This window comes from Streptomyces sp. NPDC046862 (assembly GCF_040704615.1).
In the GTDB taxonomy this organism is placed as follows: domain Bacteria; phylum Actinomycetota; class Actinomycetes; order Streptomycetales; family Streptomycetaceae; genus Streptomyces.
This window is the reverse complement of the sequence record NZ_JBEYXP010000031.1, coordinates 57,672-114,722: the sequence shown is the minus strand read 5'-3', so window position 1 is coordinate 114,722 and position 57,051 is coordinate 57,672. Positions and strand designations below refer to the sequence as shown.

Annotated in this window: 52 protein-coding genes and 5 pseudogenes (2 of these 57 running past the window's edge); 17 read left to right on the top strand and 40 right to left on the bottom strand. The window is 68.1% G+C overall.

Annotated features, from left to right (window positions below):
• The 5 genes and pseudogenes from AB0959_RS30760 to AB0959_RS30740 form a co-directional block, all read right to left on the bottom strand.
• Positions 1-4,992, bottom strand: the 5' portion of a protein-coding gene (locus AB0959_RS30760) for an SbcC/MukB-like Walker B domain-containing protein (RefSeq protein ID WP_366829911.1). It extends 12 nt beyond the left edge of the window; only the first 4,992 of its 5,004 coding nucleotides appear in the window; the start codon lies at positions 4,990-4,992; the stop codon falls past the left edge of the window.
• On the bottom strand, positions 4,989-6,341 hold the full coding sequence (locus AB0959_RS30755; RefSeq protein ID WP_366829910.1) for a DUF2398 family protein: 1,353 nt from the start codon (positions 6,339-6,341) through the stop codon (positions 4,989-4,991). The genes AB0959_RS30760 and AB0959_RS30755 overlap by 4 nt, the downstream gene beginning before the upstream one ends.
• Positions 6,338-7,840 carry a DUF2397 family protein gene (locus tag AB0959_RS30750; RefSeq protein WP_366829909.1) on the bottom strand — a complete coding sequence of 501 codons (1,503 nt, stop codon included), beginning with the start codon at positions 7,838-7,840 and terminating at the stop codon, positions 6,338-6,340. Before AB0959_RS30750 ends, AB0959_RS30755 begins: the two co-directional genes overlap by 4 nt.
• A gap of 686 nt (positions 7,841-8,526) precedes the next feature.
• Positions 8,527-8,604 (bottom strand): annotated as a pseudogene (locus AB0959_RS30745) (DUF6207 family protein); the annotation flags it as partial.
• A 69-nt stretch (positions 8,605-8,673) separates the two neighbouring features.
• On the bottom strand, positions 8,674-9,210 hold the full coding sequence (locus AB0959_RS30740) for a hypothetical protein (protein ID WP_366829908.1): 537 nt from the start codon (positions 9,208-9,210) through the stop codon (positions 8,674-8,676).
• A 107-nt stretch (positions 9,211-9,317) separates the two neighbouring features.
• Here AB0959_RS30740 and AB0959_RS30735 point away from each other — a divergent pair, with 107 nt between their 5' ends.
• A complete protein-coding gene (locus AB0959_RS30735) occupies positions 9,318-9,758 on the top strand; it encodes a hypothetical protein (RefSeq protein WP_366829907.1) in 441 nt (146 codons plus the stop codon).
• Positions 9,759-10,146: 388 nt separating this feature from the next.
• On the opposite strand, the gene AB0959_RS30730 is transcribed toward AB0959_RS30735, so the two are convergent.
• From AB0959_RS30730 to AB0959_RS30715, 4 genes are all read right to left on the bottom strand, one after another.
• Positions 10,147-11,097, bottom strand: a complete 951-nt coding sequence (locus AB0959_RS30730; RefSeq protein WP_366829906.1) for a hypothetical protein — start codon at positions 11,095-11,097, stop codon at positions 10,147-10,149.
• A gap of 133 nt (positions 11,098-11,230) precedes the next feature.
• The gene (locus AB0959_RS30725; protein ID WP_366829905.1) at positions 11,231-11,356 is read right to left on the bottom strand and encodes a hypothetical protein; all 126 of its coding nucleotides are present in this window, start codon (positions 11,354-11,356) and stop codon (positions 11,231-11,233) included.
• 117 nt (positions 11,357-11,473) lie between these two features.
• Positions 11,474-12,067 (bottom strand): isochorismatase family protein, encoded by a 594-nt coding sequence (locus AB0959_RS30720; protein WP_366829904.1) that lies wholly within the window; start codon positions 12,065-12,067, stop codon positions 11,474-11,476.
• Positions 12,068-12,228: 161 nt separating this feature from the next.
• A complete protein-coding gene (locus AB0959_RS30715; protein ID WP_366829903.1) occupies positions 12,229-12,900 on the bottom strand; it encodes an HNH endonuclease family protein in 672 nt (223 codons plus the stop codon).
• 268 nt (positions 12,901-13,168) lie between these two features.
• Between AB0959_RS30715 and AB0959_RS30710 the strand changes: the two genes are divergently transcribed.
• The gene (locus tag AB0959_RS30710; protein WP_366829902.1) at positions 13,169-13,567 is read left to right on the top strand and encodes a peptidase inhibitor family I36 protein; all 399 of its coding nucleotides are present in this window, start codon (positions 13,169-13,171) and stop codon (positions 13,565-13,567) included.
• A gap of 143 nt (positions 13,568-13,710) precedes the next feature.
• Here AB0959_RS30710 and AB0959_RS30705 read toward each other — a convergent pair whose 3' ends face one another.
• Positions 13,711-14,208, bottom strand: a complete 498-nt coding sequence (locus tag AB0959_RS30705; RefSeq protein WP_366829901.1) for a lamin tail domain-containing protein — start codon at positions 14,206-14,208, stop codon at positions 13,711-13,713.
• Between the two features lie 317 nt (positions 14,209-14,525).
• Here AB0959_RS30705 and AB0959_RS30700 point away from each other — a divergent pair, with 317 nt between their 5' ends.
• The 3 genes from AB0959_RS30700 (at position 14,526) to AB0959_RS30690 (ending at position 18,635) form a co-directional block, all read left to right on the top strand.
• On the top strand, positions 14,526-15,329 hold the full coding sequence (locus AB0959_RS30700; RefSeq protein ID WP_366829900.1) for a hypothetical protein: 804 nt from the start codon (positions 14,526-14,528) through the stop codon (positions 15,327-15,329).
• 780 nt (positions 15,330-16,109) lie between these two features.
• Positions 16,110-17,738 (top strand): caspase family protein, encoded by a 1,629-nt coding sequence (locus AB0959_RS30695; RefSeq protein WP_366829899.1) that lies wholly within the window; start codon positions 16,110-16,112, stop codon positions 17,736-17,738.
• A 12-nt stretch (positions 17,739-17,750) separates the two neighbouring features.
• Positions 17,751-18,635 carry a hypothetical protein gene (locus AB0959_RS30690; RefSeq protein ID WP_366829898.1) on the top strand — a complete coding sequence of 295 codons (885 nt, stop codon included), beginning with the start codon at positions 17,751-17,753 and terminating at the stop codon, positions 18,633-18,635.
• Here the strand turns inward: AB0959_RS30690 and AB0959_RS30685 are convergent.
• The 5 genes from AB0959_RS30685 to AB0959_RS30665 form a co-directional block, all read right to left on the bottom strand.
• Positions 18,574-19,014 (bottom strand): hypothetical protein, encoded by a 441-nt coding sequence (locus tag AB0959_RS30685; protein ID WP_366829897.1) that lies wholly within the window; start codon positions 19,012-19,014, stop codon positions 18,574-18,576. The two genes, AB0959_RS30690 and AB0959_RS30685, sit on opposite strands and share 62 nt — an antisense overlap.
• Before the next feature lie 66 nt (positions 19,015-19,080).
• Positions 19,081-19,917 (bottom strand): hypothetical protein, encoded by an 837-nt coding sequence (locus tag AB0959_RS30680; RefSeq protein ID WP_366829896.1) that lies wholly within the window; start codon positions 19,915-19,917, stop codon positions 19,081-19,083.
• The gene (locus tag AB0959_RS30675) at positions 19,898-20,803 is read right to left on the bottom strand and encodes an aldo/keto reductase (RefSeq protein WP_366829895.1); all 906 of its coding nucleotides are present in this window, start codon (positions 20,801-20,803) and stop codon (positions 19,898-19,900) included. Before AB0959_RS30675 ends, AB0959_RS30680 begins: the two co-directional genes overlap by 20 nt.
• Positions 20,803-21,975, bottom strand: a complete 1,173-nt coding sequence (locus AB0959_RS30670; protein WP_366829894.1) for a cupin domain-containing protein — start codon at positions 21,973-21,975, stop codon at positions 20,803-20,805. The genes AB0959_RS30675 and AB0959_RS30670 overlap by 1 nt, the downstream gene beginning before the upstream one ends.
• A 20-nt stretch (positions 21,976-21,995) precedes the next feature.
• Positions 21,996-22,145, bottom strand: a complete 150-nt coding sequence (locus AB0959_RS30665; RefSeq protein ID WP_179382408.1) for a hypothetical protein — start codon at positions 22,143-22,145, stop codon at positions 21,996-21,998.
• Positions 22,146-22,370: 225 nt separating this feature from the next.
• On the opposite strand from AB0959_RS30665, the gene AB0959_RS30660 reads away from it, so the two are divergent.
• Positions 22,371-23,636 carry a hypothetical protein gene (locus tag AB0959_RS30660; protein WP_366829892.1) on the top strand — a complete coding sequence of 422 codons (1,266 nt, stop codon included), beginning with the start codon at positions 22,371-22,373 and terminating at the stop codon, positions 23,634-23,636.
• A 114-nt stretch (positions 23,637-23,750) separates the two neighbouring features.
• On the opposite strand, the gene AB0959_RS30655 is transcribed toward AB0959_RS30660, so the two are convergent.
• The 6 genes from AB0959_RS30655 to AB0959_RS30630 all read right to left on the bottom strand — a co-directional run bounded on the left by AB0959_RS30655 (position 23,751) and on the right by AB0959_RS30630 (position 27,940).
• Positions 23,751-24,578 (bottom strand): hypothetical protein, encoded by an 828-nt coding sequence (locus AB0959_RS30655; RefSeq protein ID WP_366829890.1) that lies wholly within the window; start codon positions 24,576-24,578, stop codon positions 23,751-23,753.
• On the bottom strand, positions 24,575-25,483 hold the full coding sequence (locus tag AB0959_RS30650; protein WP_366829889.1) for a sigma-70 family RNA polymerase sigma factor: 909 nt from the start codon (positions 25,481-25,483) through the stop codon (positions 24,575-24,577). The genes AB0959_RS30655 and AB0959_RS30650 overlap by 4 nt, the downstream gene beginning before the upstream one ends.
• Entirely contained in the window at positions 25,480-25,698 is a 219-nt protein-coding gene (locus AB0959_RS30645; RefSeq protein ID WP_366829888.1) for a hypothetical protein, read from the bottom strand. The genes AB0959_RS30650 and AB0959_RS30645 overlap by 4 nt, the downstream gene beginning before the upstream one ends.
• Positions 25,699-26,248: 550 nt before the next feature.
• Positions 26,249-26,815, bottom strand: a complete 567-nt coding sequence (locus AB0959_RS30640; protein ID WP_366829886.1) for a replication-relaxation family protein — start codon at positions 26,813-26,815, stop codon at positions 26,249-26,251.
• Positions 26,812-27,021 carry a replication-relaxation family protein gene (locus tag AB0959_RS30635; RefSeq protein WP_366829885.1) on the bottom strand — a complete coding sequence of 70 codons (210 nt, stop codon included), beginning with the start codon at positions 27,019-27,021 and terminating at the stop codon, positions 26,812-26,814. The genes AB0959_RS30640 and AB0959_RS30635 overlap by 4 nt, the downstream gene beginning before the upstream one ends.
• Before the next feature lie 307 nt (positions 27,022-27,328).
• A complete protein-coding gene (locus tag AB0959_RS30630) occupies positions 27,329-27,940 on the bottom strand; it encodes a TetR/AcrR family transcriptional regulator (RefSeq protein ID WP_366829883.1) in 612 nt (203 codons plus the stop codon).
• Between the two features lie 105 nt (positions 27,941-28,045).
• Here AB0959_RS30630 and AB0959_RS30625 point away from each other — a divergent pair, with 105 nt between their 5' ends.
• Complete coding sequence (locus tag AB0959_RS30625) at positions 28,046-28,861, top strand: oxidoreductase (protein ID WP_366829882.1); 816 nt, start codon at positions 28,046-28,048, stop codon at positions 28,859-28,861.
• Between the two features lie 48 nt (positions 28,862-28,909).
• Here AB0959_RS30625 and AB0959_RS30620 read toward each other — a convergent pair whose 3' ends face one another.
• Positions 28,910-29,170, bottom strand: coding sequence for a type IV toxin-antitoxin system AbiEi family antitoxin domain-containing protein (locus AB0959_RS30620; RefSeq protein ID WP_366829881.1), 261 nt, complete (start codon positions 29,168-29,170; stop codon positions 28,910-28,912).
• Positions 29,167-29,331: a hypothetical protein gene (locus AB0959_RS30615; RefSeq protein ID WP_366829880.1), complete on the bottom strand. Its 165-nt coding sequence runs from the start codon at positions 29,329-29,331 to the stop codon at positions 29,167-29,169. Before AB0959_RS30615 ends, AB0959_RS30620 begins: the two co-directional genes overlap by 4 nt.
• A 9-nt stretch (positions 29,332-29,340) precedes the next feature.
• On the opposite strand from AB0959_RS30615, the gene AB0959_RS30610 reads away from it, so the two are divergent.
• Positions 29,341-29,490 carry a hypothetical protein gene (locus AB0959_RS30610; protein WP_366829878.1) on the top strand — a complete coding sequence of 50 codons (150 nt, stop codon included), beginning with the start codon at positions 29,341-29,343 and terminating at the stop codon, positions 29,488-29,490.
• Positions 29,491-29,610: 120 nt separating this feature from the next.
• Here the strand turns inward: AB0959_RS30610 and AB0959_RS30605 are convergent, their stop codons facing one another.
• Entirely contained in the window at positions 29,611-30,168 is a 558-nt protein-coding gene (locus tag AB0959_RS30605) for an XRE family transcriptional regulator (protein ID WP_366829877.1), read from the bottom strand.
• A gap of 12 nt (positions 30,169-30,180) precedes the next feature.
• The gene (locus AB0959_RS30600) at positions 30,181-32,391 is read right to left on the bottom strand and encodes a helix-turn-helix domain-containing protein (RefSeq protein WP_366829876.1); all 2,211 of its coding nucleotides are present in this window, start codon (positions 32,389-32,391) and stop codon (positions 30,181-30,183) included.
• A 516-nt stretch (positions 32,392-32,907) separates the two neighbouring features.
• On the opposite strand from AB0959_RS30600, the gene AB0959_RS30595 reads away from it, so the two are divergent.
• A complete protein-coding gene (locus AB0959_RS30595) occupies positions 32,908-33,270 on the top strand; it encodes a helix-turn-helix transcriptional regulator (protein ID WP_366829875.1) in 363 nt (120 codons plus the stop codon).
• Between the two features lie 22 nt (positions 33,271-33,292).
• Here AB0959_RS30595 and AB0959_RS30590 read toward each other — a convergent pair whose 3' ends face one another.
• Positions 33,293-33,673 (bottom strand): DUF6083 domain-containing protein, encoded by a 381-nt coding sequence (locus AB0959_RS30590; RefSeq protein WP_366829937.1) that lies wholly within the window; start codon positions 33,671-33,673, stop codon positions 33,293-33,295.
• Positions 33,674-34,029: 356 nt separating this feature from the next.
• Here AB0959_RS30590 and AB0959_RS30585 point away from each other — a divergent pair, with 356 nt between their 5' ends.
• Positions 34,030-34,677 carry an HNH endonuclease gene (locus tag AB0959_RS30585; RefSeq protein ID WP_366829936.1) on the top strand — a complete coding sequence of 216 codons (648 nt, stop codon included), beginning with the start codon at positions 34,030-34,032 and terminating at the stop codon, positions 34,675-34,677.
• 84 nt (positions 34,678-34,761) lie between these two features.
• Here AB0959_RS30585 and AB0959_RS30580 read toward each other — a convergent pair whose 3' ends face one another.
• The 6 genes and pseudogenes from AB0959_RS30580 to AB0959_RS30555 form a co-directional block, all read right to left on the bottom strand.
• Positions 34,762-35,292, bottom strand: coding sequence for an IS5 family transposase (locus AB0959_RS30580; protein WP_366829874.1), 531 nt, complete (start codon positions 35,290-35,292; stop codon positions 34,762-34,764).
• A gap of 65 nt (positions 35,293-35,357) precedes the next feature.
• Positions 35,358-35,527 (bottom strand): annotated as a pseudogene (locus AB0959_RS30575) (IS5/IS1182 family transposase); the annotation flags it as partial.
• 112 nt (positions 35,528-35,639) lie between these two features.
• Positions 35,640-36,113, bottom strand: coding sequence for a group II intron maturase-specific domain-containing protein (locus AB0959_RS30570; RefSeq protein WP_366829873.1), 474 nt, complete (start codon positions 36,111-36,113; stop codon positions 35,640-35,642).
• The gene (locus AB0959_RS30565) at positions 36,104-37,120 is read right to left on the bottom strand and encodes a reverse transcriptase domain-containing protein (RefSeq protein WP_366829872.1); all 1,017 of its coding nucleotides are present in this window, start codon (positions 37,118-37,120) and stop codon (positions 36,104-36,106) included. The genes AB0959_RS30570 and AB0959_RS30565 overlap by 10 nt, the downstream gene beginning before the upstream one ends.
• Before the next feature lie 519 nt (positions 37,121-37,639).
• Positions 37,640-38,110, bottom strand: a pseudogene (locus tag AB0959_RS30560) (transposase); the annotation flags it as partial.
• Between the two features lie 87 nt (positions 38,111-38,197).
• Positions 38,198-39,751: an ISL3 family transposase gene (locus AB0959_RS30555; protein WP_366829935.1), complete on the bottom strand. Its 1,554-nt coding sequence runs from the start codon at positions 39,749-39,751 to the stop codon at positions 38,198-38,200.
• 157 nt (positions 39,752-39,908) lie between these two features.
• Between AB0959_RS30555 and AB0959_RS30550 the strand changes: the two are divergent.
• Positions 39,909-40,094, top strand: a pseudogene (locus tag AB0959_RS30550) (hypothetical protein); the annotation flags it as partial.
• A 34-nt stretch (positions 40,095-40,128) separates the two neighbouring features.
• On the opposite strand, the gene AB0959_RS30545 reads toward AB0959_RS30550, so the two are convergent.
• The 3 genes from AB0959_RS30545 to AB0959_RS30535 all read right to left on the bottom strand — a co-directional run bounded on the left by AB0959_RS30545 (position 40,129) and on the right by AB0959_RS30535 (position 42,705).
• Positions 40,129-41,001 carry a leishmanolysin-related zinc metalloendopeptidase gene (locus AB0959_RS30545; RefSeq protein WP_366829871.1) on the bottom strand — a complete coding sequence of 291 codons (873 nt, stop codon included), beginning with the start codon at positions 40,999-41,001 and terminating at the stop codon, positions 40,129-40,131.
• Between the two features lie 220 nt (positions 41,002-41,221).
• Positions 41,222-42,136: a hypothetical protein gene (locus AB0959_RS30540; RefSeq protein WP_366829870.1), complete on the bottom strand. Its 915-nt coding sequence runs from the start codon at positions 42,134-42,136 to the stop codon at positions 41,222-41,224.
• 5 nt (positions 42,137-42,141) lie between these two features.
• Positions 42,142-42,705 carry a hypothetical protein gene (locus AB0959_RS30535; protein WP_366829869.1) on the bottom strand — a complete coding sequence of 188 codons (564 nt, stop codon included), beginning with the start codon at positions 42,703-42,705 and terminating at the stop codon, positions 42,142-42,144.
• Between the two features lie 155 nt (positions 42,706-42,860).
• On the opposite strand from AB0959_RS30535, the gene AB0959_RS30530 reads away from it, so the two are divergent.
• The 4 genes from AB0959_RS30530 (at position 42,861) to AB0959_RS30515 (ending at position 48,763) form a co-directional block, all read left to right on the top strand.
• Entirely contained in the window at positions 42,861-46,631 is a 3,771-nt protein-coding gene (locus AB0959_RS30530) for a CHAT domain-containing protein (protein WP_366829868.1), read from the top strand.
• A 330-nt stretch (positions 46,632-46,961) separates the two neighbouring features.
• Complete coding sequence (locus AB0959_RS30525; RefSeq protein WP_366829867.1) at positions 46,962-47,453, top strand: lamin tail domain-containing protein; 492 nt, start codon at positions 46,962-46,964, stop codon at positions 47,451-47,453.
• Positions 47,454-47,938: 485 nt separating this feature from the next.
• Positions 47,939-48,271, top strand: a complete 333-nt coding sequence (locus AB0959_RS30520; RefSeq protein ID WP_366829866.1) for a transcriptional regulator — start codon at positions 47,939-47,941, stop codon at positions 48,269-48,271.
• Between the two features lie 165 nt (positions 48,272-48,436).
• On the top strand, positions 48,437-48,763 hold the full coding sequence (locus AB0959_RS30515; protein WP_366829865.1) for a hypothetical protein: 327 nt from the start codon (positions 48,437-48,439) through the stop codon (positions 48,761-48,763).
• Positions 48,764-49,649: 886 nt separating this feature from the next.
• Here the strand turns inward: AB0959_RS30515 and AB0959_RS30510 are convergent.
• The 5 genes and pseudogenes from AB0959_RS30510 to AB0959_RS30490 all read right to left on the bottom strand — a co-directional run bounded on the left by AB0959_RS30510 (position 49,650) and on the right by AB0959_RS30490 (position 55,062).
• Positions 49,650-51,140, bottom strand: coding sequence for a hypothetical protein (locus AB0959_RS30510; RefSeq protein WP_366829864.1), 1,491 nt, complete (start codon positions 51,138-51,140; stop codon positions 49,650-49,652).
• A gap of 631 nt (positions 51,141-51,771) precedes the next feature.
• Positions 51,772-53,292 (bottom strand): UvrD-helicase domain-containing protein, encoded by a 1,521-nt coding sequence (locus AB0959_RS30505; protein WP_366829863.1) that lies wholly within the window; start codon positions 53,290-53,292, stop codon positions 51,772-51,774.
• A gap of 13 nt (positions 53,293-53,305) precedes the next feature.
• Positions 53,306-53,764: pseudogene (locus tag AB0959_RS30500) on the bottom strand (hypothetical protein); the annotation flags it as partial.
• A 2-nt stretch (positions 53,765-53,766) separates the two neighbouring features.
• Positions 53,767-54,627, bottom strand: a complete 861-nt coding sequence (locus AB0959_RS30495; protein WP_366829862.1) for a DUF6083 domain-containing protein — start codon at positions 54,625-54,627, stop codon at positions 53,767-53,769.
• Between the two features lie 171 nt (positions 54,628-54,798).
• Positions 54,799-55,062 (bottom strand): helix-turn-helix transcriptional regulator, encoded by a 264-nt coding sequence (locus AB0959_RS30490; RefSeq protein WP_366829860.1) that lies wholly within the window; start codon positions 55,060-55,062, stop codon positions 54,799-54,801.
• A 177-nt stretch (positions 55,063-55,239) separates the two neighbouring features.
• On the opposite strand from AB0959_RS30490, the gene AB0959_RS30485 reads away from it, so the two are divergent.
• Both AB0959_RS30485 and AB0959_RS30480 read left to right on the top strand, forming a co-directional pair.
• Positions 55,240-56,304, top strand: a complete 1,065-nt coding sequence (locus tag AB0959_RS30485; RefSeq protein ID WP_366829859.1) for a hypothetical protein — start codon at positions 55,240-55,242, stop codon at positions 56,302-56,304.
• A 180-nt stretch (positions 56,305-56,484) separates the two neighbouring features.
• On the top strand, positions 56,485-57,051 hold the 5' portion of the coding sequence (locus AB0959_RS30480; protein WP_366829857.1) for a hypothetical protein. The gene runs 72 nt beyond the window's last position; the window shows 567 of its 639 coding nt (coding positions 1-567); the start codon lies at positions 56,485-56,487; its stop codon lies off the right edge, out of view.

Here is a 57,051-nt window from a genome sequence, read left to right as displayed (position 1 = left end):
CTGCAGCTGGGGGCTCGTCAGGTCAAGGGTCAGGGGCTGGGGTTCGCCGTGGCCCTGCCACAGCCAGGGCACGGTGACACGGTGGCGGCCGCTGGTGACGACCTGATGGATCATGGCGCGCTGTGTCTCCTTCTTGATCAAGGGAGTCATAAAGGGTGCGGTGGCCAGGACGTCAAAGTCCCAGGAGCGCAGCAGGGCGAGGACTTGGCGCAGGTTGGGGTCGTCGAATGCGGCGTCGAGTTCGTCGATGGACAGCAGACGGGGCCCTTGGTAGTCGGCAGTGGAGTACATCGACCAGGCGGCCGCGAGCAGCGGCAGCATGGTTGCCAGGCGCCGTTCGCCGGTGGAGAGGGCTTCCAACGGGTTGGAACGGGCGGTGACTTCGCGGAATTTCTTCTTGCCGGCGGCTTCGAAGGAGGCGTGGGTGACGGAGATCTTCCAGTCGTGCCAGGCCCGGTAGTCGAAGGTGTGGGCGACGCGGTCGGGCCACGGTTCGCCGGCTTTTTCGTTCATGCGCTGGCGCAGCACGTCGTACATCTGCTCGAAGGTGTCGTCGGATGGTGGCTGCTCGATGAGGTGCACCATGCGTTGGGCGTCGGGGTCGTCGCGGACGCCCCATTCGACCTGGACTCCGACATCGGCAACGCCGGTGCGGACGCCGTCGAGGGTGGTACTGATCTTGCCGACGAGGTCCCAGGCGGCTTCCCGGCGCAGTTGGATGTCGCGCTGCAGGCGGGTGAACAGGCTGGTTTTGAGGGTCTGTTTGACGTCGGCGCGCAGGTCGTCCTCGAGTTGTGCGGCGGTGGCGTTGAGAGCTTGGAGGGTTGTGTGGACGTCTTCGCCGCGCACGGCGGCGGGGTCGGCGACGACGGTGCGTCGCCAGGGGGTGTCTTCGATGCTGACGAGGGTGACCTGTCGGTCGAAGCGTGCGAGAGCGGTGCTGGCGGTGCGGGCGCTGGTTTCCAGCGCGGTCAGGTGGCGGTCGCGCAGTCGGTTCAGGGTGGTGAGGCGGTCGGTGCCGCCTGCGGCGTCGGCGAGCAGGCGCCTGGCCCAGGTGAGTCCGGCGGTGAGATGGGCGGGGCGGCCGGTGGGGTCGGTGGGTACGTCGTCGGGGACGGTGGCGAGGTGTTCGTCCACCAGTCGGCCGAGTCGGCGTAGGCATGCGTCGCGTTTGTCCTCGGCTGCCTGGCGCAGTGGGGTGATGGTTTCCAGGGTTGCCCGGGCGGCGCTGGCGGCTTGGCCGGCGGTCTGCTGTCGGCTTTGCAGGACTTCGGCGTATTTTTCGGTTTGCTGCAGCGTCTGGGCGGTGGTGTCCCGGTGTGTGAGGAGTTCTTCGTACTCGGATCCGTACAGGGCGCGCATCTCGGCGACGGAGGCGGCTTCCTCCTGGGCGTGCAGCAGTGCTTTGTCGGCTTCCTGCCGGGCGAGTGTGTGGCGTTGTCGGAGGGTGTCGGCCTGTTGCCGGTCGTCGTCGGCCCGTTTGAAGAGGTCGGTGACACGGCGCGCTGCGTTGTCCCATGCCTGGATGTGCCCGGTCAGCTGGTTGACGGCTGCCTGGTGCGTTTCCAGACGCTGTGGCTCGGTGGGCAGGAGGCTGCCGTCGGGCAAGGCCGCGGCCCGGTTGAGGACGCGCAGTGCGTCACTGACGGCTTTGCTGGCCTCCTGATGACGGTGGGTGGCTTTGAGGACGTCCGAGCGGGCCTGGGTCAGGTCCTGTTCGGCGCTGTCCTCGGCCTGCTGGGCAGCCTGGACTACGTCGATTGCCTGGCGGGGGAAGGCGGCCTGTTCGGCGTCGGCGGCTTTCTGGGTGGCGGCGGCCTGCTCGTGTGCTTGCTTGCTGTTCTGAGCGGTGGCGGCCTGCTGCGTGCAGATGACCTCCGCGTCCGCAGCCGCGGCGGCTGCCTGGGTCTCGGTCTCCTGCGCGCGCTGGTGTTCGCGTGCGGCGGCCGCCACCCGGGCGGTGCGCGCGGCTGCGGCGGCGTCCAGGGCGGCCAGGGTGCTCTGCAGGGCTAGGCGGGCGTCGGATAGGAGTTGTGCGGTGCGGAGTTCGGTGGCGTCGGCGGCCTGGCGCTGGCGGGCGACGTGGTCGCGGGCGGTCAGGAGCCGGGTGGCCGGCGGGAAGCTGTCGCGCTCCGCGTCCGCGTCCGTGATGTCCTGGCGGCGGCGGGTCAGTTCGTCCTGTGCGTCGTTGAGGAGGTCGCGGGCCGCTGCCAGGTCTTGTTCGAGGCGGGCTACGCGTTCTTGGCGTGCCCTCTCCCGGGTGGTGTGGCCGATGAAGGCCGCCTGGTAGCCGTCGGGGGCGGTGGCGGTGAGGACCCCGTGGGCCAGTCGGCCTTCGGCCAGATCGCTGCCCTGGGCGTCTACGGGAATGGAGGCGAGGACGTTGCGTACCCGGTCAGCGCCTGGGACGGGATCGGCTTCGACGACCAGCACATCGGCCAGCGTGCGTCCCGGCGCCGGTGCAGCGGGGGTGAAGCTGAGGTCGCCGCTGACGAGGTGGCCGTTGGGGGTAATCAGGGCGTCGAGGAGCCCGGCCACGAGGAGGGCGCCCTCGATGCGGTCCGCTTCCAGGGGCGGCAGGCCGGGGGCGAAGTCGACCAGAGCCCACAGGGGGACGCCGTCTTCGGGGCTGCGGGTGCGCCAGGTGGGTGCCGGAGGCACCGGTGCGGCCTGGCGGCTTTCTTCCAGTTCGCTCTCGACGGCGGCTACTTGTTCGGCTGCGGCCTCTACCTGCTGGCTGGCGGTGTCCGCGCGGCGCTGCAGATGCACTGTGGCTTGGGCATGTGCGCGGGCGACGGTGATTTCGAGGTCGGCGGGCTGCAGGGCCTTGAGTTGGGCGGCTGGCGGTGAGGGGTCGGGCAGGGGGAGGTCGGTGGCGGCCAGGTACACCAGTCGGTTGTGCCAGGAGTGGATTTCGCTGACCCAGTCGGCAGTTTCCCGGACGGCTGCGGATTCGGCATCGCTGAGGGCACGGTCGGCCGCGTCGAGTTCGGCCTGGGCGTTGTTCTGGGCCTGCTGGTGGGTTTGGTGGGCGTCGGTGCGCTGGCGTTCGTCTGCCTCGCTCTCGTCGCCCGCCTGCTGCTGAGCGGTTTCATACGAGGCGGCGGCCTGGGCAGTGGCGTCCTGTGCGGTGGTGTGATTCGCGCGGGCCTCCTCTGCCCGGCGGGCCGCGGCGTGGGCGTATGCGGCATCGGTGGTCGCGGTCAGTTGATGGCCGGGCAGGTCGATCCGTGCCCGGGCGGTGGCAGCTGCGGAGGCCAGCCAGGAGGTCAGCCGGCTGGTGTCGGTACGGTCGGCGTTGTCCTCGCCGAGGCCGATCAGCTCGGCTTCCACGGGGCCGAGTTGGGGGGCGTCTTCATGCCAGGCCTTAAGGCGGGCAGCCAGTTCCTCTTCGGCCTGGCGGCGGCGGGCGGTGGCCTCGCGGGCCGCGTCGCGGCGGGTGTCTTCCTGGTTCTCGGCGCTGCGTCGTTCGGCTGCCGTATCGCTCTCGGTGGCCTGGGTGTGCTGGTGCTTGCTCAGGGCGCGGTCGACGGTCTGGATCTGGCGGATGCGGTCTTCCGTCCAGGACAGGGGGTGGCTGCACAGCCACTGGGTGTCGAGGGTCGTATCGGTGGCGGAGCGGGCCGCGGTCAGGGCTGCGGATGCGGCGAGAAGATTTTCAAAGGCGGCTTCGGCCCCCAGGTCGCTGACGCTGGCGCGCAGGTCATCCGCGAGTCCTGCCAGGTGCTGCTGCGCGGCCTGGGCGGCGCTGGAACTGTGGTCGGCTTTCCGGGCGGCTTCGTCGGCGTCGGTGCTCGCTGTCTGGGCCCGGCCGGCGGCGGCTTCGGCTCCGGCGGCGAGGTCGCGGGCGCGTTCCTCCTTGTGCGGCAATTCAGCTCCGGCATGGTCGCGCAGCAGCAGTTCGTCTGCGGCCAGGCGGCCCTTGAGCTCGGAGATCTCGGTCTGAGTGTGCGCCAATTGCTGTCCGGCGTCCTCGTAGGCCTTCTCTGCGGCGTCGAGTTCGTCAGTGGCTTTCTTGGTACGGCGGGCCTGGTTGTCGAAGTCGGTGTTGGCCGCGGTCAGGGCTGCGGCTTCGACCTGGGCGACGGTGTGGAGATAGCGGTGGTAGTTGCGGTTGGTGCCCTCCAGCAGTTTGGCTTCCTGGCGGGTGCGCTGCAGTTTGCTTTCGAGCTCGGCGATGCGCTCCATCGCCTCGGCGATCAGGGTGAGGTTTTCGGTGTCGAGAGCAGGCAGGGCGTCAGTGAGAACCTGTCGCATCCGCGTGGGGGAAATAGCTTCGGCGGTGCGCAGACTGCGCAGGCTGCGCAGGACGGCGAGCAGTGCCTCGAACTGGACCTCATTGAGCGGGGCGAACAGGCGGGTGCGGATGGCCTGGCGGTAGGAGCGCTCGTCTTGGAGGGTGAGCTGGGTGAGCGAGCCGCGCAGGGCCTTGGAATCGGCGAACAGTTCGCCGTGGCAGTCGGCCAGCTGCCCGGCAAGAGCCTCCAGGCGCACAGGATCGCGGTCTTTTTCGAGGGTGAGCTCGCTGCCCACCCGCCCGGGTGCGATGAAGAATGCCCGGTGCAGGTGTCCTCCGGTGGCCCTCAGCCACAGTCCGGTGGTCAGGAATGCGGTGTGCCCGCCGGCCGCCTCGCGCTGCCCGTACTCGAGCCACCAGATGCCGGTGCGGTCTTCCCGGTCGTTCCAGTCGGTGTGCCGGCTGGTGAGGGTTCCCGCAGCCTTCCCGGACACCGACAGCGCGGTCTGGGAGGTGTCGGCGTCCAGCAGGACAGTGATCAGCATGGAGGCGGTGAGGGACTTGCCGGATCCGTTGGGGCCGACCAGGGCGAGCCAGCCGTCGGAGAACCAGAGTTGTTCATTGGCCCAGGCCCACGAGTTGACAATACCGGCACGGGTGGGCTGCCAGCGGCCGTCTGCGCCGGGCACGCCCAGCGCCAGTTCGCCGATGGCGTTCGGGCCCAGATGCTGGGCGGGGTGCTCAGTGATACTCATCCTTCGTCTCCTTGACGGGCATCAGGTGAGCGGTCCGGTCCGGCTGCGGGTTCTGCCAGGGCCTGCTGCTCGAACCGGGGCGCGGTATCAGGCGCAGGCGATGCGGCGGGGCGTGTCGCGGCCGGCGCGTTCTGATGGACGCGGACGCGCCACAGATGCACGCCGGGGGTGGGCTGCCACTGGTCGGGCGTCTCAGGGTCGGGAGTGAGCAGCCCTACGCTGGCCAGTTCGGCGGCTGCGGCGCGGGCCAGCGCGGGCATGCGGTCGTAGGAGGCGGCCCAGCGGGGCTGGTTGTCCCGCACGCGGGTGAACAGGTCGGTGATTTCGGTGAGCGTCAGCTCTGCGGTGGGATCGTCGCGGCCCGGGAGGGTGGCCAGCAGAGCGAGGGCTGCCTGGCGTTCCATGCGGCGGCCGTTGGGGAAGTCGATGCCGCTGGCCTGGCCGGTGGGATCGGTGGTCTGCCACCAGTCGCGGCGCACGGTGGTGGCAAGGCCCAGGGCGGCGGTGACGTTGAGGGCGCGTTCGCGTCCGGTCAGGGTGTGCAGGTAGGCGGTGGTGTCGGTGTCGTCGTCGAGCGGGTCGGTGGCGGGGTCGTCGACCAGGCGGCGGATGACCTTCAGGCGCCGCTGTTCCAGCGTGGGCGGCGCATCCTTCCCGTCGAGGGTGTGGTCCATGAGGGACTCGGCCGAGAGCGCTGAGGCGTGCTGTTCGGGCGGCAGGTCGTTCAGTTCCAGCAGGGTGGGTGACAGCGAGGAGAACTTGGCGGCGAGGCGGTCGCGGGAGGCTGTGACGACGAGATCGCCGTCGTCGTCGGCCAGGGCGCGGTCCAGGTCAGCGTCGACGGTGATGGTGCCCTCGGCGACGAGGAGTTTGAGGGCGTCGGCCAGGCTCTGCCGGTGCTCGCGGGCCTCCTTCTTGCTCACCTCCTGCGAGGCCACGACGGGAAAGCGAGGCAGCCGTCCCTCGGGGGCCTCGGCGGCGCAGACCTGGGCGATGGCCTGTAGGAGTTCCCGCAGGCTCATGCGCGGGCGGCGCCACAGCTGCTCGCACGTCAGACAGACCAGGATCATCACGGTGGCGGACGCCAGCGGACGCCGCTCGCGGGACAGCAGTGGCCCGCGGTCGGCGGGGACGTCGCTGCGACGCTTGTGGAGGCGGATGAGTCCTGCGACCTCGTGGACTTCCAGGGTCCAGTTCAGTTCGGTGCGGAAGAACTCCGACAGTGCCTGGTGGTCTTTGACGGCCGTGCGGTACTCCTCGGGATCGCTCTCCGCGCGCAGGCGGCCGGTTGCAATGAGCCGGCGAGCGCTCTCGCGCAGGTCGGCGGCGAGCAGAAGGGCCTCGTTCATGCCACGCTCCAGGTCTGCTCGGCCCGGACTGCGGGCGGGTTGTGCAGGGCGGGGCTCTGGCTCAGAGGGGTGACAGAGACTCTCAGGGCGGGTCCGGACAAGCGGCCTTCGGCGAGAGCGACCGTGACGGTCGTCTGCGGCCGCCCGGGCCGTACCGTCACCTGCAATCCTGCGTCGTCGACCTCGGCCCGCCCGCAGCCGGTCTTGGGGTCGTACTGGCTCAGTGCGACCTCGACGGCGTTGAGCAGGACGATGGCCGCATCCCACGGCAGGCCGGCGAAGTGCTCGAGGCCAACTTCACCGTCGGTGGCCAGCAGCCCGGTCAGGTGGCGGCGGCGTCTCGCGGCGGTCTGCGCTTCGGCCTGGGCGGCAGCCCGGCTGGCGGTGGTGTCGGGCACCTTGCGGGGCCGGCCGGTGGTGGGTCCGTGCCGTTCGTGTTCCCGCAAGGTCACCTCGACGTGGTGACGGCTGGTGCCCGCCTGGGCGGCCGTGCCGTGGGCGACATCCTCCTCACCGGCGCGGATGACGGCGTGCCAGGCAGGCCAGTCCCCGAACGCCGCCGCGTACACCCGGCGCGCTTCGGTGTCGTCCGGCTGGCGGTGCAGGCTGTAGGCCAGAGCCCTGAAGTCGACGCCCAGGTCGCTGCCGCGTCGGCGGGCCATGTAGCGGCGGTCGATGGCAACCAGCAGCGTGTGGACCGCGCCGCTGGCCGAGCTGATCAGCCGGTGGACCGTGCCGTCCGGCTTGAACCAGGCCTCCAGGTCGGCCAGGCGGCGGACCCGCTCGTCGATCCAGTGCTGCTGATCAGCGGCATCCACCAGCCCGGCATGCTCGGACGCCGCCTCAACCACCCGCGAGAAGCCCGCCTCACGCAGCTCGGCCAAAGCTGTCTCCACCCGCGGCAGGCCCCGGCCGTACTCGCGGGGGAACTGGCGCAGCGCCTCGACGACCCGGTCCCGGTTCTCTCCGAAGACCTCGTTGTCGGTGACGTCGGACTGCACCATCTTGGCCAGCGCAGCATAAAAGTCGGCGGTGACCCGCTGCAGTTCATCGATGCGGGTGCGGACGTCCTCGAGATCACCTGGCAGCAGCCCGTGGTCATCGTCCAGGTGCTCGAGGGTGTCACGCAGTGTGCGCCCCACGCCATCGAGCAGACGGCTGGGGAGCTGCAGGGCGCGCACCACATCCACCACTGCTGCGCGCACCGCAGCAACCACCCCGCGCCCCCGGCGAGTCAGCGCCCACGCTTCCTGCCGCACGACCAAGCCCTGGAAGCTGCGCACCGGGGCCGCGTAGTCACGAAACGGCTCGGCAAAGCCCCACTTGGCCAGCTGGTCCAGCAAGTTACGCAACTCGGGCTCAGGCAGCGGGTCGTGGTAGCCGACGGTCTTTACCTGCGTGGCGATGTCGGGCAGCGTCGACATCGGCCCTCGGGTAGACAGCTCCTCCAAGGCGGCCAGCAGCGCGATATAGCGCTCGCGCACCAGGTCTTCGGGCATCCCGAACACGTACCAGTCCCCCGGTACAACCTCTTGCCACCACATCCGCGGCCTCGACAAACCGATCCCCCTCGCTGACGTCTCCCAACAGCGAACTCCCGGCGCATATCCGTCCACGAGAGCTCAGATAGCGACCCATTTGACGCTATCCACCGCCACTGACAACGACACCGAAACGTGGCACGCACAGAGCCCACTGAAGCGCCGTCACCTGTCTCAATGCAATACGTTCTTTCCGTCACGGCCAGCAGGAGTGCTGAGAGATGCACGGGACGCGGCAATGCTTCACCCACGCCACAGCATCACCGCGATGACCTGGGAAATTGCACTGCCCGGCAAAGCCAGAGCAAGGGGAAAGATCCTTTACTCCGGGAAGAACCAGGCCCGCCAGACACGGATTTCAGAGACCCAGAAGAGTGACCAAACAAGCCAAAAATTCAATCACTCATGAAGATATGAACTCCAGTTCTAATTCAAGAAGAGCGTCCTCGGCGAGACCGGGACAACACGTCAGCGCCAGCAACCAGCCCTACCCCGGCCAGCCTTCAACCCCCAGCAGCGATTTCGTTCGTTGGCCAAGGGCGGTTGGTGCCGCTGTTCGACGACAGCGGCGCCCTGTCCTGAGTCAGGGCCGGACCGTGGTCGGCTCCATGGTCGGGGCGGACCACGGCGGCCGCGGCGAGCTGCTAGCGCAGGTCCAGGCAACAGCGCAGCCGTACGCCAGGCTGAGCGGCTTCCTGCGTCGTGTGCTGCCCTGGCGCCGTCGGCCAGCGGTCGACGGGCGAGCAACTGCTGGAAGGTGGACCGGTTGCGTCGTCAGCCGCCGGTGGGGCTCAGGTATCGCCCGCTGCTGTGCCCCTGAGGAACTCTTCGACCTCGTTGGCAACGCTCGGTTTCGCTGTCGAGGCGCGGGCGCTGGAGCGGGTTGAGCCCTCATGTACTCCCAGGCCGCCGACCCACAGGTATCCGAACGTGGACTCCTCGTCGATCTCTGGGCTGATCTGGATGTCGATCTGCTTGAGCTTCGCGGCGGGGGCTGCGGCATAGATCACCGCTGTCACGCGACGCTGCGGGTAGAGGTTGTAGTCGCGGATGCGATCGGACCCGTAGATGTCGACGAACGCGGCGTGGCCGTCGCGGCCAACGCGCACGTCGACGTGCTCCGGGTGCTGGCTCAGGTCGATGCCGTAGTGATCGGTTCCTCGGTTCTCGTACGTCACCTGGAAGCTGACGTAGGTCAGGCCTTTGGCGTCATCGTCCCGGCCGCGCGGCGGTACGGCTTTCTGGAGGCTGTGCACTCGGACCCGGAGGCCGGTGAGATCGTCGGACTGGTACTCCTGCCAGTCCCCTATGACGTTCGGTATGTCCATGCCCCCACCCCTTAGTCCTCTTGCTGATCAACGTACAGCGTGATCCGTGACTGCCGCGAGGTGCCGGGGCAGGGTGCTGGGCCTGCTGGACCAGCCCCCTGCAGCCGGTGCTGCATGACGACGCGGTCAGGGGGCCGCTGATGCGGGGGGGTGGGGACATGGGGAGACGCCTGCTGTCCGGGCTGTGCGCACCGCTGTTGCTTCTCGGGGTAGCCGCTTGCGGTGACGGCGAACCCAGTGAGGCGTCAGCAAGCCCGAGCGAGACCGCAGTCGTGGGTGAGGCCCGCGCCCAGAAGTGCACGAAGGTCGTCACCGCTGCGGTAGCGGACAAGCTGTGGATCGACTCGGGGCGGGTAACCGACGATGACGAGTCTCACGAGCGGAACGAACGCAATCGGACGTTCGCGGCGAACTATCTGGGTTCCCCGGAAATGGACATCTTCATGAGGACGAACGGCGACGCCGTGAACGGCGGTGCGACGATCACTGAGGCGCTCGCAATGAGCACGAACCCCATCACAGAGAAGTGCTCTGCTGCTTACCCATGACCCAGGCCGGGGGCTCCTCGAGTAAGTTGCCGCGCGGACCGCTCAGGACCGTCGGAGGTCGGCGTCGTGCTCGACGGACGGGTGGCGCTGTTCCGGCGGCTGACCGCAGGGTTCGCCTCCATCGTCGGCCCGCGCCTGACCCAAAGGCCGGGCACCGTTCACGAAAGCCAGCGACTCCTACACGCCCGCCGCTGGTGATGTCGTAGTGGAGGTCATGGCGGTGACAACCTCGGAATGCGGTCATCACCGGGGGCCAGCTGTGCTGACTCGCGGCAGAGATTCGGCTTCGCGGCCGAGGTGATCGGCTGGCGCAGGTCCAGGTAGCAGCGCAGCCCCCGCCCCTGCAGCTGGGGCGGGGCTACTCGATCAGTTCAGGAAGAGCGGGCGATCAGTTCGCCTGACTGTTCTGGGAGGGAGCAGCCTGCTTCGGTACGCGCTTCTTCGCCGCCTGCTTCTTGAGCTTCTTCTTCGGCTTCGCGCTGCTGGCGGTCAGCGTGGCGTCCGCGCTCTTTGCACCCAGGCGCGAGCTGGTCGCCAGCACTTCACTGATGATCTGCCGCCTGATCTCCACTACGTGCTCTCGATCAAGGCTCTGGGTGAGCCGTTCGGCCGTCAGGTAGTAGCTGTTGAGCACCGGTTGGTCGAAATAGCGGTTGAGCTGGCTGATCGATTCCCGGTAGAGGATCATGTACGTCCGGCTGAGATAGCCCGACAGGAGTGTGCTGAAGGCAGCCAGAGCCGCGATGAACCAGCGGATCTCTTCCAGGGGCACGTACACGCCACCGAACGCAGCGCACACGAGAAGGAACAGCCCCACTCCCATCGCCGTACGGGATGACTTAAACGCCTTGTCCGCCTGGTCAGTGACGATGCGGTGATACTCGCCGATCTGCCCCTGATTCAACTCCATCAGCGTGGCCAGCTCGGTCGTCTTGCGCAGCTTCTCCAGAGCCTGCTGGTGGTATTCCTCCTGGGCCTTCAGCTGGGCAGCAAAGCCTTCGTTCTGGTTCTTCATGTACTGCCGCCGGGTGATCAGCCACGAGACCAACCCCACCAGGGTCACGAGCGCGAGGACCCCCAAGGTCCATGCGAACCAAGCAGAATCCAGCGGGTCCGTCTGGCTCGCCGCGCGCTCTCGCCTTTCCGCAGGTGGTACGTCGGAATCATCAAAAAGGAGGGCCTGCATAATGACCGCGACAGCACCCATAACTGCAGCCGCCGTAGCGGCAGCCAGGAAATAGCTCGACCGGGACACAGTTGACGTCACGTGAAAGGCCGACCCTCCCGCCGACACCACGCGGTGGTTCGTGCTCCCGCTGTCGGATGCATCGGTGTTCAACTTCCGCCCCCCCCTTATCCACGATCAGGGCCGGAAGCCTAGCGTGCGGCACTGACACGGAGTCCTCAGCAGCCCGCCCCTCTCCACCCCGAGACGGCCGTCAGGTGCTGCGGCATCGGCGATGCCCGCGGTGTCAGGAGGCTGCGTCGGCGAGTTCCTCGATCTGGTGGGCGAGGCGTGAGTCGGGACACGGGACCTGGCCCCACCCCTCGACCTCGTTGACCTCCAGCCTGGCAGGCGGCACCTGCGCGGAATTCAACCGCCTGCACGGTGTCCTCGAGGACACTGGGCGCACCGACCTGGGTGACAGATCCACCGAACCCGCCTGGCAGGCGGATGGAACACGGCCTGCCAGGCGGCGTGTGGTGCTCGTCGATCAGGAGAGTACGACCGGATGGCCGGTCAGATGCACGCCCGCGTGCCTCATCTCGTCGACGGCCGCGCGGGTGGTGTCGGCAGCGACTCCAGCGGTGTAGCCGAGCAGGACACGGACAGCGAAGCCCGCACGGACGCCGTCCAGCGCGGTGGCCTTCACGCAGTGGTCGGTGGCGATGCCCACGACGTCCACCGCCGCGATCTTGCGGTCGTGCAGCCAGTCGGCGAGCGGGACTCCGCCCTCGGTCGAGCCTTCGAAGCCGCTCTTCGACGCCGAGTGGGCGCCCTTGTAGAACACCTCGTCGACGGTCCCGTCCGCGGTGACGGGCGCGAAGTCGGGGTGGAATTCGCCACCCTCGCTTCCCACCACGCAGTGGACCGGGAACGAGGTCGAGAAGTCCGGACGGTCGGAGAAGTGCCCGCCCGGGTCGATGTGGTGGTCGCGCGTGGCGACCACATGCGCGTACGCGCTACCCGCCGAACGCCGCACCAGGTCGGCGATGGCCGCCGCGCGGTCCGCGCCGCCCTTCACCGGGATGCTGCCGCCCTCACAGAAATCCTTCTGCACATCCACCACGATCAGTCCACGCCGCACGGCTCGTCCTCTCTGTCACGTGATGCAGCCCGCAAAAAAGATGTCCACACAACCCAGATGGCCGTCGCCAGCGCTGGGCCAACTGCCCCGCCCGACCCTCCCAACGAGTCGGCCCCATGGGGCCCTCGCAATGCGGGCGCGGGCCCCGCGCACCACCTTGGTCAGGGGACGGGGTTGACGGTGACGTCGGTGTCGGGGCACTCCGCGGCGATCCGGCGCATGGCCGCCTGCTCAGCCGGGTCCACGGTCAGCTCCCAGGCGAGCTTGATGGCGACCTGGTCGGACAGGTACCGGCAGCGCTGGGAGGGGTTGTCGGGCACGATCCAGGTGGTCACGTCCTGGTCCGACTTCTGCCGGTTGGAACGCTGACTGACCGCCACCAGATGACGGTCATCGCCCAGGTAGTTGGCGTACTCGACGCGGCGCTGCTTGGTCCACTGCGAGGCGCCGGAGTCGAAGGCCTCAGCGAGCGGCACCGCGTGGTCGATGTCGGTCTTGGTGACATCGGTGTTGTCGTACCAGGAGTACCAGAGGCCTCCGGTGAGGGTGCAGCGTCCGGTCCTCGTCGGCGGCTCGATGGCTTCGGCCAGGAGCACCTCGGCCCTCGTGTTGCAGCCATCCCGGTCGGCGTCGATCCAACCGCCGAAGGACTGCTCACGGTCGTAGCCCGCGCGGTCCTCCGCGGCGACGACGAGCGTGTTCACCGCATTGGTCAGCGGCAGGGTGTAGGAAGGCGCCACGAGGCTGGCGGCCTGAGCGACGGGCACGGCGTTGAAGGTGGGCAGGACAGCGAGAGCGACAGCCGCGAAGGCGCGCGCAACGGTTCTGATCACCCCACCTTGATAACCGCCACCAGCCCCGCTGTAGGGGTGAGCAGCCGCAGAATCACCCGGCCGTGCGCATCAGTCGTACTGGCGAAACGAAACGCCTGGCCACCACAACCCGATACGCGGTCGTCACCGCGGTCCGCCTGCTACAGCAAAGGGTGGTGAGGTCTGCGCCGCCGTGACGCGTCACTCGATCCACAGCTCCGTTCCTCCGGTGGAGTGAACTGGCGGGGCAACCTGCCGATCCAGCCCGCGGCGCCAGTATGTGTAGTGCGTGATCAAAAACGTGATGCGTGCCGCGGCGGTCGCCGCCCTGGCCCTCTGTCCCGTGGCTGTTCCGGCCTCCGCTTCCAGCACGCCCAGCCGGATGCAAGCCGCGATCGACTGCCCTTCCGGCTACGTGTGCATCTACCCCGAGATCAACTTCGGCGGTCAGCCGTGGGTGCGGCGTGCCGTGGACGGCAGCGTGAAGGACCTACCGTCCGCGATCCGTGACCGCGGCAGCTCGATCCGCAACAACTCCGACCGCACCGCCCGCGTGTACGAAAAGCGCAACTACAGCGGCCGCTGGGTGTGCGTCACCTCCAGCGGCGGCTCCATCCACGACCTGCGCGGCTACAACCTCAACGACCAGACCCGCTCGCTGAAAATCAACCGCAACGACTGCGGCTGAGGACCCTGCAGCTGGCACACCGGTACGGATCTGGCAGGTGTCCCCCGTGCAAGTGGCGCACCGTCTGAACCATCGGACGGCCGGCGCGGACAGCCCGCGTCGGCCAAGGTGGCTCAGGGCACCAGGGCTACAGCTCCCCCGGCTCAGTTGTGGTAACGGATGTAGCCGCTGCCGTCGGGATCCGATCCGCTCTTGGTGTAGGAGTGCACGTCTGCCCGGCTGCCGGAGGGCTTGTACAGGTAGATGGTGTCCTTGTCGTTGTTCCACAGGAAGTTGCAGTTGTCGCGGTAGACCACGTTGTACCTGTCGGAGTCGGTGCCGTGGCCTCCGCGGAGCTTGATGTAGTCGCCGGGCTGCAGGTAATGGTTGGCGGTGAAGGTGAAGCGGTTGCCGGTGGCGTCCTTGACGACGTAGCCCTTGAGGTTGACGGTCGCCGTGGACGAGTAGTTCTTGATCGTCAGGTATTCGGCGTCGGTGTTGCCGGAGGAGCAGCTGTTGGAGTCCCGGCCGGGTGCGTCGTACTGCACCCCACGGACCTTGAGCGCCGAGCTGTACTCGGCGGCCTGAGCCGAGACGGCGGGAACCAGGGCGGCCACGGCGCCCGCGGTGACGGCTGCGGCCAGGGTGGAACCCTTACGCAAGGTGATGCTCCTCCACAGTGGAATGAACGGTGCTGCATGTGGAGGACTGGCAACAGCCTGCGACAGTTGCACAGCAAGGGAGCCGTCACCCATCTGAGCGATGCGTCTGAGGGCCGCGCGCCGGCCTGGTCCGGACAGGGCGATCGACAAAGTGGCCGCGCTCACCCTCCCCGGGGGGCGGCCGCGGCCGCGTGTCAGCCGGCTTTCCGCTGTTCTTTCAGTTCCCTAACGCTGGCGGTCAGGGTGCCTTCTTGCTGTTCGTAGGGGGAAGGCTCGATCGCGTGACGGTGTGTCTGTCCGGGCGCCATCTTCCCGAGATGATCAGCAACCGCTATCTTCCCGCCATGGTCGAGTGGGGGATGAGTCTCAGGCGACGTGGCTGCTGGTTCTCCTGGCAGAACGTTGAAGAACTGGTCAAGGTCCTGGAGGAGGAAGTCCCGCATGGCCAGTTGGCCATATCCCGCCAGGAAGCTTCTGAGACGACCGACCAGAACGGAGTGCGGTGGAGGACGACGGAGGCACGTAGGTGGACTGACCTCGATGCCTTCAGGACCGACACGCAGGGCATTCAAGTGGTCGCAGGTGTGGTGATCGAACGTCGCTCACCGGTCGCTGAAGACCCACGAATCATCATCGAGATCGGGAAGACCACGCGCACTTGGCGCCCCTTCGGCAGACAGCCGTTCGCCAAGGCTCTCCTGAGTGGAGGCAGTAAGTCCTGGCAGTTGGGTGCCGCGAATCGCATCGCCGCCACGTTCGCCGAAGCGCGCTTCCTCGGCCGCAGACTGACCAAGTGGCTCGACCGTCTTGAGCTGCTGTGCATCATCGTCGCCTTTTGGAGCCTGGTCTATTCCCCGTCCGGGGTCGGCGGGTGGGTCGGTGCATCTGCCTTCATGATGGGAATCGCCGCATACCAAGTCGACAAATACCTGACGCGAACGATCTTGCTGAACGAGGCAAAGGGCCTGCAGGGCTTCGTTGCTCGAAGGAGTGCGAACCACCGTGTGACGGGCGGCAGCCAGCGAGAAGTCATGCTCTTCGTCACCAGCGTGTTGGGCGGGATCGCCGGGGTGATCGGCACGATCGTCGGAATCATTGCCTATGTTTTCCCACGTGGCTGAGGACGCTGGTGACGGGCGAAGGCCGGCCATCTCGGGTCGCGGCGTTTTCCCTCGGTCGCGGGGGGCTCGTACTCCTTGAGGACCTGGTCGTAGGTGAGCAGTACGCGTCGCACCCGGCTCCAGCATCCCGTCCGCGCCACCCAGTCGCGTTCGACGTCCTCACCGGAGCAGTCCGAGTCCCCGACGTTTCTCCGGGGCGCCGCGAGCGTGCGGTTCGAGTTCGCGCAGCTCAGAAGCGGTCGGGACGACCATAGCGTGCGCAACAGGTGTGGTGCACGAAGCACGGCTCAAGATTCACTCGGCGAGAGACTGTCCGGGTGACACGCCCTGGACAGCCACTTCCAAGACTCCCGAGCCTTCTGGGCCGCTGTGGGCACAGACGTGCCGGGGAACTATCAGCAGGGCGTGACCTGCCCGCACGTGCCCGAGCCGGCCAGGGTTGCGCAAGCTGACGGGGCACTGCTCCGGCCGCCCCCGAGCAGAGTCGGATCGGGGCAGCTCTCCCGCCTTGTCTGCCCGGCCGCGGGAGCGCTGCTCGCCGATTCCGCAGCATCCGAGTCTCCATCCGCAACCACTTATGGAAGGCCCGCCGCTCGACCCGGCATACCGCACACATCCGGGACCGTCAGTCCTCAACGACAACGCGATTCCAAGACCAGTAGCGGCCCCACGCGCCACCCCCTCTACATAGCTGCGCTATGCAATCTGAGCCTCACCCCCTGCCCCCAGGAGCCTGACCGTGATCTGCGTTACGGTCAAAGGGCGGAGGGAGAACTGGTTATGGATCGTGCCGTTGTTCTCATTGGGGTACGTGAGGCCGCTGGTTTCCCCACACTGGAGGCTGTCGATCGAGGGCTCCGCGATATGGAGTCATGGGCTAAGTCCCAACAGATTCCTGTTAACCGGATCGAGGTTGTCACTGACATCGGTGGCGGTGCAGTCGACGCTGCGACTGTCCGCAAGGCAGTGCAGTCGTTTGTGAGTCACCTCTCCCTGGAACAACTCATTGTGTACTTTTGCGGACACGGTGTGAACCTCAACAAGAACGAGTACTGGTTGTTGTCGGAGGCTCCTGACGAACCCAACGAGGCGATCAACGTCTCTCTTAGCACCGTCTACGCATGGGACACCGGGGTGCCGCATGTGGTCCTCATCTCCGACGCCTGTCGAACGGCACCGGAGGGCAAGACCACCGGCCTCATCGGTCAGTCACTCTTCCGCAATGGGACCTCGCAGACCGCCTGGGTAGACCTCTTCTATGCGTGTAGACCTGGGGAAGCAGCCTACGAGATCGCCGACCGCCACGAAGCCAGCAGGCTGTACCGAGCTGTTTACACAGAGGTTCTCGCCAAGGCGCTGGGTGGCGACTACTCTGAGCTGCTCGAACGGGTTCAGCAGAACAGCAGGGCGTTCCATCTCGTCCGCCCCTACCCGCTGAAGGAACACCTCCCCGGGTACGTGAGCCGGCGGATCATCGAGCTGGGAGCGCACATGTCCGTCAACCAACGCCCGGAGGGGCGGGTTACTTCCGGCGGATCTGAGAACGCCTGGTTGTCGCGGCTCCCGGCAGCGGTTGGAGCAGTGCCAAGCGTCACGAGTGACGAAGCTGAGGCGGGGCGAGAGGTCACGCCGCCAGAGGATCCGGCGCTCGATGCGGCCAGCATTGCAGCCGAGCGTCTCACGGTTCCTCCGTCAGGCCCCGGAAAAATCAAGGCACCCTCCGCAGTACAGGTGGACGGCAACTCCATCCAGGCGGTCTACACGGATGGCACTGAAGCAGAGCAGATGGGGTCGGATACCGTTCAGGTGCATGTCAGTGACGAACGACGCGCCGCCAATGTGTTGCTGCACCTCACGTCCGGCCAGTGCGCCGTCATTCCCGCGCTGTGGGGCCGCGTGGGGACGATGGTCTTTGAAGAAGACCAGCTGGTCGACGTCTCCTACGCACCTTTGAGTGAGGGCACGTGGGGGCACAGAGAAGAGCTCGACAAGCACTACATGGAGCGTCGCGCACAGATCGCTGCGGCTTCGCGCTATGGCTTGTCCTGGTGGGAGGGCGACTCTCCTGAGGGGTTGGTTCGTCTCTTCGAACAGCACGGCGAAGCTGACCCGTCTCTGGCGATCTATCTCGCCTACGGCTTGGCGGACCTAGGCCGACGAGACTTGGTCGGCCGCTTGCTAACGCAGGACAACCAGGCAGCAGAAAATGCGTTCTACGATGTCATGCTCCTTGCGAAGGATTGGGGCCGTCCTGTAGTTCCCTTTATGCCGCTACTTTCGCGCGGATGGGCACTGCTCGGTCCGCTCACCGGCGGCGAAGCGCCGGACGTGCCCACTCCGCAAGCTTCCCACTGGACGCTCTTCTCCGAGGCTGATCTACCTCGTCTCCAGGACCTACTTAAGAGGTAGGGAGGTGGCGCGATGCGCCAGCTCGTTCTCGTTCACGGACGCTCCCAGCAGTTCAAAGATGCTGACGACTTGAAGCATCAGTGGATTGATGCACTCCACAAAGGACTGGCTGATGCAGGCATAGACGCAGCAGTTCCTAAGGATCGGATCCGATTCCCCTACTACGGAGACACGCTGCATCACCTGTCGAACGGCCTGCCCGGCAACGCGCCTGATGTGATCATCAAGGGCTACGGTGAAATGGCCTCAGGTGAGAAGGAATTCATCGCTCAGATGGTTGCGGACGCGGTGGAGCAGCTCGGCATACAGGAAGAAGACATCCGTGCTGCCACAGAGGAACCTGAAATGATCGAGAAGGGATTCCAGAACTGGCCCTGGGTGATCGCCGCTATGCGCGTGATCGAAAAGTCTCCTGGGCTCGCTGGCGCCAGTCTGGAGCTCGTCACCCGCGATGTGTTCCGCTACCTGCGTTTCCCCGGGATTCAGACGATGATCGAAGACGGGGTGCAGCAAGCCCTCACACCCGATGAGGAACACGTCGTCGTTGCCCACTCGTTGGGCACCGTTATCGTCTACAACCTGCTCAAGCGCAAGGCCCATGAACTCAACTGGAAAGTGCCCACCTTCATCACCCTCGGCTCACCACTTGCAGTCCGCCCCATCGCCCAGGCGCTACGGCCCACGAGTCGCCCCCACGGTGTTAGGGACTGGTTCAACGCGTTTGACCCACAGGACTGCGTCGCCCTCCACCCGCTCGACAACGACCACTTCCCGGCCCACCCGGAAATCGAGAACTACAGTCAGATGCGAAATGGCACTCCCAACCATCATGGGATCACGGGCTATCTAGAGCACTCCGTGGTAGCGCGTCGCATCCACGACGCCTTGCTCCAGTGACAGTCCGAGGGTCTGGCTGACCTGGGCATCGCACGGAGTTCCGGAGCCCGTCGAGCTGGCGATGACAGCAGTAGCTGGCCAGGTGCTTCGCCGCCCGACATCTGTCCAGGCGTTCGCGGATCGCGCGACGTTCGGCCTCTTCGCGGGCGGGTGTCTGTCGGTGCACTTCGCGGTCGCGGTGGGCTGCGATGGCCTCGCGCACGATCGCGGCCAGGATGTCGGGCGGCAGGGCCTCGGCCTGGGTGGTGGCGGTGCCGGAGAACGAGCGCCGGTCGGTCGCCTCCGGCGGGGCGGTCGGCAGGTTGTAGGTGGCGATCTGCTCGGGGATGACCGCGAGCCGCTCGAACTCCACCTCGGCGCCCGCGGCTTCCGCGAACACGATCACGTCCTCGGCGAGCGCGTTGAACAGGGAGCCGCAGCAAACTCCGACCTGCGGCCCTTGCCGTCAGCGCCGGCGGAGTTCCTCGGACCAGTGACGGAGCTGGTCCTCGAGGACCAGGTTCTCGCCGCGGGCCACGGTCTGGAGAAGCTGGGCGCACACGGTCGCTTCGGCGGCGAGGCCGGCCAGGCTGCCCAGTACCGGGAAGACGGTGCGGACGCGGGCGGCGGTGTCCGGCTGGAGCAATGTGTAGGCGTAGAGCGTGGCGGCGTCGAACCCCTCCGGCCCGCGGCCCCATCCCTCCCAGTCCAAAAGCCGTAGAGGCGACGCGGTGAGGTTCGCCCAGTGCACGTCGGCGTGGGCTGTGGTCCAGCAGATGGCGGCGGGTGCCGGGATGCCTACGAACTGGGGGATCGCCCGGTCCATGTACTGCCGTCGTACGGCGACGCGGTCGGTGTCGAAGGCCGACACCTTCTCCAATGTCCCGGCGAGGTCGGCCCACCAGGAGTCCGGCAGATGGAGGTCGTGCTGGAGGATCGGGTCGTCGGACAGGACCGGCTGATCGACGCGCACCGACAGCTCAGCCCGGTAGGCGGTGCCGTCGTCGACGGCGTCGTGAACGGCCAGGAGCCCGGCCCGGTGCCCGTCGAAATCGCCGAAGGCATGCTGGGCATCGAGGGCGCCGTCCCACAGCTTTCCCGACGCCTTGTCCTCCGGCGCGGACACCAGCCGCAGCCACGCCGGTTGACCGGCAGCGGTACGGGCCGGGGCACCCAGTGTGCGCCCGGCCCAACCCCAGAACTCCCCGCCCGACTCCACCTGCACGTCCAGGGCCTTCGCGGCGCGGGCGTGGTGGGCGCGCATGCGGCGCTCGGTGTCCGGGTCAGGGGGAGGCGAGTACACCAGTGATCTCCCGCAACTTGGCGGCGGTCAGGGAGGGTTGAGCGACGGCGTCGGCTGCCTCACTCCAGTGTGGCGTACCGGAGGCGGCGATGAGGACGTCCGTCACTCCTGGGCATGACGCGACCGCTAGGACGCACGCCTGTGCGGGAGTCAGGCCGGGCCGGATGAGGTCGGCGAGCTCCTGGTCGACTATGCCGGGCAACTCGCCGCCGTGCAGCGGGGCGGAGGCCATCACCCGCAGCCCCGCGCCAGTGGCGGCCGGGAGCGGGCCCCGGCCGTGAAGGGCCTGCGTGATCGGCGTCATCATCACCAGGCTGACCGGCAGTTGGACCGCGACCAGGTGGTGCCGCCCGCCCGCGGCTTCGGTGGCCAGGGCGAGCAGCTCCCCCACCGTGAAGGCCTCCACTTCCAGGCCCGCCCACGTGGCGATGCCGTACCCGGCCACCTGCCCGGCCGTCACGGCTTCTTCCAGGACGACGAACGCCTCCCGAATCGCGCGGTGCAGGGCGGGGCGGTCGCCGGAATGGGCGCGCTCCGGATTGTGCAGCAGGAGCAGGTCCAGCCGATCACGCCCGAGCTGCTCGCGGTTACGGCCGGTCTGCCAGCGCACGTACTGCGGGGCGAGGCTGTGCCCGGTCGCCGTCTGGTCCTCGGTGAGGACACCGGCGTTCACAGCGTCGGCGCCGGTGGCCGCGGTGAAGTAGCCGACCTTCGTCGCGATCCGCAGGGCTGGGTGGGCGGCCAGGGCCGGAGCCAGCAAAGTCTGCGCCTGGCCGGTGGCGTAGTTGGGGGCGGTGTCGATCCACTGCGCGCCGGAGGCGGCCGCACGGACGGCCGCCTCCGGGATCGCCCGGCACCGGTAGGTGCCCAGAGCGAGCTGTGCCATCACAGAAGGCTCCCCACCGTCGCGGCCTGCCCGGCAACGAGCTCCTGGACCAGCCCGGCGACGTCCTCTAGGTCGAGGCCGGCCGTGTCGGCGAGCGTGGCCAGGGCCACGGTGCTACCGTCGACCAGCGGGCGCAGCACCGCCTCAGCGGCCGGGGCGAACTCGAACGTGCTCCCGGCGGCGGACAGCGTGGACGCGTCCTCGCCGACCTCCAGCACTGCGCGGGCGGTCGTCAGCCGGACCCGCAGGCCGGGATGGGCCGGGGTGCCGTCGATGTACGGCAGGCTCGGCATCATTCGGCCGACGGCCTGGCCGTCCATCGCGGCCCGGTAGCGGGCGATCAGCGTCGGGTCGTCCAGCAGTTCGGACAGCCGCTTGCGCATCCCGTCCACGGCGTCGGCCTGTACGTCCGGCGCGGCGAGCAGGGGCAGGTCGCGCCGCCAGTCCTCGTGTGCGAGCAGTTGCTCGGACACCCACGCCATCAGGTCGGTGGGGGTGTGGGTCTGCAGGCCGCAGGTGACGTGCAGGGAGCGGGTGCCCTGGTCGGCGGAGACCGCGTGCCACACGCCGCGCGGCACGTACAGCACGTCCCCGGGATGCAGGACCAAGTCGGCAACGGGCTCGGTGGGCGCCTCGCCCGGGTCTTTGATGTCGCGGTACAGCGGGAACGGGCGGGTGGTGCCGTAGATCCGCCACCGTTTGGCGCCGTCCAGCTGGACCACGATGGTGTCGTGGTCGTCCCAGTGGACCCCGAAGCCCTCGGTGCTGGTCCACGAGGCGTAGAGGTTCGCCTGCACGCGGGTGCGCAGGTCACGCTCGATCGCTTCGGCGAGACGGGCGATCGGCGGGTGGAGTTCGTCGACGCTGTCCAAGGCGAGGGAGGCGCCCTCGGTGAGGCGGGCGTGCAGTTCGGCGGGGTGGAGGCGGTGCCACACGGTGTGCCGGCGCGTGGCCACCGGGGCGGTGTAACCACCGACCAGCAGCGTCTCGCCGTCACGAGACAGCCGCATGCGCGGCGGCTCCAGCCGGTGGGCGGCCAGGATCTGGTTTAGGTCGTCCCAGGTCATCAGCCCGGCGACATCGAGCGCGCCGGGTACGTGGCGGTATTCGCGGTGCAGTGCCTGGGCGAGGAAGTCCTCGCCCAGGCACGCCGCGATGGACACATCCGTCATCGCGTCAGGGCTCCCGCTCGTCAGTCGTTGCCGTCGCTCTTGCCGGTGCCGCCGCCGTCCGAGGGGATGGCGTTGCGGCCCCGAGCGGCGACGATCAGCCGACGGGAACGGACCAGACCGCCGGTCGACGGCCCGGATGTGGCGGGCGGGGGCTGGACGGGACTCTGCATGGGTCCTCCTCCTGATCGGTCGGCCGGGCCCTGACGGCGCGGCCGCGACACCCGCAAGTACAGCCACGACAACGGCTGGCGATAACCCCGTCATGGGGCCCCCACGGCGGGTATGGTCGTTGGGCTGACGCAGCGTCATTCCACGGGCTTTCAGGGGGACTTGTGGACGACTTACCGCCGTCACCCGCCCAAGTGCCGCGCCGTCTGCTGGCCGATCCCGTCTTCGTGAGGGCCTTGCATGACAGGGACTTCTCGGTGGTCTTCGCCATGGCCCACGGCGTGGGCATCTCCTTCAACCGGATCGCGGAGGCGTGCGCGCTCAAGTCCGAGCGTGTCAGCCAGATCGCCCGAGGCGCCGCGGCTGTCACCGCGCTGGCAACTGTCGAGCGAATCTCCGGCGGTCTGCGCATTCCCGGTGCCCTGCTGGGCCTCGCTGCGCAACCCTGGGAAGACACCGCCGCTCTCAGCACGGAGTCCGACCATGGAGATGATCCGATGAAGCGCCGCAACCTGCTTCGTGGCGCGCTCGCCGCCGGCCTCACCGCTCCGGCGCTCGCCGCCCTCACCGCCGCCCGGACCGACGTCGACCAGACCCTCTCCCCCGACGCGCCCCAGGACCTCGCCGACCTGGAGGCCGCAGCCGAGAGCTACGGGTATGGCTACCACGGCCAGCAGCCGACCCGCGTCCTGGCCGACCTGGTCGCTGACTTCACGACCTTGCGCCCGCTGCTCACCGTCGCGCAGCCCGCCCCGGTGCGGGCCAGGTTGTGCCGGACGGCCGGGCAGATGGCCGGGATGACCGCGATCGTCTTACACGACCTGGGCGGCCGCACGGAGTCCCGCGGCTGGTTCGCCACCGCCGCCCGGGCCGCCGCCGAATCCGGCGACAGCCAGCTGCACGCCTGGGTCCTGGCCCGTGAGGCCATGGTCCCGCTCAACTACGGCGCCCCGAAGGCGGCGGCCGACCTCGCCGACAAGGCCCGACGCACTGCGGGGCACCGGCCGACAGCCGCAGCGACGTTGGCGGCCGCGGTCGCCGCCCGCGCCTACGCCCTCAACCGCCAGCCCGAGCAGGCCCGCGCCGCGCTCGCGGCCGCCGACGCCCTCATGGACCGGCTCCCCGAAGGGGAACGGTCGGACACGTGGCTGACCTACAGCGAACAGAAACACCACGTCCACCTCAGTCACGCGTACACCACGCTCGCAGACACCCGCCGCGCCCGGGAAAGCCAGCAGCGTGCGCTGGAGCTGTCCGCACCGACCAGCACCATGACGCGCACCCTGCTGCACATCGACGCCGCCGCCTGCACCCACCACGACGGCGACAGCGAACAAGCATGCCGCCGCACGGTCGCCGCCCTGACCGGACTGCCGGACGGCTACCGCACCGGCCTGGTCCGCCGCCGCGCCCAGGACCTGTACGAGGCGATCCCCGCCCAGCACCACCACGAACGCGCCGTGCGTGAGTTGCGAGACGTCCTGGCGGCCTGAAATCGAGTAGTCCGGCAGTCTGGAGCGTGATCGAAGAGACTTGAGATGCCGGGGCCCAGGGGCGGCTTCTCCTCCGGGGCCGTGGTGTGTCCAGCCCGGTCCCCTCTGTCATGTTCAGCGTTTCGCGGTGCCCATCTGCTCGGGGGTCGTCTGCCTGTGCTCATGGTCGACCGCTCTGGTGTCCGGGGATGTGTACGGCCCGGGGGCGGGGCGGCTGGGGCGGCTGTCCCAGATGGAGGGGTGGTCGGCTGCGGCAAGGAGGCTGTTGATGCGGCGGGCGAATTCGTGACCGGGCAGCGGGAGCTCGGTGTCGGGCTCACGGAGGTAGCCGGCCGTGACGGCCGTGGGGATGTAGGCCATGAGTTTGCTGACTCCGGCGGGCCGGGAGCGGACGGTCTGCTTGGCGAGGTGGCCAAGGACCCGCATGAAGTGAGTGGTGGCCGTGCTGGTGATGCGGTGTTCTGCCGGGTGCCAGGTGCCGCCGTCGTCGAACGCGGGGGGTTGGGGTGGGGGCTGGACGTCGTCGGTCTGCCGGTGCCAGAAGTCGGCGGTGTCCCCCTCCCCCAGTGCCAGGTGGTGGAGGTAGAGGCAGTAGGCGGCGGCTGCTTGTCCGGCGCCGGCGGCGTACTGCCACCAGAAGCGGGCGCCTTCGTCTGTGTCGGTCAGCTGCAGGACACACGCGAGGACCAGGGCTGCACGAGGTTCGGGGACTTGGTTGGTGACGAATTTGGCTACGGTGCCCGGTGGGGTGTGCGAGACGAGCGTTTCGCACAGAATACGCAGGTCCTCAGCCGCCGCGTGGCGGCTGCCGCCTGGGGAGCTGTGGACGGTGTGGTCGGCATCGGGTGCTAACGATGGTGCGGTTGAGTGGAGGATGTCACGCGGCAGGGTGCGCTCGCGGACGAGTCTGGCTCTGGAGAGGAGTTCTTCGATGCCGGTCACGGGGTGTTCCCTTCGGTCGGGGGCGGCGGGCACAGGACGCTCTCCAGGAAGCGGGTGGCGTGACGCTCGTCTGAGCGGACGGCGGCCAGTGACACGCCCAGGAGGGCGGAGACGGTCTCGGGCGGGCGATTCCACAGCCGGCGCAGCACCATGACATCGAGCTGGCTGCAGGGCAGGCGGCTCATGGCCGCGAACAGCTTCAAGCTCTCGGCGATCTGGTCCATGCGGTCGGCCGGGTCGGCGAGGGACTGAAGGGCGGCGGTGTCGAAGGCGGCCATCCCCAGCTCGGGCCGTCCGTCCCGGTGCGGGGTGCTGGCCATGACCGTGGTGCGCAGGACGTTCCAGGCGTAGCGGCGGGTGTCCTGGCTGGCCAGGGCGTCGTCCCAGGACAGCCAGAGGATGTCGAAGGTGTTGGACACAGCGGAGTCACGCCGGTCGTCGTTGAGGAAGACCTGGGCGTAGAGGAGGTAGTCCAGTTCCACGAGTTCGCGGAACGCGCGGTGATCCAAGGGTGGGGCAGTGTGGGTGGCGGTCAGGATCGGGGACCGTTCGGTGCAGTCGTCGACCCACTCGCTGCTCCTGTGGGCTTCGAGCGCGGCCTGGCACCACAGCCGGTACAGAGGCCAGTTCGGCATGCCCAGCTCGGTGGCCAATAAGTAGACGATTTCCCAGCGGGGGTAGAGACCGACACCGCGCAGCAGTTCGGAGAGCTTGGACTTGGCGAACCGCATGCGTGTGCTGAGATCGCTCAAGGTCAGACCGCTGGCGAGGTAGCTCTCGCGCATCGGATCCAGCCAGGCCCGGTGGGCGCTGCCGACGAACGAGGCGATCGGTCCGAGCTTGCGGCCGGGCCGGACGGTGAACGGTCTGTCGGGGGGTACGGGCGGCTCGGCAGGAGTGATCACGGTGCGTCGTCCTCCTTGTCCGTGGCCGCGTTAGTGCGGTTGCCGGTGCCGGACGCGGTGTGGGAACGGGAGGCGTGCACGATCTGCTGCACAGTCAGGGCAAGGGCCGGGGCGAGCGCGGCCACTGCGGCCGTCTCACCGGCGGCGACCAGCACGATGCTCCAGGCGAACACCATTGCCGTGACCGCGGTGACGACTATCTGACGGGACTTCATCCAGGTTCCTCTGCTGTCGGAAAGTCGGCCTCGGGGATCCGGCGGCCCCATCCGGAAAAGGGGCCGCCGCGCACCCCGGGCGGGCGGGTGCCAAGCCGCAGTGCCCGGGAAGGTGAACCAGCATGGCCAGAACGGCAGTTGTGACGCCACGTGATCAAGGAATCACGGAACAATGGCGATCACCGACACCATCCGGACGCCTCGCCAGAACTACGTCGGTCAGAAACGCAAGCAGGCGCGCTGACGGGTGGAAGTTCCCGGATTTCCTTGCAATTGCACGTCGAAGAGACGTCAATAGAACAGACGCCGTTGGTGTCGGCCTTCCATCCGGAAGGGCCCGCCCCCGTGCCAACCCGTCAAAGGGGGGAAGCGGGCCATGCCGCTCTCGCCTGGCCAGCCGTAAGGCCAGGCGAGAGCACAACAGTCCCGTGTCGGGACACGAGGACCGTAGACCACGGCACTGACAACGCCCGCGAACAGGCTGCGGAACGACGCTCCCCCACGGCTGTTGTGTGAGGAGCGTTCGTTCCGGCTTGTCTGCCCTGCCTCTTCAGCGGCCTACGGGCTCGGGGTAGCGCTGGCGGCGCCGGTCCGGGTCGTCGACGCCGATCTCGTGCCAGGGCTCGCCGCGCTTCAGCCGAGGCAGGGTGTTCACCCATACCGCGATGGCGATGCTGTGCACGTCGGCAGTGAGCGCCTGGAGGCGGTTGTCGAGCAGGTGCTCCGCCTTGCCCGCCAGGACGACGTGCAGCCGCGGGAGGCTCTCCGAGCGGGTGTAGCGGTGGCGCTGCCAGAACGGGAACGTGCGACCGTTGGTGCCGCGGGCTCCCTCCCAGACGCGGTGCCCGGCGTAGCGCTCGTAGTCCCTCACCTCCTGGGCGAGGCGGGCCTGGGACATGGTGCCGTTGTCGAGTTCGAAGAGGCGGACCTCGCTGGTCTTGGTCGGCAGGGCGAGGACGGCGTCGGTGTTGAAGCTCAGGCCGGTCTCCTTGATGGCGTGGTTGACCTCCACCTGCCAGTCGGTCAGATACTCATGGCCGCCGTCGAGGATCGTGTCGATGTAGGCGAGGATCGTGCCCGTCACCGCGACGCCGTGCGGTCCGAACCCGGCCTTCACCGCCTTCGCCCGGTGCCGGCCTTCGGTCGGGGTGGCAACTCGTTGCCGTCGGCCAGAGCCTTCTGCCCGGCCGGGGTCAGGTTCCAGATCTGATGCTTGCCGTCCTTGCCGTTCGTCTCCGCCAGCCCCAGCTCCGCCAGTTCCTTCATCGCCCTGCACACGTACGAACGGCCATCCCGATCCTCCGCTGTGATCACCTGCGCCATCTGCCGGGCCGTCGCTATCCGCACGCACCCCAGCAGCCGCAGCGCATCGGCCCGCACCGTCCCGGCCGCAGGAGTGGACTTCTTCCCCTTCGCCGACGTCTCAGTGGACGTTAAGTCCGTTTCTGGTAGCGGCCTCGTCCGGGTTGGGTGAGGAAGCCTTGACGGGTGAGGCGTCCGAGGCGGCTGCGGGTGATGTTGACGGACGCCTCATCAGTGGGAATGCCGAGGAGTTCGTGCAGCTCGCGTGCCCGGAACGCCTGGTCGGGGTGCCGGTTGAAGGCATTCACGATCGCCGGACGGCGCGCCCTCACGCAGGCCGTCGGACGCGGCGCTGCCGGACAGGTCCGGCGTCCAGCAGCGCAAGGGCGTTGTGGACACCCTGGTCGAGGACGTCGTCGGCGAGCTTGGGATCGGCCAGGGCGCGGGCGAGTTGGAGCGTCCCGACCATCATGGCGAAGACGCCGAGCGCCTGTGCGCGTGCCGAGGGCGGGTTGTCGGGTGCCAGGCGGGCGGCGATGTCGTCGATGACGGTCAGCAGGCCGTCGGTGAACGCCTGCTTGGTCGCGTCCGTGCATCGCCCGATCTCGTCGAGGAGAGCGGCCGTGGGGCAGCCGTTCTCGGGGGCGTCACGGTGCTCGGCGGACAGGTAGGCGCGGACGAACTGTTCGAGCCCGGCGCGGCCGGGCGCGAGTGCTTCAAGGCTCGCGTTCTGCGCGCCCAGCTGGTCGGCGACGGCGTTCGCGACGAGGTCCTCCTTGGAGGCGAAGTGGGCGTAGAAGGCGCCGTTGGTCAGCCCCGCGTCCGACATCAGCGTGGAGACTCCGGAGCCGTCGATGCCGTCCTTCTTGAACCGGCGGCCGGCGGCCTCGATGATCCGCTGCCGCGTCGCCTGCTTGTGGTCTTTCGCGTAGCGCGCCACGCGTTCCTCCTCATAGCTCCGGCGGAGAGGCCGCTTGCCGCTCTCCGGCTCCCGCCCTAGAGTAATTGCATTACGGTCATAATCCAATCAATGAGGAGGCCCATCATGTCCACAAACCGGCCGGTAGCACTCGTGACCGGAGCATCGTCAGGAATCGGCAAGGCGGCCGCCTTCGCGCTCGCCGATGCGGGATTCGAGGTCGTCGGCACGAGCCGCAAAGCCTCAGGGGACGACCGCCGCGAGGGCGTGACGTTCCTCGACCTCGACGTGGCCAGCGACACCTCGGTCGCCCGCGCGGTCGACCGCGTGATCGAGAAGTTCGGGCGGATCGACGTCCTGGTCAACAACGCCGGCATCGGCTCCGCCGGCGCCGGGGAGGAACGCTCCCTTGCCCAGGACCAGCAGCTGTTCGACATCAACGTCTTCGGCCTGATCCGCATGACCAAGGCCGTCCTGCCGCACATGCGCTCCCAAGGCCGCGGCCGGATCATCAACATCTCGTCCGTCCTCGGGTTCGTCCCCGCGCCGTACATGGCCGCCTACGCCGCGTCCAAGCACGCCGTCGAGGGCTACTCCGAGTCCGTGGACCACGAGGTCCGCCAGCACGGCGTCCGCGTACTGCTCGTCGAGCCCGCCGTGACCAGGACCGCGTTCGAGGCCAACTCCCCGAAACCCGCCACGCCTCTGCCGGTCTACGAGCAGCAGCGGCAGGCCTTCGAGCGCGTGATGGCCGCGGCGATGAAGGACGGCGACGATCCCGCCATCGTCGCCAAGGCGATCGTCGCCGCGGCGACCGACCCGAAGCCGAAGCTGCGCTACCCCGCCGGACCGACCGCCGGACGCGTCAGCACCCTGCGCCGCCTCGTCCCCGCTCGTGCCTTCGACCGGCAGATCCGCAAGCTGAACCAGCTGCCCGCCTGACCGGCACCCCCACCCCCCGCCACCACAACCCGCACCACTCAGTGGACATTAATTCCGTTTCTGGTATTGGCCGCGTCCGGGTTGGTCGAGGAGTCCCTGGCGGACGAGCCGTCCCAGGCGGGAGCGGGTGACGTTGATCGAGGGCTCGTCGGTAGGTAGCTTGAGGAGTTCGTGTAGGTCGCGGACGCGGAAGACCCGCCCGGGGTGCTCGGTGAAGGCGGTCACGATGCGCTGGTAGACCGTGGCGGCCTCCGCGAGGGCCGGTTCGTCGTCGGGCGGGGTCAGGGCGTCGATGACCTTGCGGGTCACGGTGAGCTCTCCTGGAGTGCCGCGGCTGTCTCGGGCAGCGGACTCTGCCGCGCCGGTTCCACATCGACGTCGTCCGCGCGCACCTGGAGCAGACTGAGCGGCACGGGCGCTGCCGCAAGCAGCCGTATGCCCGCGAGGTGGAGCACGCGCGCGGTGTTCACCGGTTCCAGATGGAGTGCAGCGGCTGGCACGCGAACGGGAACTGGGCGAAGGACGTCACGGCGTCCGAGGTGGCCGCGCTCGTGCGAACCTTCGTCGACGCGGCGCTCGCCGTGCAGGAAGGCCGGCCTTCTCCCGGCACGGTCACGGGCGCGGGGTGATCGGAACGCGGGGGCGTCGTTGAGCACGGCGTCGCGTGCATGACTATCCGACCCGCGCGGATACGCGAGCGAGCTCGGACCAACTGGTCCTGGCTCGCAGGCTGTTCAGGGTGCGGGCTGCTACAGGTCGAACTCGAGGTGCTCGATGTCGGTGAAGCGGACCTCTTCCAGCTGGCCGGCGCGTCGGCCGCTGTCCTGGAAGTACACCTCCTTGAGCCCTTCGGCTGCGATCTCCCGCAGCCGCTGCTCGGTGGCGCCCTGCTCCTGGGCCTCGAAGAGACGGGCGGCGTACTGCGGCGGCAGGGCGACGGTCAGGTGCCGGAGCCGGTCCTCGTCGGTGGAGCCGATCGGTGCGGTGTAGCCGATCCGGGCCCGGGTGTCGATGACGATCCCGCCGGTCGTCGCCGCCTGTTGCCGGGCCTTGGCCCGGATCTGTGGCTGCCAGCGGGCCTTCACCTCGCGCTCCAGGTGCGCGGCGAGGTCCGGGCGGGGCTTTTTGATCTGGTCCTTGACGTACCGTTCGACGGTGCGCTGGGAGATCCGCAGCATCTGGGCGACCGGCTTGGTGCCCTTGAGCTGCTTGACCAGGTACCGCATCTGCGCGGGCGCGCTCTTGGGTGCCGGGCGGGTGAACGCCTTCTGCACCGCGGTGTCCAGGCCGTCCCCGAACAGGCTCATCGTCGCCCTCTCCTACTCTCCGTTGTCGACGTCGGTGACGGTGCCGTCCTTGATGTAGCGGGCGAGGTTGAGCTCGGGGGCGTTGAACCGCTCGCGGACCTCTTCGCCCCACAGGACGCTCTGGGTGCCCTCGTGCTTGACCAGGCCCGGGTTGATGCCGAGCTTGAAGCCGCCGGGCAGCGGCTTGCCGTCCCGGTAGGGCAGGAAGTCCAGGGGCGAGGTGCCGTTGGCCGCGTACACGACGCAGTCGGACAGGATCGCGATTGGATACTGCCCGGTGAACGCCGCGTGCTTGACGATCTTCCGGTGCAGGTTGATCCGTGTGCGGGAGATGACGGCCGCGCGGATGTCCGGTCGCCACGTCGGTCGGGACAGGGCCCGCCACGGCTCGCCGGGCCGCCAGCCCTCACCGCGCGGGCGCTCGCGCAGCTTGCCCAGGCCGCCCTTGACCGTGGCCTTGATCGCCGAGACGACGATCGCCAGCTGCGAGTCGTGCTCCTTGTAGCCGTCCATCGCCGCCAGGAAGTCGGCTGGCGCCATATCCGCGTGCACGCCGAGGTCGGCCATCGTGGCGAGGTAGGCGTCGCGCAGCCGGTTGTACCAGCCGTCCAGGTAGCGGCCGTTCTCGTACCGGACGTACGCCTCGATCGGCCGCACCTCGTAGCCGAGCTCCACCGCGTAGGCGACCGTGGGCGTGGCGTACCAGGCCGGCCCCTCGGGCCGCTCGCCCTTCGGTGTGAACGGGCTGGGCAGCAGAGTCGCGTCCAGGTCCGCCCACTGGTCCTTGGCGACTTTCACCCTCGACAGGTCGACGTGGGAGAGGTCGACCAGCCACGAGCCGGGCAGCTTCGCATCGAACACCGGCGCCTTGACGTGCGTCGGCGTGCCGAGGCCGACGGCCAGGCCGTTGGCTCCGGCGGCGAAGGCCATGTTCACGTCGATGCCTACCAGGTGCCGCAGGGTGCACTCGGCATCCGTCATCGGCCGCGCCCAGTCGTATGCCTCCTCGAACAGCTTCTCGCCGGGGCCGCGGACGTGGAAGCGCGGCAAGTCCGCCAGGAGCGGGTGCCCGTCGGGGACCTCGCACGGGGCGCAGTCCACGGGGTCCTTGCCCAGCGAGCCGGGGTTGTGCTCGGAGTGCCGCTTCCCCGTCGCGTCGGGCTCGGAGGCGCGGGTCGGCGGGTGCAGCGCGGTCATCAGCTCCAGGCCGGTGACGGCGGTGGAGCCGCGCGGCGTCATCACCCGCGACGCGTAGGCGCCCAGGAGCCGGGCGAGGTCCGCCGGTGGAAGCTGCCCGGCCTCGCCCCAGTGGCGGGAGTCGAGGGCGTGCCAGGACGGGATGCACAGTTGCACGCAGGTGCGCTCCGAGCCCTGTGCCGGGCGGTAGATCCGCGCCCACGGCCCGAACCCGCGCTTCGTCAGCTTCCAGTCGGCGCGGGCCAGTTGCTTGATGACCTTGTGGTCCTCCGGGATCCGACCGGCGAGCCGCTCTTCGTCGGTGAGAGCGACGGGGAGGCCGTAGCGCTCCAGCACCGACTCGGTCAAGACGATCAGGGGGTCGGCGTCCTTGCCCGGGCCGGACAGCTTCGGCTGACCGAGCCGAGCCTCCTTGAGCGTCCATTCGACCAGGGCCGGGATGGACTTGGCGGGCACGTCCAGGACCAGGCCGCCAGCGCAGTACGCCGACACCTGCCCGTACTCGCAGTCGACCACGGCGAGCGGGCCGTTCTCGAAACGCGGGTCGACCGCGGCCGCCACCGTCGCGGTGGTGTTCTTCGCCGCCTTCTTCGTGGTCGGCCGCCGCGACGTCGACGTCGGCCTGGTCGTGCCCGCCGCCTGGGCGGGTGGCTTCGCGGCGGCCGGCGCCGACGGAGCGGGGGTCGCCGGGGCGAGGGCCGCTGGGGCGGGGGCGGTGGTGAACGTGTCCGGCACGGCGGGCTCGGGGTCCGTGTCCGCTTCGGTGTCGGGGGCAGGGAAGCGCGCGGCGAGGCCTTCGAGCAGCCGGGCGTACGCAGCGCGCTGCGGCGGCCGCGGCTCGGTCCTGCCGGATTCCCAGTTCCCCACCGCCTCCCGGCGGGTCCCCGTGGCCTTCGCGACCTGGGCCTGGCTCAGCCCGGCAGCCTCGCGCAGTCGCTTGCGCTCAGCGGGCGGCGGCAGGTCGTCCTGGGCTACCTGCTCCAACAGCGCATCGACAGCACTAAACAGCTCGTTCTCAGTGGGCACAGAGCTCACCTCCGCTAGCCACCCTACGTCAAACGCTCGTTGAATCGCACAGGATTCACGCATGAATCGCTCATTGCCGACTAGGGTGTCGGCTGGTACGCGCTGGATGCGAATAGCGAGGTAGCAGGCGATCGGTGGCTGCGTGAGCCTGACGTAGGGCACCGTGCAACCGGCAGGCATCCTGTGCACGGAACCGTGAATAGCAGTAGCGCCGGTCCGATTGGGGGTCTCTCGTGGGCGTTGAGGTGGCCGCGCGCAGCCTGGGTGAACGCTTGGATGGCGTCCTTCAAGCACGCGTGCAACTCCTGCGGGGGAACGTTCCGCTCCGAACAGTGGGCGTGGCGACGAGGGCGGCTGTCACTGCGTCATCGAGGAACCGCTCGTCCGGCTCGTGCTCCTGCTCAACATCGACTACCTCGGATGACGCTGGTGCCCCGGTCCGCGTCCGGACCGGGGCACCAGCGTGTGCGCAGGATGGTCGGCGGCATGATGGCGGGATCACAGCGAGGGGGCAGCGTGAACGATGAGCAGCCGGACGTGGCGGACTTGATCACCCGCATCAAGGATCAACGCGGCGTGACCGAGACCGAGATCGCGAAACGGATCGGCGTCCACGTCTCCAGCGTCAACAACTGGGTGCACCGCAAAAGCACCCCGCGCCCCGAAGCCCTCCATGCCCTCGCTCGAGAATTCCCGGAGGTCACCGCCGAGGAAATGTTCGCCGCCGCAGGCCGCAAGACGACAGAACCCGTCTCACCCGAGGTGGAAGTGCGCCTGCTCCAGCTGTTCAGAAGCCTGACCTCGGGGCAGCAAGCGATGGTTGAGATCCAGCTTCGCGGCCTCGTCCGCCACAACCAGGGCAACGGGATCACTCCCTGATCCGCCTTGAGCCCGGACTCGGCTACCCCGCGTCCGGCAGCTCGACCTCTGCCAGCACCGGCTCCCCGACCGCCTGCCGTTCTGCCCGTCGTCCGTTCTCCAACCGCAGCACCGTCAACCACGGCCACAGGTCGGGCAGCTGCTGCCCCGCACACGCCAGCCGATGCTCGACCCGGCACCGCTGCGAACCGTCCGGCGGACACACCGCGTACACGGTCACCCGGCCGTCCGACAGTACGATCCAACGGTGCTCCGCTGGCACCAGGTGTGCTGGCGGATTCACGTCCGGCTCAAGCAGCACCCAATCGTGCTCCAGCGTCAGCACCCTGTCCTGCGGCAACCCACAAAACGGGCACGCGGACTGACCGCCGCCCAACCGCGGAACATCCCCATTGGCCCCCATACCGTGAGCGTGCGGGCAGGACGGCCGCCGCACCACGGCGGCAATGAGACGGGAAACCTGCGGCATGACAGGTACACGGTGGCAGGCGAGGCGACGCGTGTATCCGGCAGGTGCAGGCGTCACGGTGGCGGCGGCCGGACAGGCGCCGTAGACAGAGCGAGGCCTCGCCCCGCTGCCCGCTGTCAGACCTTCATGGCACAGTCACCGCGAGGTGATGCACAGTGAGCGATGAATCCACAACGCCCCGCGACCTCCCAGCGTGGGTCAGAGGCGAGAAACGCGGCGACGACACAAACAGTTGCAACTGGCAACCCCGCAGAGCTCAGACCGACCGCCCGACCCAAGGCGTGCTCCAGATGGCAACAGGCACCGGGAAGACCCGCACGTTCCTTGCCGCCTACCGGCTACGGCTGCACGGGGACCGGCCTCGGTCTCTCCTCGCTATCAGCGATGAAGGCCACCTGTACGTGCAGGACGGGCAGCACCGGCTCCTCCCAATGATCGAAGCACTATCCAAGCCGCAACCTCCCCCAGCGGCCTTACCATCGCTCGCCGCACAGCCCTACCAACCCCGCAGGCTCCGGGTCGTAAGCCGCGCCGAGCGGTACGCGAAATATATGAGGCAAGCCGAAGAGTGGGAGCGCACGGGGCGCGACCAACGGCGCGTAGAACGGACTACCGAACACAGAGTCCGCAACCCCGCCACCCGCACAGGTGTGATGATCCGCTGTGAGGGGCGCTGCGAAAACCCAGGCTGCAGAGACCCCGAGCCCATCGGCTACACCGACAACGGCGATCCAATCCTGGAAATCGACCACGTCAACGAGCACGCCAAAGGCGGCCGAGACCACGGCAGCAACGCCATCGCCCTATGCCCCAACTGCCACGCACTCAAAACCCGGGGTAGGGACCGTCATGAACTCGCCGACCGCCTCGCAGAGGTAGCCGCGCGGCGAGACCAGGAGATCCTGTCGAGAGCTCATCCCGGCAGGACCCAGGCGTAGCAGCGCAGGTGGGCGCCCCACTTCAACGGAACGCCCACCTCGCCGTGCAGCATTCGCCTGTCCAGCTAGGACTTGTCCGGCCGATCATGCACGGAGCCAGATGACCAGGGCTGCGACGGTGGCTGTGCCGAGCAAGACGTAGCCGCGTTTGTCGTAGCGAGTGGCCACGGCCCGGGACTGCTTCAGTCTGTTGATGGCCCGCTCAACGGTGTTGCGTTTCTTGTAGCGGTCCTCGTCGAAGCAAGGCGGTCGTCCGCCGCGTGACGCTGTGCGTAGGCGGGCGGTCTGGCTGTCGGTCGTCTCCGGGATGATGTGCCGGATGCCCCGGCGCCGCAGATATTCTCGGCACGGGCCGTTGCTGTAAGCCATGTCCGCGGCAAGGCTGTCGGGCTTCGTGCGTGGGCTGCCTGGACCGATGCGCGGGACGCGGATCCTTTCCAGCACGGCGTTGAAATGGGTGCAGTCCGCCCGTTGGCCGCCGGTGACGAGCAGGGACAGCGGGCGGCAGCGGCCGTCCGCGCTCAGGTGGAGTTTGCTGGTGAGCCCGCCACGCGAGCGGCCCAGGCCCTCACCTCCTGCACCACCTCCACCAGGCGGGCGAGGAGGCTCTGCCACGCCGTTTCGACCTGATGTTCCGCTGCTTCGGCTCCCTTTGGCGAGGGAGCCGGCGGCGGATTGGTGCGGGCGCCGGCCGCGTGCTGATGGGCGCGCGGCGATAGTTGGCGTCCACCGCGATGTCCTAGTCCATCTCGCCTGCAGCATCGACAGCGGCATGGACCTGCTGGAGCAGACGCTCCCAGGTGCTGTCGGCCGACCACAGCCGATGGCGTTCATACACGGTTTTCCAGGGCCGCTGAGTAGGCCCGGGGCGCGGTGCCGGGATTGCTCCCGGTCCGTTTCCCCGGACCTCTCGCCGAACCCGCCGTGCGCCTCTCAACGCAACGGGCTCTCCATGGTTTCCGCTAGGCAACCTCGGTTCGCAGGTAGGGATTTGGGATCCGGGTGCCGCGGTAGCGGTATCGGGTGACCGGGATCCGCGCGATCGGCCGAAGCTCGATCTCCCCTGCGTGGATTGGCTGCCACGACCCGTTGGGCCGCCGCAGCCATCGCGCCACGTCCCGCCATCGCCAACGGCGCCGGACCATGACCATCCGGATTACTCGATGCCAGGTGAAGGCGTCGAGCATCGAGAAGAGGTCCTTGGCCACGGCGTGTTTGAAGTACCCGGCCCAACCGTGCATGATCTGGCCGAGCCTGGTCAGCACGTATCCCAGATCCTGCTGCGACGATCTGTGGGTCAGCGCACGGATCTTCGTCTTGAGCGACCGCACGGGTTGCTTGCCGACGAAGGTGTAGACATACCACTTGTCCGTGCCTTTCTTGCGCCGCCACTGGATGTGGAAGCCCAAGAAGTCAAAGCCCTCGCTCAGGTGCACGACCCTGGTCTTGGCCTCGGAGAAGCGAAGACCCATTGGTGCGAGCACCTCGGCGATCTGCTCGCGCAGCGTCTCGACGTCCTCCCGGGCGCCGTGCACCATGACGACGAAGTCGTCGGCCTATGCCGAGTTCGGCATAGGTCCGCGTAGCGGACCAGTCGCCACGTCGGCAGGCCCCGGTGGCGCCGTCTTTCGCGATCCTGTCGACTGGCCATCGCGGTTGCCCACTGCTCGGCGGCGAAGTCGTCGAGCACAGACAGTGCGATGTTGGCCAACAGGGGTGACAGGATGCCTCCTTGCGGAGTCCCGGAGATGGTCTCGTCCCGTTCGCCAAGCTCGGTCATGATCCCGGCTTTCAGGAACGCCTTCACCAGCGCCAGCACCCGCTTGTCCTTCACCCGCGCTCGAACACGGTCCATCAGGGCCATGTGGTCGATGCGGTCGAAGCACGCCTCGATATCCGCGTCCAGCACCCAGCGATAGCCCTGGGAGCCGAACAGATGGATCTCGGCGATCGCGTCGTGCGCACGCCGGTTGGGCCGGAACCCGTACGAGCACGGACGGAAGTCCGCCTCGAAGATCGGTTCCAGGACCAACTTCAACGCGGCCTGCACCACCCGGTCCGCAATGGTCGGGATCCCCAACCGGCGCAGTTTCACGCCCGCTTTGGGGATCATCCGCTCACGCGTCGGCATTGGCCGAAAGACCCCTGCCTGCAGCTGTGATCGGATGTGGTCCAGATACGCCTCCGCCCCGGCCGCACGCACGTGGTCGGCGCGAACGCCGTCCACGCCCGCCGTCCGGGCCCCGGTATTGCCTGCGACCCGTTCGAACGCCATCACCAAGGTGGCCGGGTCACAGATGAAGTTGAACACATCGTCGAACCGGAAGCCGCGATCGGCTGCCGCCCAACGGTGCAGTTTGACCTGCATCCTCCGTACCCGCAGCTCAGCGAAATCGGGCACTGGCCACGCGACCGGGGCATCCACCCCGGATTCTCCGGACATTGCAGAACCTCCCTTGCGATCTCGCTGCCGCCCTTCCCCATGTGCCGGGCTCTCCCCGGCTCGGAGTACTACGGCGGCTCCGCCCCTCCCACAGCCTGGTCGACAGACGGTGTGCCCAGCCCGGCTCGCCTGCGCTGGAAGCGTCGGGAGCGGGCAAGGCTGGGGAGGTTCCCGTGTTCACTGATTGATCGCTCGTCGGAGTAGGCACCCGGCTATACCCCCGCGGCATCGCCACGGCTACCCCGCAGCACTTCACCGTGGCCTCCCGGATCGTCTGGAAAACAACGACCCGGGAGTTGCCCGCCATGGCACAAGGCGAGCATGCACCGCTACCAGCCCAGATCCGCCAGGTTCGAGCTGATGGCACCTTAGGAGGCTTCAACCACCGGTTCCTCTCGTATACCTCTCCGTCTTGCTTGCCGGACCCGCACCATCTGGCAGTGCTGATACGTCCCGGCTTCGTCGGGGCCGCTTGCCATCCTCCCCAGCACCTCCCGGGTCGGACTGCCCCCAGCTTCACCGCCCTGCTGCGACAGGACGGAGGCGAAGGTCTCTCACCTCCACTCGATCAATCAGCGCCTCACGGCGCACGGACCAGAGATGCCACCTGTCGCTGGCGTGCACCGCTTCGGGTAGGGCCTGGCGGATCGCCTCGCCGTAGGTAGTGGAGCCGTCCCGGCAGACGTACTCGGCCCCGGGATGCTCGCGCAGCCACGCGACCAGGGTCTGGGCGGTGCGGTCAGGCAGGACGTCGATCCGCTCGCCGGTCTCGGCGTCGATGACCACGGTGGCGTAGCGGTGCCGGCGTTTGAGGGCGAAGTCATCGATGCCGAGCACACGCGGGACGCGCAGCGGCGGTGCCGCCCTGCGTATGAGCATGCGCAGGGCGGTCGAGCGAGAGATCCAGAAGGCCAGCACGCGTGAGAGGCGTTCACCCGCCCGTCCCGCTAACTCCTTGACCACAGAGCTGAGTTGGTCGGCCAGGCGTGAGGCCGGCCGCGGCGTGGTATACGCGTTCATTCCGCAGTGTCGGCGTACGGACTTCTCTGGCTCTGGCAGGATTTTCGTAGGCGGAGATCATCTCGGTGCCACGGTCGTCCGGTCCGCGTAGCGTCGGCGGAGGTGGGCGATCAGGATGACGCGGTGGCGGAGAAGAGAGACGCTGGCTCGTCCGGCCATGAGGCGTTTCTGCAACTTGACGTCGGTGATGCGACCTTCATTGACCCCGGAGTTGTAAGAGGTCGAGATGCCCTGGGCAACGGCTTGTCGGTCTTCGTGCAGGGCTGCGGCAAGGCCGGCGAGTGGTGCCAGTCCGCTGTTGGCGAGGTCGCTCAACCAGCCCGGCAAGGGTGCCGCGTCGCGGTTGTCGACCATGGTGGCGAAGCGGCGGACCAGGTCGTGGGTGAGCTTGAGTTCGGGGCAGTGTTCGAGGAGCGGGGGCAGCCGCTCGTTGATGTGCGGGTTGTGGTGGTGCGGGTGAGTGGTGATCCAGCGGGCCGCTTCGCGAGGTGAGGGCGGTCGCTCGCGTGGCTCGTCGATGGGCAGGCCGCGACGGAGCGGTGCGACGGCCATTTTCACGCGCTGGTAGTGGCCGAGGTAGCCCTTGGTCTGCAGTTCTTCGTGCAGGATCTTCGCGCTGTGCTGCCCTTCGTCCCAGCGTTGCCGCAGGTAGTCGAGGTAAGGGTCCAGCGTGGAGGGCTTGCGGGGTGGTCGGCGCATCACCTCCTGCCAGGTGCGGGCGCGGGCGTATTTGCCGACGGTTCGGCGGTCCAGGCCGAGCTCACGTGCTGCGGAGCTGTGGCTGCGGCCGGTGCGAATCAGAGCTTGAACAGCATCGAACAGATGCTGGGCATGGCGCCCGGCCCTGCTGTCCACTGCGGTGCTAGCGGTGGTCTCCTCGACCGGCAGGGGATCGACCTCACTGATCGTGGGCAGGGCCGCGGGCAGACAGCCGCGATGGGCGGATGCGATGTCCTGAACTCGACGGGACAGGCCCTGCCAGAGGTGAAAGCGGTCACTGACCTGCACCGCTTCGGAGGCGCCGGCGGTGATGCCCTGCCGGTAGGTGAGGGACCCGTCGCGGCAGGCGACCTCAACGCCCGGGTGTTCACGGAGCCAGCGGCCGAGCTGTTCCGCATCGCGCCCCTCCCAGAGGGTGAGCGGGAGCCGGGTGGTGGCGTCGACCAGCAGAGTGCCGTAGGTGTCGCCGTGGAGCGCGAAGTCGTCCACCCCCAGCACCCGGGGCGTGACCAGCGGCGGAAGGGATACCCGCATCAGCTGCGACAGGACGGCGACCCGCGAGAGCCTGACGTTCAAGATCCGAAGCATCCGGGATCCGCCCCTGCCGGCCAGCACCACGCCTACGTCCTCCACCAGGCACTGCAGCTGTGGTGTCCGCCGTTGATAGCGGACGGTCAGGCCCGGAACCTGCTCGGCGAAGGTCACCTTCGGGCAGGTTACGTTTTCGCAGTACAGGCGGCGTACGGACAGGTCGATGCGCAGAGGGCGGCCTGCGAGCGTGACGTCGGCGAGGCGCCGTACATAGCGGCTGTGGCACCACTCGCTGAGCCGGCCGCATCCCGTACATCCCGCCGGTTCACCGGATCTCGTACGAGCACGGACCGCAACCACAGCATCGGAAGCCTCGACCGAGACCACCTGCACATCGGACAACTGCGGTAATAGGCTGACCAGTTCAACAGAGCACAGTCACAGGCTGCCCGTCCTGCGGACCGGACGACCGTGGCACCGAGATGATCTCCGCCTACGAAAATCCTGCCAGAGCCACGTTCAGGTGTACGCCGACACGCAGTCCCACCGGCCGGGGGCCGAGGCGGAGGTGGACTTCGGCGACGTGAAGGTACGCCTGGCCCGTGAGCAGGTCACCTGCTTCGTGTTCGCGATGCGCCTGTCGTATTCGGGCAAGGCCGTGCACCGCGTCTTCGCCTCCTGCGGCCAGGAGGCGTTCCTCGAACGTCCACGCTCTCAGCGTGCTGGAGCGAGGTCCGTCAGGGCCTCTCGGCTGGGATACGGGTCGGGATGGTCGGGAGCACCACATGCTCCGGCACCAAGGCCGGGACGCGGCCGGAGCGCGCGATATCGAGAAGATCCGGAAGCTCGTAGTCCTGTGCGGCATCGAGGTCGACCGTGTAACCGAGGTCCCTCAGGCTCGCCACCGTCAGCCGGCTCAGAGGGTTGTTGCTGCCATCGATGTTCGGCGACATCAGCTCGTTGTCGAAGACGCTCTCACGCCAGTGGCCGCCTGCGCTTCCGGGACCGCCGACGTTGGCGACCGACACCGGGGCGGGCCCTTCTCCGGTGAGTCTGCCGAACTCCTCCATGGCGCCGGGTCCGACGAAGGTCGGGTCGGGGCCGGGGAAGTTCTTCAGGAAGCCGAAGTCCTGCCAGACGGTTCCGATTCCCAGTACGTGCCCCATCTCGTGCGTGATGACGTCGAGGAGTGAGCCCTCCTCTTCCATCTGGGCTAGGTCGGCACTGTCGAACCTCATCCGCCCCTTCGCGGGAAGTCCCGCTCCGCTGGCGGCATCGTCCCTCCGGAACCGCGTCGGGCCAGCCTGCCCGAGGATGTTGGGGACGTGGTTGACACCGTCGATCGGCACGCCTTCGGCGTCGATCAATAGATCGTCGATCACGACCGTACCGGTGAGGTCGTTGATGATCGCGGTCTCCAGGTCTCCCACGATGACACGCGTCCAACGGTCCGCGGCTTCGGCGAAGACGCTCTTCTGGCTGTTCGTCAGCCCTCCGAGGAACCGCACCTCGATCTGGAACGGAGACGTGGTCGCGGCGAGCTCCGCGGCGCGGGCGCTGTCAGCGACTGCCCTGTGAGTTTCAAAGGCGTAATTGATCTGCCTGCCCATGGCTGCTACTCCTATCGCATGTAGCCTGCCTTTCGCCCTAAACCACGTTATTCCTGTTCAGAGTTGTAGGCGATGCAACCAAATATGGTTGAATTTTCGCCTGTTTCTCGGGCGGCGCATGGCAGTACATGTTCGAGGCCCGGCCGCCGAACCGGACGGGCCTGAGACGGATGCCGGCTTTACTCCCAGGGCGCCCTGCCATCTTGTCGGCCTCGGCCCGTCAGGCAGGCGCTTCCGTGGTGAACCAGATCAGATCCGGCCGGTCGGTGTCCCGCCGGTACAGCTGCTGACCGAGCGCCAGCCACAGTGTGCGCTCCGCTTCCAGCGTCTCAGGCAGGGCGAGACCCATCGCGGCCAGCAGAGCGCGGCGGTGGGTATCAAAGGCGGAACGGACCAACTCGCTGTAACTCAGCGCTGCGGATACTGCCGCACGGTAGGCGAGAGGGCTGAGCAGCGTGGTGCAGACGAGCACCGGCATCCACACCGCCACCGAAAGATCTAGGACTGCCGCCAGCACGGCGGTGACCAACGCGAAGGCTGCGGACAGAGAGGAGATCACGAGGAATTGCTCCATGGATGCGCGGGCGGCGCCGAGCGCGCCGCGTAGGGCGTCCGGGAGCAGGGGGTACAGGCGTGGCCAGAAGAACACCGCGTCGATGCCGTAGCGGCGGCTGTCGGACGCATAGAATTCCGCGGCGCGCAACGCGTTTCCCAGGCGGGTGGGTAGCAAGTCCTGCGGCTCGGGCGGAAAGCCACGGTAGCGGCGAGCGAAATCACGCGGATCGGTCAGCCGCAGCCGCCGCCACCGCTTGAGCTGCCGGGTCACAGCGAGCTGGCCGAGTTGGACGGCCGGGCCGCGCAGCAGCCAGAACCCTTCGTAGCCTCGGACGAGGGTTGGCAGCACCGCCTTGGCCAGCAGTACGAAGATGAGCAGCCCGGTGAGCGCGCCGCCAATGGCCAGTGCCTGGCGCGCGCCGCCGAGGGCGCTCCACCAAGCTGAGACCTGGGTCCAGCCAAGATGGGTGGCGACGAGCGCGCCGATGCCCGCCCAGAACGCGAGCGCCGGGAGGAGCAGTGTGCCGACGAGCCGCTGCCCGAGCCATCCGGTGCTCTTGTCAAGCAAGCTGCCGAACACCGGCGTCACCACACGAAGGCGTGAGCGGCCAGGGGCAGGGGATTGGGGCAGGCGGGTGGTTGCCGCGGCCGCTCGGGGAACCTCAGAACACCGGTGCACGCGGTGCCCCCGTGCACGTAACGGCAGGTGCGGGTCAGCAGCGGAATCGTGATCTCTCCGGACAGTTCGGCCTCCCAGTGAGTGCGCGGCGATCCCGCGGCCACCGTGGCCATGAGGTCGGGGCCCGCCCAGACACCAACCGCCCGTTCCCCCTCCACCACGATCACCACGGATCCCGGTTCGAATTCGTCGAAGAGCCAGGATGCAAGCAGGTCGGTGATCCGGATACTGGTGGCAGCGATGACGACAGGAGGCAGCCCCGGGACGACAGCCGCGAGGGCGGAGCCAGCAGGTTCGTCCGCGAGGGAGCACGGATGAACCGCCGAGAGCGGGGCCCGGTCATCGTCGAGGACGACCAACCACCTCTGCCCGCCGCTCCGGATCCCCTCACTGACGGTCGTCGTCCCCGGGAGGCTGACCGCCTCCGCGAGCGGGCGGTCTCCCAGTGTGCCGTACTCCAGGCTGGTCACGACATCGTAGATAGCAGTGCCTCCTGGGCGTCGTCCACCGCACCCGCCCCACGACACCCGATCGGAGGTCGACGACTGGCCGGGCCCTCGAAGGCTGCGGGACCATGGGTCTACGGGGCGCGGTGGTGTGTCCCGCCGAGTACGGGTGAGCAGTCATGGACAGCGGCGCCGACGGCAGTTTTGAGACGGTATTCATTCCGGATGAGGTCGTGCAGGCCTTGCTGGAACTGGCCAACAGCTTCTCCTGGGAGGAGAAGCGGCAGGTCATCGAGAGCCGTCACACTGAGTTGCTGGGCGATTACGCTGATCTGATGCTGGTGGTGCTGCTCGATCAGCACGAGGAAGAACCCGATTTCCACGACTCGCTCACCGAGGACCAGGCGCTGCTCGCCGACTGCCGCCGGTACGGCGTCGCCGGGGCCTTCGCCCGGCGCGCCCAGCCCAATCGCGGCCGCGACCTGACCGCGGACGTTGTACACCGGCTGGCCACGACGACCGGTGAAGAGGAGGTGCTCCAATACCTCAACACGCATCTGGCGGTCCGTCGACTCGTGCTGGAAGCGGTCCAGTCGTTGGTAGCGGCGTCGAGCCCGGTGGCCAAACGGCGCGTTCTCGAACGCGACAAGGACCTGCTGCTGACCGCGGCCGCCGAACTATCGCTGCGCCTGGTCGATGACCCGGACCGGAACTATCAGGCCCATGCCGAACTGGTCGCGGTCGCGCGCATCCACGGCATCGACGCCGCCATGGTGTCGGCCTACGGAGAGTTGGAGGTGGAGACCCCGCCGGAGGGACGGGCTCCGGAAGTGCATGAGATCCTGCACGAACTGGCCCACGCGGAGAGATACATGCCGATCGAACGACGGCTGGGACTGTGCCGCCGCGGCCTCGAACTCGTCCCGCGCAGCGACCCCTTGTGGGCGTTCTTCCAGCGCACAATCGCCGAGTGTCTGATGCTCGACCGCACCGCCGATCGGCCGGCCAGACTGGAGGAGGCCATCGAGCTCTTCTACGCTGCCCTCGATGCGACTCAGGCCGCTGGGCTCCGGGCAGCCACCGCACAGACGCGTGCCCTCTTGTCGTACGCCTATACGGAACGGGTACGCGGTGATCTCGGCGCCAATCGGGACGAGGCGGTACGCCAGGCGGAACTGGCGGTCGCGGAGTTGCCGGAAGAGGCTTCCGATCTCTTGGTCTTCGTGCACGCCACCGCCGCACAAGCCCTACACACACGGCAGTCCGGGAGCGAGGATCTGATCGAGGCGCATGCCCATGCCCGCCGGGCTCTGGAACTGGTCGATCCGCAAGCCCTGCCGACGTATTACTCCGCCATTCAACAATCCTTGGGCATGATCGCGACGCGCGGAGGCCCCGATGAGCACGGAGACGGCGGTGTCACGCATCTGCGCAACGCGGCCGGCACGCTCGATTCCGACGAGGAACCCCACAACTGGGTAGCGGTCATGATGGAACTGGCCTGGGCGCTGCTCAACCAAGGTGCCACACGCGCGGCCGACGACGTCGAAGAGGCACTCACAGTGCTGCACGAGGCCCTCGGCCGCACGGACGCGACCGGCAATGCCGAAGACTGGGCGCGCGTGCACGAATACCTCGCCGAAGCCTATCTGCGCCGTATCCACGGCAATCCGTCGGACAATCTCGAGCACGTCATCGACCACGCCGAACAGGCTTTGACCGTGTTCACCCGCGATACCTTCCCCGACCAGTGGGCAACCGCCAAGGAACGCTTCGGCACCGCCCTGCGACGGCGGATCGCGGGCAACCCGATCGTCAACGCCCGTCAAGCCATTGACCACTTCACCGAGCTGGCCGACTACTACGCCGCCGAAGGCGCGCGTGGGGACTGGGCGTCGATGCAGGAGAAACTCGGTATCACCCACGCCAAGCACCCTTTTGAGGCGGGCGTGGACCACCTTGCCCTGGCCGACGAGCATCTCACGCGTGCGCTGCAGGTCTACAGCGAGCGCGGCCAGACTGCTTCGGTGGTCCAGGTGCAGACGAATCTCCTCGGGATCGGCTGGCGTCGCGTGTCGCAGGGCGAGCAGTCTGAGGCTTTCGTACAAGAGGTCTTCGCGCACGGTCAGCGCGCCCTCGCCTGGTCCACCGAGCACGACGACCCAGACATGCGGGCTTTCGCCCACGTGGGGCTAGGCAACCTACATTGGCATCTCGCGGGCGACTCGGCCGACGACCCGCATGTCGCCGCTGCCCGCGCCCACTTCGAGCAGGCGGTCACGAACGAGACGGAGGCTATCCGCTTCGATCTGCTCGGGACTCGGCTGCTGTTGGGCGTGGTCATCGCCACCCAGGGCGACGTGGAGGGCGCACTTGCCACCGACCACGCCCTCATCGCCGACGCCGAGGCCTACCTGGCGCAGACGGTGACCGATGCTGGCCGGGGCGCCGTTCTCGAACACCTCGGCCGCGCCTACGACCACGCCGCGATCCTGGAGCTCCGGCGCGGCCGAATCGCCGAAGCCCTGCGCCTGGTCGACCGTGGGCGCGCCCGCTTGCTGCTGGACACGCTCGACGTGGACCCGAACTCCGCCGACCTGCCCGAGCCGGAGCGTACGCTCTTTCGGCACGCTGAGGAGCGGGTACGCCTCCTGCGGGCCGAGCTGAACTCGCTTCCCGGCCCAGAGCGCGAGAGCGACGCTGCGCTGGGACGCCAACTGGCCGTCGCCCAAGCAGAGCTGTCCAAGGCCGTGGCCGTGCCGTCGGCCGAGGCCGCGGCGGCGGAGCCCTGGCAGCTCGTGCCGCCGGGCGGCGTCCTCGTCACACCGCTCATCACCTTTTACGGTTCGGCGCTCTTCGTACTTCCCCACGGACTAGAGGAGTTGACGCGGGAGCACGTCCTGATGCTCGGCCCTGACACCCACCGCGAGCTCCTGGAGATGATCGTGAGGTGGATGGAGGCCGCGCGTGACAAAGACCTGGCGCGAGCGCCGCTGTCCGAATGGACTGCGGCGATCGACGAGGTGACGGACTGGCTGTGGACGGCCGTCGCCGCGCCGCTGCGCCGACGACTGCGTGAGCTCAAAGTGCCTGACGGCACGCGGCTGTGGATCACCGCGTCCGATCTGTCGAACCCACTGCCGCTGCACGCCGCCCGGCGTGCCGAGGACGGACAGCACCGGATGTTCCTCGATGACTACGTGGTCACGTACACCCCGAGCATCCAGATGCTCCACCAGGCCCATAGGCGTCTCGGGCAGCGCGCCCACGACACCCGTACCGCGCTGTTCCTGGCCGATTCTCTCGGCGACCTGCCATACGCCGCTGAGGAAGTTGCAACGATCAAGGAGCTCTTTCCCCCCGACCGGCGTCTCGTACTGGCAGGGCCGGACATCAGCCGCGAGGCGGTGTTCACGACGGCTCCCGGTCGCCAGTACGTCCACATGGCCTGTCATGCCTACCTGAACTGGGTCCAGCCGAACTACTCCGCCATCCCGCTCGCCGATGGCGAATTCCTGGTCGCGGGGGAGCTGGCCGGGCTCAACCTGTCCGAGACTCGGCTGGTCACCCTGTCGGCCTGCCAGTCCGGCATGTCCTTCAATGAGAAGGCGGCGGGCGAGTACAGCGGTCTCGCGGCGTCGCTCCTGCGCGCGGGCGCACCCACGGTCGTCGCAACGCTCTGGGCCGTCGACGACCACGCGAGCAGTCTGCTGATGTCCAGGTTCTACGAGGAACTCACGGGCGACGCCGGGCACGAACCCGCCGAGGCCCTGCGGCACGCCCAGCTGTGGCTGCGCGACGCCACGCTCACTGAACTCACGGCGTACCAGTCCAACCGCCCCGGCGCGGCGGCCGCCGCGCGGCGCTGGCGGCTCCTCGGTTACGGCCCGGAGGACCGGCCCTGCGCAAGCCCGCATTTCTGGGCAGCGTACACAGTGGTGGGTGCGTAGACGGGCCTACCTCGCTGCGGCGGCGACAGACCCGCTTCGCCCGCTGCCGCGCCCCGGCCGCGTGCCCGCGCGCCGGCCTTGTGCAGACCGACCAGAGCCAGCGCACAGAGGATGATGGGCGCCGTGCACGACGACCCCAGCCCCATCGCATCGTTGCTGCGAGCGAGGTGCCCGGCCGGTCGGTGCCCGCCATGCCGGGCAGCTGCGCCGCAGCGAGTGCTCGCTCTGTAGCGACAGAAGAGTCTGCACGTTTCCGTCACTTTCCCCTCACCTGATGTTTACGAACTGTATGCTCCAGGCGCTCCATTCGCGCCACTGAGGGGGATCCTGATGCGTATCCGCTACGCCTTGACTGCTGCCGCCACTGCCACAACGCTCGCCGTGACTGCGTTTCCGGCGCAGGCCGCCGAGTACTCGTCGGCCCTGAAGATCAAGGGCATCCAGTACGACGCGCCCGGCCGGGACTCCAACAGTTGCTCCACCGGCAACACCAAGGACGAGTACCTGACGATCAAGAACTACTCCCGCAGCGCGACCGTCAACCTCAAGGGCTACGTCGTCAAGGACGCCACAGGCAACCGCTTCACGTTCACCGCCAACCACTACCTGCAGCCCGGCGACTACATCAAGCTGCGCGGCGGCAACGGCACGGACTCCGACACGAACAACGTCGTCTACCGCGACAACTGCAACTTCATGTGGAACAACGACAAGGACACTATCTACTTCTACAAGCCCTCCGGTGCCCGCGCCGACGTCCACTCCTACACCCAGTCCGGCTCCGACCCGGACGGCAACGGGTACATCACCTACCACGGCTGACCGCACGTCAGCCCCTAGCAAGGCGGGCCGACACCACGATTTATCCCCTCCCCCGGTTCCGCACCGGGCGGGGTCAGGGCTCTCCTGCGCGGATGCGTCGGAAGCCCGGCCCGAGCCCGCGTCGCCGGGGCCGGGGAGCGGTACGCGGCGCGGACACCGTCGTGATGGTCGCGGTCGTCCCCTCTTCGCCAGGCAGCCCGAGCAGTCCACGGGCGTGTCCGCGACCACAGACGCCGGGGCACGGACCTGCGCCATCTCGGCGACCGCCTCCGACGTCGCCGCTGGCCCGGCTCAAGGACGCCGAGCTCGTATGCGAACGCACCACGCAGCGCACGGATTTCCCCCTTTCCGGGCTCCCCTCATCGCCGCCCTGGAGTAACCTTCCTCCGCCAACGAGCCCTGCCCGCTACCGCGTGGCCAGCGCGCCGCCGAGCGCACAGCGGCTTGTGCAGCCCAGGAGCCAGGGCGCAGAGGAAAGGGCCAGCGTGCACGACGACCCCAGCGCCATCGCATCGTTGCTACGAGCGAGGTTCAAGCGACGCCTGCCCTCCAGCCTCAACGAGCTGACCGGACCCGAGCACGGGATGGTGGAGCTGCCACTGCACATCGCGTGGTCCGGACTGCGCACCCTCGACCTGGACCGGCCACGCCAGCGCATGAGCCTGTACAGAACAGTGCTCGGCGAAGGCCTGCATGACGACCTATGCCGCTTCCTCAACAAGAGCATCCTGCTTGAGCTGTGGCCAGTACTCCACAAGCTCATCAGCACGGCCATCAAAGACGTCTGGGAAGAAGCGTTCCCCGAGCTGCGACCATGATCAGCTTCCAGCACCCTCTCCCAGCAAGCTCGTCGAATCCGCCCCGGCCCGCTGGCGCGGTCACCGGCGCCCACCTCGTCCCGCTCGTCCGCGCCGGCGCTCGCTTCGAACGCGGGCTGCTGGTGGAACGCGACGAGACCTCGCAGCCTGAGGAGCAACCCAACCATGACCGCCTTCGACACTTACGGCACAAGCACCCACACCGCCAGGCAGCTTGCCGACATGCTGACCGATCGCCTTGGCGCAGTCTTCGTCGAACGGGACAGCGACTACCTGGGCGTCTACCTGCTCGCCACCCTCAACGACGCCACCCGCATCCGGGTCCAGCCGAACGGCATACCCGGCGACGACGGCGACAACGACCTCTACGCCGAGCAGCACCCCGACCTGCCCGTGCTCCTCCTGGTCACCGCCCCGGGTCCAGACCCTGCCCTCCAAGACCAACTCGCAGGCATCGAGGGACTCGCCAGGCTCACCCAGATACGAAGCTGAAGTCAGAACTCGTCCACAGGTATTGTGGATTGCTCGTCCGGCCACCTCCAGATCGGATCCCGCATGTGCGTTCCCGGTCGCGGCGCTTGCTGGAGTGCAGGCAAGACACGACGCGCAGCCATCCGATGCCTGGAACGCTACGTCGCCCGCGAGCTCTACCAGACGATCGTCAGGCTGCGACCGAGCGCCCCGAGTCCAAGATCGGCTGCTTGACATCCATAGGGGCATCAAGCTCGCCGTCCGCGATGAGGCAGAGACTCGACGGGGCTATGACCGGTCTGACAGCGGCTCTTGAACCCAGCCCCATCGTGGTTAGGCTCAGTGATCAATGCCGTGATCGCAGTTTCGCAGTCCACGTGAGGAGTCATCGTGCCCAACTTGGTCAGCCAGCAGGAGAGCCCCGTCGAGGTGGATTTCAACGGCTGGGCACTCCAGGATTGGGACGACACCCAGGTACCAGACCCCTTCCCCAGCGGGTTCCACAGCGACGTCTTCCTCGCCGCCCACCCCGGGCGCTTGGACTTCGGCAGCGCTGGACATACCCACACAGCAAGCCTCACGGTTGAGGTCTGGGACGGGCAGCCCTCGATTCCACCTGGTGATTGGGAAGAGACCGCCGAAGCCAGCATCCTTTGCACCTCCGGAAGGCTGCGTGCTCGGGGTGTAGCCGGCGGCCCCATGCCGGGCACGATCACGTTGTCGGACAAGCCGGGCAGGTGGGCAGTACGAGCCGTATGCGCAGGACGCGCTGAAGTAGCTGAGCAGTCCAAGTCCAGCGTCCCGGAGGGTGTGGAGCGATACACCGTGCAGTTCTGGCCGGAGGCATGAAGAAGGCGTGGGCCAGCCGCACAAGGCGGCTAGCCCACACACTCACAGCCCTCAGCGCCTATGAGGTGACTTTCACGATGAATCCATCGTCGGGCCCGTCGATCAAACGGTTCTTGTCATAGAACTGACCGAGCAGGACACCGGCGGCTTCGTTGCTTTCCTTCGACACCGGCATCACACTGAAGTTATTTCGATCCTGGTAGGGGTCGTAGTCCGGCCCTGCAGCACCCTGGTAGGTGGTCGCGAAGGGGTACTCGTCACACTGCTTCTTTCCACCTTGGGCGTAGTCGTCGCCGAAGTATTTTTTGCAGTTGTAGACGGAACGGTTGCGGTTCTTCTTCCTGCGTTCAGTGTCAGAGTAGAGCCGAGTCAGGGCCTCGTCGGTGTTCTGGCCCGCCACCTGCTTCCTGCTGAAGAGCGGTACGGTCTCACCTGGCTTGGTGAAGGCCTTCTTGATGTGCGCCGCGACCTCCCGCTCCGGGGCGCTGGCGGCGGTCTTGTACTTGAGCGTGGCGACGACGCTGAAGACTGCGGCACCGCCCGCCGCAGAGCCAGGCAGGTAATCAGCCTCGTCCCAACGGGGCGGCAGCATGAAGATGTCGCCGCCGGTGAACCCGTCGTCTGCCCACCCGGGCGGCGCCACAAGCTTGATGTTGGGCTGGTAGATCGCAGCGATCAGCCTCGTTGAGCCCAGCGATCCCGGCTGGCCCGACGGCGCAGTGATGGTCTGCTTGAGAGGGCGCCCGTCGAGTAGTTCACTCCACGTCCTGGTGACGGGCAGCGTGTTGCCACCCTTGGTGATCCGCGTAGTGGAAGGCCACTTATGGGATATAGAGGCGCTTGTGGTGATGCCCAGTTTGCGCGCGTCATTATCTCCGGTCGCGGTGAAGTCCGTGTAGTAGTAGGTCGCGGTCATCTCTCGACTGTTCTTCGGTATGGTGCCGATGACCACCACATCGAAGTGACTCTTTCCGACAGCCTCCCCATTCCTGTACCACACCTGCCCGAATTCGCGTCCAGAACAGACGGCGTAACGGGACTTGACGTAAAACGTCCTGTCGGCGAGTTGGGTGACGCACTGCTGCGGCGTCATAGTGTGCGATGGCTCCGGCAGGGAGATGACCGCGTCGGCCGTATCGGCGGGCGAGGCCCCCTCAGCAGGCAGCTCCTCATCGTCTGACGTCGGCGGCTGCGCCGACCCCACCGGGGCGCGAGGTGCGGAGGACTTCGCTTCCCCGATCGCCTCGTGCGGAAGAACAGCCGCCAGGGCCTCCGGAGTTTGCAGCCGCCGCAGCCGCTCCAGGCCGTCCGGCTGGTTGAGCTGATCCAATGTCAAAGGCTCAGCGCCAAGGGGCTGCACGTACGTCTCCACGCGCAGGGACTCGTCATCCCCATCCGCGTGAGCAGCACTCAGCGGGACGACCAGCGACACCGCAACCGCCGACGCGAGAATCCCGCGCGTCCGTCTATGCGAGCCCAGCAAGAATCGTTTCACCAATCCCCCATTTTCATGCACATGCCAACTCTTCTGACAGTAAGAACCGATCAAGATCTATCCTTCACAGGCACTTCACAGCAACAATGAAGAACCAACTGACCGATTTGCTACGAGGTTTGACCGAGATCGTCGTCTTCGCCGCTCAGGCCCCGCCGACGGCGACTACAGGTCAATGCTGCGGGCGCTCGTGGAAGTCGACCCGGCCGCCATGGGCCCCGAACGCCTCGCCGCCAAGCTGATCTCGTACGAGCGCCTCTACCGCTACGTGCCCGCGGTCCCGGGGCACCGACCGACCCTCCAGGAGCCAGTGCTGGAGGAATGGCGGCGTCGCTACCCGGCCTTCCCCCGCGTCCTATTTGTCCTGGACGGCACCGGGCCGGCCGGTGCCGAGAACCGGATCAGCGCCCTGCGCGCGGGAGCCGGGCTGCTGAAGCCGTCCGGTTCCTGCACCTCGCGGCATCGCTGGCAGACCTGCTACACCATGGCCTCCCGACCAGCGAGTACGCTGGACCGAGTCCGGGCATTGACACACATGACGTGCGGCCGCCGCAGTCGATGTGATCAAAGCACAGGGGCTGACAACGAGCCTTCGGATTTCGCCCCGCACCGGCCGTCTCCACCCCGGTCGTCGAGTGGGACAGGCCCAGGTGACTGGCAGGCCGACTTGATGCGCACCCGGGATTCAAGGCCCGGTAGAACCGGTAAGCAGCGGCAGCGCTGTTGTATGGGGGGTGTTCTGGCCGGGCGGGGTGCCGTCGGGGTGATCGTGGATCCAGGACAGTCCGCCCAGGTCGAGGCGTCGGCGGGTACGGGTGACGGCCACGTAGGCCAGCCGGGCTTCGGCGTCATCGACGGGGTCAGGTGGCGTCGGGGGATCCTGGTCGTCAGCGGTGTCGTTCTTGGCGCGGGCGAAGTCGTCTGCGATGAGGACGCGCGGCCATTCGCGTCCCTTTGCCTTGTGGGCGGTGGAGACGGTGATCTGGGCGTGGGGCTCGGGGGCGAGGTGGGCAACGGCCGTGAGGATGGCGTTGGTGCCGTGGGTGTCGACGAGGTTGACCAGGGGCTGCAGGTCGCGGCCGGCCGGGTCGTGGGCGGCGTAGTCCTGCAGGTCGCCCCAGCAAGGGAAGAGGATCAGTTCGGGATGGTGGGTGCGGCGGCCTTCTTTCAGGTCGCGGGCCGCGAGAGCCAGGGCCTGGAGGCTGTCTCCTCCTCCGGCCAGGGCGACCTGGTATCCGGCGGCCATGAGGGTCATGACCTGGGACATGGCGCCGACGTTGGTGCGGCACAGCACGGCGTCCGGCTGGGTGACGGGGCCGAGTTCGGTGGGGACGGTGGGTGTGCCGGTGAGGCGGATGGGGGCGTCGGCGAGGTGCAGCCAGCGGTTGGCTTCTGCGGCGAGGTCGGGGCCGAAACGGAAGGACTGGGACAGGGTCAGCTGGGTGCCGTCGAAGCCGGTCATGACGTCTTTGGCGCCACGCCAGTGGTAGATGGCCTGGGCGGAGTCGCCGACCATGACCAGCTGGGCGTGGTCGCGCTGATTGAGGAAGATCTGTTCGACGACGGGGTTGGTGTCCTGGGCCTCGTCCAGGAGCAGGAAGCCAGTGTCGATGCGGGGCTGGGTGAGCGCCCAGATTTTCAGGTAGTGGTCGTGATCGAAGCGGACGGCGCCGTCGTCGGGGTGCTGCAGGTCGACCCAGGCTTTGCGGGCGAACGGCACGAGATGGGCGGCGAATTCGGTGTGGAGGTCGGTGTCTTCCAGACCGCGTAGGTGGGGCACGTGATGGCTGGTGATGGCCTCGTCGGCGGTGTGGCAGAAGCGGGTGACGGTGCGCAGGACGGCGTTGGACAGGGCGCGTTGGGATACTTCGCGGTCGCCGATACGGACGGCCTTGGTGATACCCAGGGCGTGTCCGGTCTGCCAGGCAGGGCGGCGAGGAGCGCCCAGGCGGCGGGTGTAGCGGTGGCCGACGGCTGCGTAGGCGAGTGCGTGGGCGGTCTTGCACAGCACGTTGTGGGGGAAGCGGGCATGTGCGTCCTGGGCGATGGCCCGGTTGTAGGCCAGGTAGCGGCCGCGGCGGGTGGTGGTGCGGGCGAGCAGGGTGAGGGTGGTGGTCTTGCCGGTGCCGGCGCCGGCCTGCAGGGCGAGGTGGTCGCCGGCGTGGAAGGCGTCGGCAGCTGCCGCCTGTTCGTCGGTGGGGTTCATGATCTGGGCTTTCGGGGAGTCGGGTGAGGGCATGCCCGACGGCGGAGAGCAAATGGCCGGGGGTGGTGTGGGTGAGGAGCTGGCGTACGGCGCGGTCGAGGCGGTCGGCTTCGCGGTCAGCGTGCTCGGCCAGGGCGCGGTGGATAGCGTCCCGTACGTAGCGTTCGGGGGTCTGGCCTGCGTGGCGGGCGTCCCGTTTCAGGGTGGTGTAGGTGGCGGGCGGGAAGGCGACGTTGAGCAGGACGTGTCCGTGCCTGTCCGGGTAGTGGGTGGTGATCACGTCGATGGGCAGCCGGGCGGTGAGCCGCTGACGCAGGCGGTGGGCTGCCCGTTCGGGGGTTTTGCCGCCTGCGATGGCCATGAGGCGGGTGGTGTCGTGGTTGGCTGCGAGTGGCCAGGCATGGGTGGCGTGGCGGAGTTCGGCCGCCGTGATGGGCCGGGTCAGCACGATCTCCAGGGCGTGGTGCGGCATCGTCACCGGTTTCTGGGCTGGTGGGCCGGTGGGTGGGGCAGGCGGGTGCGGATATGTGCCGCGTGCAGGAGGGGGTCGAAGGGCTGCCATCCCGCCAGGGCGAGGTCGGCGGCGCCGGGGGCGGCGGCGTGTGTGGGGCAGCGCTGGGCGCGCCAGCGCAGTTGCTCGCTGTAGGGGAGGTCGCTCAGGTCGTAGACGGCCATCAGGACGTCGGACAGGGCCAGTTGGCCGCGGCTGGGTCCGGTGGGCAGCAGTTTCCAGGTACCGGCCGGTCCGGTGGGGGCGAGGACGGGGTGGGTGCAGCGATGGCGGTGGTGGGTCTGGGCCACGCAGCGGATGTGTTCGATCGCGTGCTCGGCGAGGTAGCGGCACAGCAGGATTCGCACGACGGGACGGGCAGGGGCGTCGACGTCGGGGGCCTGTCCGCTGGTGCTGCGAGGGGCGGGGGCGAAGGCGCCGGTGTCGGTCAGACGGCGGCTGCGGACGGCGAGTTGGCGGCGGATCGTCTCAAGGTAGGGGCCGGTTCGGCAGGTGGGGGTGCGACGGGGACAGATCACGGCGTGCGGGATGCGGCACCAGGTGCTGCCGTCGCCGTGGGGGTAGGCGATGCCGCCGCTCAGGTGCCAGCGGCAGGGTTCGGGGACATGAGCGGCGGTCAGTTCGGCGGGGTGCAGGGCGATGGGCCGCTGGTCGGCGCGCTGGTAGAGGTCGATGCGGTTGCCGCACTGGCGGCAGCGGCCGCTGTGGCCGGCGCGCAGCAGGCGGCTGGGGCTGGTGCCGGCCACCTGCAGGGGGCGGGGGCGCCGGGTGATGCGCGGGCTGCCGTCCCAGTGGCGGCCGGCGGGGGCGGGAGTGGAGCACATGGCCCGGACCGTGCCAGGCGACACGCGACGATCGGCGGCACGACGGCGCGGGTGTCCCTCATCCAGCCCAGCAGAGCCGAACGGGCGAGCTGGTGAGCTGTCCTTTGTTCGATACGTGCTCGTCGGTTCGGGTGATTTGCGGCATGGCCCTGAGGGGCGAGCGACGGAAGGTCAGGAGCCTTGCGTGCCGGGCGGGGTGTGGTCGTCGCAGAGGGTGGTGAGGAGGTTCTCGATGGGCACGTCGAAGGTGTGGGCGAGGGTGTGCCAGGTGGTGACGCTGCCGGTGGTGCGGCCGTGTTCGAGGTCGATGAGGGTGCGTCGGGCCAGGCCGCTGCGTTCGGCGAGTTCGTCGAAGGTCCAGCCGCGCTCGCCCCGCAGGCGCGCGAGGTTGACGCGCAGTGCGGTGAGGTCGGGATCGGGCGGCAAGATCGTCACCCCACCATCCGACGGTGCAGACCCCTGCCCTGTCAGTGCAGACTTCTGCACTATTTGGCGAGGGCGGGAGCGTCAGCTGTAGTGCAGAAATCTGCACTACGGTGTCTCCGTTCCGGGCCCTCGGTGCCGGGAAACACCAGTCACCGCACCATGAACAGACGGGAGGGTAAGCAGCCGATGAGGCTTGTCGGCGCGCGTGCCGCAGTACGGCGCATCTGGACGGTGGAACTGCGTCCGCGGGCAGGCGGACCAACCCTCATCTGCGGCCACTGCACCGCCCACACCCCGCCCCTCGAGGCCGCCTCCGCGCGATCCGCCGCCCTGGCTCATCTCGCCTGCCACGCCCGCGCCGACGCGTTGCCGGACTATCTGCGCACCTGCCAATGCCAGCAGAGAGGCTGCTCCTGGCATCCACGTCGCCGCGGCTGCGCCGGACCGGTTCTGCTCGCCCTCACCCGTGACCGCAGTGGTCGCATCTGGCGGCTGGCCGATGCATGCGCGGCCTGCGCGGCCGCGACCAGCCATACCGCCGTGGTCCCCGACACTCTGCTCACCTCCCACTGGCCGCCTGCCCCGCACCCTGCTCCGGCTGCGCGCGTCGGTACCGATGAGCGGGTGCGTGTGCGGGAGACGCTCACCTACCTCTCCACCGCTCTGCCCCGGTGCACCTCCCCCGCCGCCCGGATGCTGGCCCTCCAGTGCGCCCTGCGCGCCGACACCCGCGGCCATGTCCGGCTGCCCGGAGGGCTGCTGCGCGGCATGCGTCTGCGCGGACGCTGGGAACTATGGGAGGAGCTGTCCAACGCCGGCTGGCTGCGACTGCCGGACCTCAGACCGGCACACGTGCAGGTATGGCTACTCGATGCCGTTGCCCTGGACCAGGTGCCCGGCCGCGGCGCGCGCTGCCATGCCGCCCACTGGGCGCTGCGCCCAACGCCACTGATCCTGCCAGGCCGTACCCCTCCGACCCTGCGGCTGGCCGCCCTCGTCGTGGCCGCCCACACCTGCCAGGGCACCGAGATGGACGTCCTCGCCCGCCTGTGCGGGCACTCCTGCCACCAGATGGAAGAGCTCCTCGACCAGTTGGTGGCCGCACGCACCCTGACCAGCTGGCACCAGGACCAGACAACAGGCGAGGTGATGTGGCACCTTCCCCAGCACACCGCAGAGACCTGTCGCACGACCGGATCCAGGAGGCGACACATGACAGAGCGGACGGCACAACACCAGCCGTCACCATGACCGTGCGGAGACGTTGAAGGCAGCACGGGAGACGAACAACCCGTTCCACTCATCCGTACTATCTCTACGCTGGGACAACATCCATCGGTTGCAAGACCGCTCAGCGGGCAGAAGTCACCACCAGCACTGCCACACGCCTCAGGCTTCAGCTCTTCAACTTCCGCAGAAAGGCCAGTCACCATGCCGGACACGACGACCTCTACCAGCGAACTGACATCGCACTACATCGCCCAGGTAACCGGCGATCTCGAGAACAACACCAAAGAACAGGAACGCATCAGCGCAGAAATCGATGCACTGCAGGAGCTGTTGCAGGCGCTCCAGCAGGACCACACCACCCTGGTGAACATGCGGCAGGCCCTCGGCGCCACGACAACGATCGTCCCCAGCAAGCCCTCAGCCGTGCCCTCACCCCGGGCGAAGAAGGCCGCTCCCGCGGCCCCAGCGAAGAAGAGCACCGCCGCCAAGGGTGGGAAGACGGCGAAGGAGCCCACAGCGAAGAAGCAGACGCCGAAGAAGCCGACGGCGAAGTCGGAGGCCTCGAAGACAGCGAGCCAGCCCACCCTGGTCGAACTCATCCGAGCCCACCTCACCGAGCAGCAGGAACCGCGCTCGGCAGCGGAAGTCGCCACCGCCCTCGGCCAGGCCCACCCCGACCGCCGCATCCAGACCACCGTCGTACGCACCACGCTCGAAGGACTCGTCGCCAAAAGCCACGCCCAGCGGTCCAAGCAGGGCTCCTCCGTC

Coding starts and splice junctions, on each gene's coding strand:
- AB0959_RS30755 (WP_366829910.1), bottom strand. CDS start 6,341: ATGAACGAGGCCCTTCTGCTCGCCGCCGACCTGCGCGAGAGCGCTCGC.
- AB0959_RS30750 (WP_366829909.1), bottom strand. CDS start 7,840: ATGCCCGAAGACCTGGTGCGCGAGCGCTATATCGCGCTGCTGGCCGCC.
- AB0959_RS30740 (WP_366829908.1), bottom strand. CDS start 9,210: ATGGACATACCGAACGTCATAGGGGACTGGCAGGAGTACCAGTCCGAC.
- AB0959_RS30700 (WP_366829900.1), top strand. CDS start 14,526: ATGATCAGCAACCGCTATCTTCCCGCCATGGTCGAGTGGGGGATGAGT.
- AB0959_RS30695 (WP_366829899.1), top strand. CDS start 16,110: ATGGATCGTGCCGTTGTTCTCATTGGGGTACGTGAGGCCGCTGGTTTC.
- AB0959_RS30690 (WP_366829898.1), top strand. CDS start 17,751: ATGCGCCAGCTCGTTCTCGTTCACGGACGCTCCCAGCAGTTCAAAGAT.
- AB0959_RS30675 (WP_366829895.1), bottom strand. CDS start 20,803: ATGGCACAGCTCGCTCTGGGCACCTACCGGTGCCGGGCGATCCCGGAG.
- AB0959_RS30670 (WP_366829894.1), bottom strand. CDS start 21,975: ATGACGGATGTGTCCATCGCGGCGTGCCTGGGCGAGGACTTCCTCGCC.
- AB0959_RS30665 (WP_179382408.1), bottom strand. CDS start 22,145: ATGCAGAGTCCCGTCCAGCCCCCGCCCGCCACATCCGGGCCGTCGACC.
- AB0959_RS30645 (WP_366829888.1), bottom strand. CDS start 25,698: ATGAAGTCCCGTCAGATAGTCGTCACCGCGGTCACGGCAATGGTGTTC.
- AB0959_RS30635 (WP_366829885.1), bottom strand. CDS start 27,021: ATGGCGCAGGTGATCACAGCGGAGGATCGGGATGGCCGTTCGTACGTG.
- AB0959_RS30625 (WP_366829882.1), top strand. CDS start 28,046: ATGTCCACAAACCGGCCGGTAGCACTCGTGACCGGAGCATCGTCAGGA.
- AB0959_RS30610 (WP_366829878.1), top strand. CDS start 29,341: ATGGAGTGCAGCGGCTGGCACGCGAACGGGAACTGGGCGAAGGACGTC.
- AB0959_RS30605 (WP_366829877.1), bottom strand. CDS start 30,168: ATGAGCCTGTTCGGGGACGGCCTGGACACCGCGGTGCAGAAGGCGTTC.
- AB0959_RS30590 (WP_366829937.1), bottom strand. CDS start 33,673: ATGGGGGCCAATGGGGATGTTCCGCGGTTGGGCGGCGGTCAGTCCGCG.
- AB0959_RS30585 (WP_366829936.1), top strand. CDS start 34,030: ATGGCAACAGGCACCGGGAAGACCCGCACGTTCCTTGCCGCCTACCGG.
- AB0959_RS30565 (WP_366829872.1), bottom strand. CDS start 37,120: ATGTCCGGAGAATCCGGGGTGGATGCCCCGGTCGCGTGGCCAGTGCCC.
- AB0959_RS30545 (WP_366829871.1), bottom strand. CDS start 41,001: ATGGGCAGGCAGATCAATTACGCCTTTGAAACTCACAGGGCAGTCGCT.
- AB0959_RS30530 (WP_366829868.1), top strand. CDS start 42,861: ATGGACAGCGGCGCCGACGGCAGTTTTGAGACGGTATTCATTCCGGAT.
- AB0959_RS30525 (WP_366829867.1), top strand. CDS start 46,962: ATGCGTATCCGCTACGCCTTGACTGCTGCCGCCACTGCCACAACGCTC.
- AB0959_RS30515 (WP_366829865.1), top strand. CDS start 48,437: ATGACCGCCTTCGACACTTACGGCACAAGCACCCACACCGCCAGGCAG.
- AB0959_RS30505 (WP_366829863.1), bottom strand. CDS start 53,292: ATGAACCCCACCGACGAACAGGCGGCAGCTGCCGACGCCTTCCACGCC.
- AB0959_RS30495 (WP_366829862.1), bottom strand. CDS start 54,627: ATGTGCTCCACTCCCGCCCCCGCCGGCCGCCACTGGGACGGCAGCCCG.
- AB0959_RS30485 (WP_366829859.1), top strand. CDS start 55,240: ATGAGGCTTGTCGGCGCGCGTGCCGCAGTACGGCGCATCTGGACGGTG.